The following is a 45752-nucleotide window of genomic DNA, read 5'->3' as shown; positions in this document are numbered from 1 at the left end:
TTTTTCACCCCTACTTAAAACCACAACCCCACACCCCCCCCCCCATTTTTTTTTTTTGGGGTTTTTTTTTTTTTTTGGGGGGCGCCGGCCGGTGGCCCCCGCCCCCGCCACACTGGTCAGACCAGCGCTATAGACGCAACGGTGTTTCGCAGCTGGCCCAGGCCCGCTGCTCTTGTGATTAGTTCATCGCCGGGCTGAAGGAAAACCTGTGGATCACGGGCGTTCCCAATTCCGGCTGGGGTGCCCGTCAGAATGACATCCCCGGGTTCCAGAGTCAGGCCGAGGCTCAGTTCGCTGATGATGCGGGCAAAGGAAAAAGCCATCAGAGATGTGGATGCGCTTTGTAGGACCTTTCCGTTGAGCACGCATTCAAGCAGGATATCCCGTGGCGCCACTATCTGATCAGCTGTAGTGATCCAAGGCCCCATGGGCATGGTCTTGTCGATCGATTTACCCTTGAACCATTGGCCTCCGTGTGCTCGTTGAATGTCCCGGGCGGAGACGTCATTGGCGAGCATGTATCCGTAAATATGTTGGGCAGCATGGGCTTCAGGAATCGATCGGCCGCCCTTGCCGATGACTATCGCGACTTCGGCCTCGTAGTCCCATTTTCTGCTCAAGTCGCTGTCCACGGAGATTCCGTCCTGAGGGCCGATGGCTGTGTTGGGAGCCTTCGTGAAAAACGTTGGATGCTCCGGGCGGCCTGCTGGTTCCTGGCCTTCGCGTTTACCTGCGGATTCCTCGAAGTGCTCCCAATAATTCCACCCGACGCAGAAGATGTTCTTGGTGAAGCGTTGGATGGGTGCTCCGAACCGTGCTTTCTCTATGTCGAGCACAACGTCGAACGGACCGGGCTGAGGCAGGTTACCTGACCTCACCACGTCGTCCACAGTTCCCGCCGACGCCGGAAGGATACCGACAGTACCGGTTTCCGGGGTTACCACACCGATTCGCCATGAGTCTTCATGAAGGACGGCTGCAATTCTCATGAGGGACTTCCCTCCGTTGATGAGGGTTCGGCCAGGACCGCTATCGCGTTAATCTCTATCAGATAGTCCTTGTTGACAAACTTGGACACCTCGACCATGGTCGACGCCGGTGCATCACCGGTGAAGTATCGCTTGCGAACTGCGTGGATCGCATCGAAGTCCTCCATATTGCGGACGTAGACATCCACACGGGCTATGTCGTCCAGGGTTCCGCCTGCCTCCTCCACGGCGGCCTGTAGATTCTGACACACTTGATGTGTTTGCGCGGAGATGTCGCCGATGCCCGTGACGGTGCCGTTAACGTTACGTGCCGTCATTCCGGATATGAACAACAGCCTTCCTTGCGCCTTTGCGATCGTGGCTTGTGCAAAGTGGCCATTCGGGGTGGCAAGTTTTGCAGATGTAATGATTTCTTTTGGCATGGGTACTCCTGTTTGAGTGGGGGCGAGGATGGAATGTCAGATGGTGTCGGACTCACTGCTATACCACTCGGGCTGAGTCGGATAGTGGGGGCCGTCGTAAAACTCCAGCAGCACACTGTCCTCTTCGGCGAGCGTGGGCCCGTGCAGGCAACCCTTGGGGTTCCAGTAAAAGGAGCCCGGGGTCAACGTCAACTTGGTTGAGGTGTAGGTGTATCGTCCGGCAATGCAGAACATGAACTGGTTCGATGCGTGTGAGTGCCTTAGTGGGATACCGGAGCCTTTTGTGAAACGGACCAAGGAGATTGAAGCGCCGGTTTCTTCATTGCGCCATAGCGGCTTGTGGCTGAGGCCGGCGAGAGTTTTGTCCAGCCATTCAAGGTCGCCCGTCTGTACGAGGATCTCGCGGAATCGAAACATCGCTTGACCCTCAGGTCCGAGTGCTTCCGCTTCACGAGACCGGTCCGGGGCTACTCCACCGTAGAGCGCAGGCTCCGATAGATTGTTTTGCCATTCCTGGCGGGGCACATCTGGCGGGCAAGGGGGAGTCTCGCTAAGGCCATTGGTTTGAGCGCTACTCTGCACTTTTCCATCCTCCCGGGAGGTTTTCTCCCTGATCCTTGAACTCGATCAACCTGCTGACATACCGAGTGGACCCTATGTTGGTGAGCATATGAACGGGGGATGGGTCCATCGAAATGGTGCGTCCCACGCTTTCGTGTACGTCACGATAGGTGCCATCTCCGTAGGTGATTCGGTTGTCGGCAGCTTCGATCGCGATGACGAGGTAGGGGTTGTGGTGTAGGTGCCATGGTTGGCTTTCGCCAGGCTCGAGCACAATTTCCCAGACTCTGGTGTAGTCGTTTTCGAGAAGGATTTCCTGGCCGACGTCGCCAAGCGTGACGGTTGTTCCCTGTTCAAGTCTGATTTTGTCGCCTCTGGCCATCTAGATGTTCCTCGGCTTTCCCACGATCTCGGTGTAGTGTCTCGTTGCTGCTTCGGCAACGCCGGAACCGGTCGGATCCCAGGGCTCGATCGCGGCGATGTGACCATCTGGTCGTAGGAGGACCAGGGTGTCTGTTGTGATGCCGTAGCGGCGTCGGACGCGGTCCCCAGGATCGAAAAGTGCTTTGTGCCGCAAACCTGAGTCGAGCGGTGCGTCCCAGCGGCTTACGACGTAGTGGCGGAGTCCGGCGTATTTCTGGTCGGGTATGGTGGGGCCCCGCCGGGCATCGGTGAAGTAGAGGGCCACGAAGGTGTCGCGGCACAGTTCATGGAGGAAACGTTCTCGGTGGCCGTCAAAGAGCGGCATGTCCGGGGATCGGTCGCCTACGTGCAATGGTTGTGGTTCGGATCCGGTCTTGATGATCTGCCAGTTTCCGCTTCCAGCGACATCCAGGGTGACGCCCAGGAGCGTCCTGGTCATTGCGTTGCCCCAGGCGCCGTCGTCTGGCATGACATCTTCGGCGCCGTCGAAACGGGACATGCGCATCCGTGCGGCTTCAGCCATGGCGGCGGATCCGCTGACGGCCAGAGGGGCTTGTTCCTTGGAGTATCCATCGAGCAGTGATTCATCGGCCCAGCCTCGGTGAACCCAGCCGAGACGCCAAGGGAGATTCGAAGCATCCAGGACACCGGTGTTCAGACCGAGCGCCCACATGGGGGTGATCAGATGTGCGGCATCGCCCATGAGGAAGATTCGCCGGTCCCGCCATGTGCTGGCGACACGGTGGTGGACGCTATAGATGTTTGTGCCGATAACCGTCGTGTTGACGTCGCCGATAAATCGGAGCACCTTCTGCTGGAGCTCCTCCGGCGTGGGTTCTTCAGCGTTCTCTGCCAGCGGGAAGATGAAGCGCCAGCAGTGCGGTTGGCGGACGAGTATCATCCATTCGCTTGCGTCTCCGAAGTAGGACAGATAGGGGTAGTCGCGGGGGGACTCGATGTCCAGATCGGCTTCGAGATCGATGAGCATGTAGCGCTCGGATAGGGTCTTGCCTTCCACTGTGATGCCCAGTTTTTCGCGGATGGTTGAGCGCCCACCATCACAAGCGAGCAGATAGGAGGCTTCAACGAACTTTGGCCCGGTGGGAGTGTCGACGTGGACCACCACGCTGTCGCCGTCCTGAACGAATCCAGTGACCCGGTGGTTCATTCGCAGCGACCCGGGAGCTTTCTGGGCAAGAGTGTCACGCAAAACCGGTTCCAGCTGATGTTGGGGGATATTAATGACAAACGGGAACCGGGTTTCAGTAAAAAGCTCGCTGGTCATGACGGACAGGGAAGCCTTGTCTGAGGCGCGGTCTGCTTCGCCAATTTCATCGATTCTCACGGAGGCGGCCAGTACTGGCTCCAACGAGTTGAAGCGGTCCAGTACTTCCAGGCTTCGGGTGAGGACTGTGCCGGCTTTGGTGTCCATTGAGAGGGAACTGTCCTCCTCCAAGACAAGAACGGGCACGCCCTGCTGCACCAGGCCCAGAGCGGTGATGAGCCCGACCGGACCTCCGCCGGCAATGACTACGGGTTTTTCAGTGGTGATGGCGGATGCCATGTGTTTCCTTCCAAGTAGTGGGGTTCATTTTTGTCTCCCAAGAACGGGTGTGCCGAACGAGCGACAAAGAGTGGACCGCTCGTCGACAACAGGACGGGAGCGGTAGCGCCTTGCCGCAGCAATTAGTGAAATTTCTGCGTCGTGCTGCTTCTGGGAGGTGGCTGAAGGGGCCATCACACGGGCAGCATCGTTGTCACGCCGACTCGTTTGGCACTGGCCAATAGAGTGTGGAAAACAGTTGCTTCCAGCCGAATTCCATTTGTGCGCGCTGCTTGAGCGCGCTGGTCTTCGATTTCTCCAGGTAGGAAAACGCAATCGACACCAGGGGCGGTCGGTGAGGCCTTTATTTCGCTGGCAAGCTCTTTGGCGCGCTCGTCAAACCCCACGCTGAATCGTGAGGGGTCAAGTGCCAAGAAGAAATGTGCAGCGTTGTTAGGCACGGCCGTATCTGCATAGAGGCCTCGCACGCCTTGGCCAAAACCACCCCCGGAGAGTGCGCCTGTCAGCAGGTCCACGATCAAAGCCAAACCGTAGCCTTTGGGGCCGCCCATGGGGAGCAGGAGCCCGGCGAGGGCCGCTGATGGATCGGTGGTGGGGACACCGAAGACGTCCGAAGCCCACGTTGGTGGGATCTCTCTTCCTTCCGCGGCGGCTAGACGGATCTTTCCCAGCGCCGCTTCGGACAAGGCCATATCCAAGACGATGGGACTACCACCGGACTGCGGTACGGCGAAAGCAAGCGGGTTGTTGCCCACCACCGCTTTGGCGCCACCAGGGGCCGGCATTAGGGGGCGAGTGTTCGCGGCTGCAATTCCGATCATGCCCTGATTCGCTGCCTGCACGGCGTACGAGAACGCTCCACCGAAATGGAACGCGTTGCGGACGGCCACTGCGCCCAGCCCGAAGCTCCGGGCTTTTCCGATGGCCAGCTCCATGGCCCAGACACCGGTCACTTGCCCGAGCCTGTGGCCCGCATCGAGCACTGAAACGGCACCTTGATCGCTGACAACCTCGCCACGGCCGGTTGCAATGACAGACCCATCACGCAGGCGGTCCAAATACATCGGAAGCAGCATCAAACCGTGCGAGGGAACTCCTCTGGCCTCCGACTCGACGAGGTTTGCCGCAACGATCCGGGCATCCACGGGAGCAACCCCGGCTCCGACAAAGATGGCTGAGGCAGCGTCGATCAGACAATCGACTTCGAAATATTGTGTATGACTCATGCGTGTTCCTTATAAGTTGACTTGAGTTTTTCCGTCTTGCCGCGCTCCTGTACTGGGCAGCTGAACTAGGAGCGGTTGCTTTCGGACCATGGGATCAAAAGCCTCTCCAAGGCGACGAGCAGGTAAAAGAGACCGATGCTGATGAGGGCGAGGAGTACGATGCAGGCAAAGGCTTGAGACGTATCTGCGCTAGCGCCGGATTGGACGATCACATAGCCAAGTCCGGCATTTGCCCCTACGAACTCCCCAATAACGGCACCGATCACCGCCAGAGAAATAGCCGTCTTTAGTCCCACGAAGATTTGCTCCGTGGCAAAGGGAAACCGGAATTTCATGAACATTTGAAGGCGTGAAGCTCGCATGGATAGGCCCAGTTCAATGAGTTCCGTGGGAGTAGACCGCAGTCCGGCCGTGGTCGAGAGCACGATGGGGAAAAAGCACAGCAACATGACCATGACTACCTTTGGCTCTTGACCAAATCCCATCCAGACAACCAACAAAGGTGCGATGGCCACCTTCGGTACGGCGTTGATGCCCAGCAGCAAAGGATAGACCGTCCGTTCCAGCAATCGTGACGATGCAATTGCCATTGCTGCCGGTACACCGATGAGTATGGCAAGGATGAACCCCTGGATGGTTTCCCAGAGTGTTACCAGACTCTGGAGCAGCAGGAATTGAGGGTTCTTTAGGAAAGAGTCGACGACGTCTGCGGGCGACGGCAGCAGGAACTTTTCGATCCTCAAGCCTGCAACGGCGATCCACCATAATGCGACAACGGCGACCATGCCGAGAAAGGGCAGCAGTATGGCGCTGATGCGATTTCGAACGGATCCCTTAGCCCGCACCAACGGGATAGATGGGTTCGTTGTGTTTTCGATCATCGTTTTGCCACTCCTAAAGCAGGATCCATGAGCAGATCATGGAGCCGGGCGCTGACTCCGGTCACTGCAGCCGCATTGTCGTTGTGACCCAGGGATCGTGGACGCTGTATGTCGACTGGCACCACTTCCTGGATCCTCCCTGGACGCGGACTCATGACAACCACCCGGTCGGCCAGGAGGACTGCTTCTTCAATCGAGTGCGTAACAAAAACGATGGTGGTTTCCTGCTCCATGACGATTCGCTGCAGTTCGCCGGAGAGTTCTTCGCGCGTAAGGGCGTCTAGAGCGGAGAAGGGTTCGTCCATCAGGAGGACTTTTGGTTCTTGAACCAGAGAGCGGCAGAGGGACACGCGCTGCTGCATGCCTCCTGATAGCTGGTGAGGCAGCTTCTTTTCAAATCCCTTCAGCCCAACCAGACTGAGGAGTTCTTCGGCACGCTGCCTGACTTTCGACTTGTCCAGGCGCATGATCTCCGCGGGCAGCATGATGTTTTCCACCACGTTCCGCCATGGCAATAGGGCAGGCTTCTGGAACATCATGCTTACTGATGATGTGGGGGCCTCAATTTTTTGGCCGTCTACATTGGCGGTTCCGGATGTGGCCGGCTGCAGGCCAGCGATGATGCGGAGCAGGGTTGATTTCCCACAGCCGCTTCGACCGACCAGGGTCACAAATTCGTTGCGCGCAATGCTGAGGTTGATGTCAGCAAGGGCGTGTATTTGGCCGCTTTGAGTGGCGAAAGTCTGCGAAACGTTGTTGATTTCGATCATGGAGGGCTCTATTCCGCGATCGTGAAGGCTGCTACGTCAGACGGTTGAACTGTTCGATTCAGGGCGTTTGCCTTGGAGAACATGTCCAGGATCGTCTGGACGCGTGATTTGGAGAAACTACCGTTTGGGTTTTGGGTACCTACATATGGCGTCATCACCTTGATCTCATCGGCGGCGACGGCGGCGTCCTGAGTTGGGACGTGCTTCTTGAGGATTTCGCCTGCTTCTTCGGGGTTGGCCAATGAGTACTTCAGTCCTTTGAGCAGGGCAGCTGAGAACGCGGCGACCTCCTTCGGTTTTTCCGCGAGGGTTTTTTCGGAAGTCATGAGGGCGGTGCCATATAGGTCCGGCAGGTAGTCACTGAATGGTAGGAACACGGCTTTCTTACCGTTCGTGGCACGCTCGATCAAACCTTCAGCAACGACAAACTGGCCAATCGCGTCAACCTTATGGCTGGCCAGCAACTGGGGAAGGCTGGCTGGGCTGGACGGTACGAACGTGACCTTGCTTGGGTCCACGCCGGCAGCCTTGGCGTACACGGGAAACATCAGTTGATTTGTTGACCCTGCTTGGTCTGCAATCTGCTTTCCCTCCAGGTCAGCGGGCGAGGAGATGCCATATCCTTCGACAGTTGCTATGGCTGACAGGGACTTATCTTGGATGGCCGTGACGGCTTTGACTGGCAGATTCTCATTGGCAATGGTCAAGACACCCGCCTGGAAATCGCCGACGCCATAGTCCGCCCGTCCTGAGGCCACGAGCTTCAGCACATCAACGGTTCCAGTGCCTGGCTGAATGGTCACGTCGAACCCGGCTTCTCTGAAGTAGCCCTTCTCCGTTGCGACAAAAGCGTAGGCATCCCTGCCGAAGGTATTAAACCCGGTCAAATAGGTGACCTTTTTCAACGGGGCTGCTGGTTCAGTGTTGCTGACTGTGCCGGTGGGGATGGAACAGGCCGCGAGCGTGAGCATGGCGGCCGTAGCCATGGTCAAAATGCCTGTACGAATTGATTTCATGTTGGTTTTCCACCTCGATTGATGGGATTGAACGGTTCGGTTTGGAAAGTTCCTATCGTGTTCGTATGGGGACGTGAGCCAGCAAACGGGCTGCGTTCTCAACCGCGACCTTGTTGATAAAGGCCCCAGATCGGTTTTTCATTGCGTGGTATGGGTCAGAAAGACCCATAGGGAATGGCCAGTCAGTTCCGAGAACCAGTCGGTCCTGTCCAAATACCTCCTCGGCCAGATCCATGGCGGCCGGTTCATGGGCCAGACAGTCGACGTAGATGCGGTGCAGTAGTTCGGTAACAGTGCCGGACGGAATGTTTACACCCGGCCGGGCCGTGTTCTGGCCTTGTTGCCAGCGGCTGGCGACCGCGGGTAAAACACCGCCGCAGTGCGCGAGGATGACAAGCAGGTGTGGATGCCTCGCTAGGACTCCACCGAAAACGAGTTCCGCCGCGGCCACTGATGTCTCCACCGGGTTTCCCAGAAGATTGTCCAAGTAGTACTTGTTCAGTCTGAGATCCGGCGATTTCCCTGGATGGAGAAGTAATGGGCGTCCGTCCGCTGCAAGGAGCGCCCAGAGTTCGTCAAGCTCAGGATGTTCCAGTGCGCAGGAATTGCCGCCGGCCGCTGCTGTCCACCCAGCGAATTCTTCCGTTCCAAGATGTTCACGCGCCGTTGCCACCGCCAGGCCTGGATGCTCCAGGGGAAGGTAGGCCAATGGTAAGAGGCGAGCATCGCCAGCGCAGGCGCGGCGGACACCTTCGTTCAGCGCGGGAACCCACGCTGCTGCTTCAGCCACAGAGAGGTGCTGGCGGTAAAAGGGCGGTGGCACTGAAACGCAACCGTGGTCCGTGCCCCAGCCGGCAAGAAATTGGCCCAACACGTCAGGCCGATAGAGCTCATCCATTTCGACGACACGACCATCAAAGGCGTAGTGGCCTCGACTGGTCTTTGTGACTCCCAGATCGGTCAGAACATCGGCTGACAGCGAGGGTGCGAGATGTACGTGGAAGTCAATGATGGGCCCACGGGAACCAATGACCGAATGAGCATCCGTAGTTCCGCCTGCCTCGGCGGACTCGTTTGCATCGGGCGCTCCAAAAGTAGTTTGTATCACAATTACAAGGGTGTTTGATGTTTGATCAAATGTCAATATGCGGTTTCCTTCTCTCTTCGCTGGATGGTATCCCTAGCCCGTGAGGGCCCCTTCGCGGGGTTCCAGCGGGTTCCGTGACTGGCGCCTGTAGTCTTGAAATACAAGGGGACCAGCGTTAGGTGTCATTCATGGCTCAAGAGAATATTGCTGCGGACGTCGTTCCAATGCCGAGGCATCAACACCTCATTGTGACCGTGTATGGTCTCTACGCGCGCGGGGAGGGCGGGGTGTTTGCGGTTTCGGAGCTGATCACGCTCCTGAGCGACCTGGGGGTTGAATCCGGGGGCGTGCGCTCTTCGGTTTCCCGCTTGAAAAAACGGGGAATCCTGGAGAGTCTCAAGCAGGGTCGGACCGCCTCCTACAGGCTGGCTCTTGGACTCGAAGACGTTTTTCGCGCTGGTGATGAGCGAATCTTTGCCCGCCGACGTGCCACTCCCGACGACGAGTGGATCCTGACATCATTCTCAGTTCCCGAGTCGGAACGGCACCTCCGCCACAAAATTCGTACCATCCTCGTGAGGATGGGCTGTGGCCAAGTCTCGCCCGGACTGTGGATCGCGCCGGGGAATCTGGCCGCTGAAGTTAGCCAGCAACTGAAGGGCGCGGAGCTCTCCGACTACGTTGATTTTTTCCGTGGCGGCCACCTGGAGGTCGGGGACATCCGATCCAAGGTGGGCCAGTGGTGGGACCTTCCTTCGCTGGACTCGCTCTATGCAGACTTTATTGACCAGTACGGTCCCGTACTGGACCGTTGGAATGGGCGCATGCATGATGGCGATTTATCCCAGGAGGCTCTGCGCCAGGCGTTTGCCGATTACGTTCCCATGGTGACCCAATGGCGCCGCCTGCCTTACATGGATCCAGGGCTGCCAGCAGAGTATCTTCCCAAGAATTGGTCCGGGTTGGCGGCGGAAGCACTCTTTTCGAAATTGCATGCTCTGCTAGGACCCATGGCGGAACGCTACGCTCATTCGGTCATCGGCCAGTCCAGAACCTCTATCACGCCCAAATCATCCGGTTAAAAAGCCTCCGGCTCTGTGGCTGCGGGTTCGGTGCATGATGCGGTTCGTCGTGCCCCCTCGTTGCAGTTCCCGTAGTGCTCGCCGGGGCGATCGATTCGGCTCCATTTGACCCGAAAAGGGCGCAGCTCGCGATTTTTGATGTCTCAGTAACTGACGCCGGCCGGTCCGCTCGAGGGCGCTGTACTTTCCCGCGTGATGATCTTCAAGCCCGTGCTGAAGTGGTACGGCGCCGTGGGGAAAATCTCTGTAATAAATTTTGCGATCGTTTAAAACCAGTGACATATGTCACCTTGATTGGTAGCGTGCAGCCAGACGCCAGCTGGTGTTCCCCCCCCTCCCAAAGAAAGGCTTCAAATGTCAGTTGACCATCCTGCATCTTCCGGTGAGTCCTTCGCCGTCAAGGTCGAGGATCACGCTCTCACACCGGTTCCGCGGTCGGAAAGAAAATCTGGCTGGGGGTTGATGACGAACAGCGCAGGCATCGCTTCAACCCTCGTCCAGGTGGCTATCGGAGCCGCCATTACCATGATTGCGGGAGTGGGCTGGGGAATCCTTGCCGGCGTCATTGTCGCAGTCTTCGGCGGTGTCCTTGGGTGGCTGGTTGGCCATGTCGCATATGTTTCGGGCACATCCAGCACTGTCACTTCCCGATACTACGGACTTGGGCGACGCGGATCGGTACTCGCTTCCCTTATCTTCGCTTTCATGATCCTTGGCTTCCTTGCTTTGGAAAACGCGCTCCTGTACTACGGCACACTCTTCATGTTCGGTTGGACTCCGAGCCTTGCTAACGCCGTCATGATCTATGGCGTGCTGACGGTTATCTGGATTCTCCTCACCATCTACGGCATGAAGGTAGTGCAACGGACCTCAATCATCCTTCTTACAGCCTTCGTGGTACTCACCGTCACAATGGCCACGGTGGCGCTGGCCAACTCGCCTCTATCCCTGGGGGCCATCATGTCCGCAGGGCCAATTGGAGGCAGTGGTAACGAGGCGGCAAGCTTTGGACTTGTTGTTTCGATGCTTGCCGGTAGTGCCGGAGCTCTCGCCCTGGTGGATGCAGACTACGCCCGCTACGCAAGATCGACACGGGACGTTGGAATTCTGGCCTTCGGGGGAGCCGTCATGGTCGACGTCATAGTCGTCGTGCTCGGCGCAGTTATCGTCCATGCAAGCCAAAGTTCCGTGACCAATTTTCTGAGCGCCAACCCTGCGGCGGCTGAAAGTCAGATGGGTGAGACCATTGCGGAAAAGGTGTCTTGGATGATCGCCAACAATACGGGCGCCTACTTCATCATTATCTTCGGGGTAGTCGGATTCATCCTGATGTACGTCGCCCAAATCAAGGCGCAGGTACTCAACACATATTCAGGTTCTTTGTCGCTGGTCAACCTTGCCGAAGGCCTGACGGGAAAGAGTCCGAGCCGTCTTAGCGCAGTTATTGTGGGTAACGTGATCGCACTACTAATGATCGCCGGCAACATTTTGGGGCTGCTGGGCAGTTTCCTGGGAATCCTCGGCGTATCTACCACGGCTCTTGCGGGGGTTATCATCGCCGACTACTTCATCGTAAGGAAGCGTCAGCCAGCGGCAGAGCGTGAAGCGGAGTCGGTGAACTGGGCCGGCGTAATTTCCGTCATCGTTGCCGCCGTCGTTGGATCCATTCTGTCAGAAACAGGAGTCACGCCTCTGGGGTTCCTCGTGAGTCTGATTATCGTAATCTTCCTATACCCTGTCCTGCGTAACTACGCCTTCAAAGCGCCGGAGCCTCCAGTGGAACTGGTTGTCCCGTCAGGAATTGACCGCGGCGCTGGTTCCTAGCCAGCATCAGCTCGTCAGCAATGGTGGCCGCGTCCATGTAACCCGAACGACGTGGCCACCATTGGTCTATTTTCCTCATCCCATCTGAGGAGCTCCTTTCGGATTCCAGAAGGTGGAGACGCAGGGGTGCCGTTTTGGGGTCACATTGAGTTGGCCTGGAGCACGAAGGCCTCCTTGGTGTGCAGCGCTTTCCTAGAAAGATCCACTGCCCACCAAGGAGGCCTTCGTCACCCCGGAAATCTGAAGCCGTGTCCCGCCGAGCCTCACCCAACGTCCGCGGGTACTTACTGCTAACCCCACATTTCGCTGTAGGGATGGGAACATAGCTCAATTACTGTTCCCCACGGATCTTCGCAATAGACAATGCTGTAACCATTGTCGGCGTCTATTTCAACTGCCTCAGAGCGTTGCCGGCCGCCGTGCTGGATGATTCTTTCAATCGTCGCCTGGAAATTGGGGGCGGTTAGGGCAATGTGGTAGATACCTGTTTTCCAGTATTCGAAGGTGTTATTGGATCGGTAAGTCCTTGGAGACTCAAAATAGAAAAGCTCAATGCCGGTTCCATCAGCCCAACCCAGGTGAGCAAAAGCAAACCGACGGAATCCATGCCCATAGATCGCGGCAGCTGCCTTGCCAAGTTCCGTGCCGTCTTCCAGTACTTCGATGGGTCCGGCAAGCAGTTTCATTCCGAAAGTCCGCTGGTACCACAGGATCGCCCCTTCGATGTCCGGGACCGTGACACCGACATGGGAAAAGGCCGTGAGTTGGCGCATATGTTTTCTCCTGAAGCGATTATCGTTGATTGACTTGACTGGATTGTGTTCTAAATGAGCTCTCTGGTGACCAAATGCCCTGAGCCACCTGACAGTCCTGGACCTGGATGCGTGGAAGCTCCGATATGCCATAGCCCCTTCACCGGGGTCTGGTGGCCGGCAGCAGACGGAAATGGGCGCCAAAGAAGGTTCTGGAACAGCTCAGCCGATCCGCCGTAGGGATCACCTTTTACTGCATTCGGGTTATTCGCAGCCAAGTCTTGCGGCGAGACAATGTCCCAGCCCAGAACGGAGGCTCGGGCACCAGGAGCGAACTCTTCGAGTTTGCCCAGAATTCGTTCCATGAACCCGGTTTTCAGTTCTTGAGACCAGCCGTTTGCGACGGCGAGGAGCCCGGCGGCATCCCCTGCCGGGGCGAACGGAACCTCCTGCAATTGCAGCCAAAGCGTCGCTTGTCCTGCGGGGGAGCGCGAGGGGTCGAGTAAGGACTGCTGGCCAACAACGATGGTCGGATCCGCGGGAAGGAGCTGTGCTTCTGCCTGCGCACAGGCGATTCCGGTACTGTCTGAACCATTGCTGATATGAATCAGCGGAACCATGTTGAGTCGGCGGTCAAGCCACTCCAAGGGCTTGCTCAATGCCAGGTGAATCTGCATTGCCCCCCGCCCATTTTGGTACCTTGCGGCCGCCGCAGCAATGGCAGGAGGTGCGTCGTCGATCAGCTTCCCGTAGAGCATCTGTGGCGAGACGTTGGCCAAGACCGCATCTGCGGAGATTCGTCCTCGAGACGTATCCAGGCCCTTGACCTGGCCCGCCTCGACGAGGACCCTTTTGACGTCCGTGTTCAGCAGGACGCGTACACCATGGTCGCGCAGAAGGGATTCAAAGGCGGCCACGAACTGCGAAGCGCCCCCTTTGACGACAGGAAGCCCAAAACCGTGCATGGTTGCTGCCATGACCGGCAACATGATGCCCCCGGTGGCGCTGTCCGGGCTGAGGCCGGCGTGAAGAAGCCAAGGGGACCACAGTTGGTCGGCCTCCCAACTGTCGAAACGGCTACGGAGGTAGTTTCGCCCGCTCATCAAAGCGTCCCGGAGGAACAGTTCGTTCCCTTTGATTTTGTTCCGTTTTAGGGCGCCGGCGGCGAGTTTGGCGATTTCTTTGGGTGATCGGAGTTCTGCGCTGAAAGCGCCAAAAATGGTGCTTTCATTTTGCTTGAGGTCCTCAAGCATGCTCAAGTACGCCGTCTTGTCCGCGGGGGTCAGAGCTTCGACCGTTCGCTGGGGGTCCCTGTGCGCAATAACAACTCTGTGTTTGCCGGTTCCTGGGTCCTTTCCAACGCTTGCTGTCACAGCGTCCTCGGAGTTGCAGTACTCCAGGCCCCTGGCATGCAACTCCTGTCCGAGCGCTTTATAGGCTGCCCCAGATACAAAGAGCGGGTGGTACGAGGAATATGTGTCATGTGTGAAACGGGGAAGGGTCCGATTCGCAGAATGAATGAATCCCCCCAGCCGGTCCTGACGTTCAACTAAACAGACCCTTTTTCCTGCTATTGCCAGTTCCGCGGCGGCCACCAGAGAGTTGATTCCGGAACCGATGATTGCAATGTTTCCTGGTGTTCGCATCGTAGTCCTTTCCCAAAGGTATTGTTCATATTTAATTGGACAGCTTCTTGAATCAGGACAGCCATCATTCGCCATGTATTTCGCTTTGGCGATCACAAATGAATAAGCTCGTGTCGCCTATAGGTGTCATGTACGAAGTGGTGTGCTCGGGCTGGGCATTCACAGGCCTCATTCGGACGTCCAGGGCTCACGAAGGCTAACCCAGGATTGGAAGAAGTCTGCGACCTTATTGAGTCGGGGTTGCATGGTCCGTGCCGCCCGGTATCACAATGCCAAAATGTGTGATCGGTGCGGGTGGCGCGACAACAATTGCTCACGATAGTTGCGGGTCTCATGCCGGCAACTGGCCGGGACCTTAGCTCGTCTCCATAGCGGCTGTGCGCAGGGGATGACCGTGGATCGGGGTCTCCAGCATGCCCAGCGGCAAACCCGAGCCGCCCCATCGCCGAGCAACGATCTCAGCGGCGATCGAGACTGCCGTCTCCTCCGGCGTCCGCCCGCCAAGGTCGAGCCCGATCGGTGAGGACAGCCGGGCCAACTGGTCCTCATTAATGCCCTCGGCGCGCAGCGCCTCGTTGCGGTCAGCGTGCGTCCGCCTGCTCCCAATGACGCCGATATAGCCCGCGCGTCCCGCCAGGGCCTCGACGAGCAGGGGTATGTCGAACTTGGGGTCGTGGGTCAGAACGCACAGGACTGTACGGGCGTCGACCACTACGGACCGGAGGTACTCGTGCGGCCACCGCACCACTAGTTCGTCGACGTCCGGGAACCGCGCCCGTGTGGCGAAGACCGGGCGCGCATCGCAAACCGTTACGTGATAGCCGAGAAACGAGCCAATCCGCGCCACGGCAGCGGCAAAATCGATCGCCCCGAAGACGATCATTTTCGGCGCCGGGGTGAAACACTCAATGAAGACCGACACTTCGTTCGGGCGCCGCTCGCCGTTCCTGCCCAGATGTACCGTTTGGTTGCGGCCATACTCGAGCACCCCGCTCGCGGCGTCGGCGATCGCTGCGTCCAGCCGCTCCTCCTCGGTGCTGCCGTGCGCCTCGCCTTCGACGAGCAGGATATGACGGCCCACCAGGCTTTTTTCCTCCGCGGCAGCCACAATGGCCAAAGCTGTCGGGCGGTGGGCGTCGACGGCAGCGATCAGGTCCGTGAGTTGGCCTGGCTCGGCAGGGTCGACGCGCCGGACGAGTAACTCGATGGTTCCCCCGCACGTCAGGCCGACTTGGAACGCGTCATTGTCAGTTACGCCGTACCGCACTACTTGGGGACGCCCGGTCTTCAGAACCTCCCGGCATACCTCATAGACGGCACTCTCGACGCAGCCGCCCGAGACACTCCCGACCGCCTCGCCCGTGGCATTGACGGCCATTGAGGCGCCGGGGCCGCGGGGAGACGACTTCCAGGTACGTATCACGGTCGCAACAGCGAAGGGATCGGTCCAGGTGCGGAGGTTTTCGAGGATGTCTTGCATTGCGGGTTCTCTCCGTGATCGAGGCTTGACAGTTGTATGCAGCTCAGGTCGACATCATGGCCGGCCGAGAAACCTGCCCTCGGCTCGGGGGAGGCTTACGTGCGACGTGCGGCCAGCGCGGTCCACGAGCAAGGTCCGTGGTGGGATCGCGGCTGAGTCGCTGGAATCGTCCTGAACATCGCTGTGGACGGGTGATTTGGAGTAAGGGTTGTTGAACAGCATCGAATGGCCACCGCATGAGCTGCAGGGCATGGGAACGGTCGGACTTTGCGCCAAAGAATTCGAGTCGAGCCGGGCCGGGTCCAGTCTTCGAAGGAGAAGAGGCATCGAAAGCATCCGCGGAGGTGGCCCCAATCGGGTGATTTCGACTTCCACCAAGGGCCGATCATATGGTGCTGCCCGCCGGAGCGTTCGCCGAGGCGGCGGTGGCCGCCTCCTGAAGGACATCGCCTATCGCACGCGCGATGATTTCCGCGCCCACGCGCTGGCCGACGCTCGCAGCGGTTCCCCCGAGCAGGACCTCGGCCTCCCATCGCACCCGTGAGCCGCCGTCGGCTGTCTGGAATGTAAGCAGCAGGTCGGCCTCCACGATGTTGTTCCCACGCATCGCGCGGACTACGATCGCGGCGGAGGAATCTGTCACTATGCCGATGGTGATCGTCACCGTGAACCGGACGGGGCCGAGGGATATGACGGGATAGTACTCCAACCGGAGCGATCCATCCTCGCTGACCTCCACCTCGCGGAATGACGGGACCCCGGCGAGTACTGCGGGCGAGGCGGCCAGCGAACGCAGCGTTCCGGGGCTGGCGCTGGTGTCGAATGTGCCGTCCAGTTTCATCGAATCACCTTGATCTTGTCGGAGTTGGCCCCCGCTAGGAGGTCGAGGATGGTCTCTGACGAGACATGGCTGTCGAGAACCATGCCAGTGTCGCCGAGGGCGTTCTGGACAGCGGCGCTGAGCGCGTGCAGGGGCGCGCCGCCTCCTTCCCCCATTCCCTTGGCCCCGGTGGGTGTAAAGGGTGAAGGGCTGATGACGTTGTCGTAGCGTAACGTCGGCATGTCGTATGCGGTGGCCGCGTGATAGTCGTAAAAGTTCGTGCCGAGCAACTGTCCATCAGCGGTGTAGTGGAGGTTTTCGAAGAGTGCGGCCGAGAGACCGTGCGCCACGGCGCCCTGTACCTGGCCTTGGATGATCATGGGGTTGATGGGATTCCCGCAGTCGTCGACTATGCCGTAGCGTAGAACGGTGATCTGGCCTGTCTCCTCGTCGATCTCCACCACGGCGGCGTGGACCTGAGTCGCATAAGTCAGGGTGAGGTTACCCTTCTTGGACTCGACATCCGGCAAGGTGAAGGGCGCGTTGTACACGCCACGACCAACGAGGGTAACTGTCCGGGCCAACTCGGCAGGCAGCTCCGCAGGCGACATATGCACCAGCCAGCCAATGGCTTGGATTGGCATCTGCCGCTCATCACCAACAACCTTGACCATTCCGTCCTCGAGCACAAGTTCCTCCGGCGCGGCGCCCAACTGCGAGGCCGCCACGAGCTTGATCTCGTGGACAAGCTTGTTGGTTGCGTCGATGAGAGCGCCGATGCCCGTGACGGCGAATTGCGAGGCGTAGGAGCCGGAGTATCCGGTCTGGGAGCCCAGCAGCGAATCACCCCCACGGTGGGTAATGAGGTCCTCGGGCCGCAGACCGAGCTTGTCAGCTACTACTTGTGCCATAGTCGTCTCGTGTCCCTGGCCAAAGGCAACGCCGCCCGTGGCGACCAAGATTGACCCGTCAGAGCCCATCCGCACCAAACCGGCTTCGGTGTTGCCGCTCATTCCGGAGTTGGGGTTGATGTACCGGGACTGGGCGAAGTTGTTGGTACCGGAGTCGAGAGTGGATCCGATCCCAATTCCGATCCGCTTGCCGGTTCCGGCGGCCGCTGCCTGTAGGCGCTTGGCATCGGGATAGTCGATGAGTTCGAGCACTTTACTTAAGCTCAGCGGCAGGTCGCCGGAGTCGTACACGCACTCGTTGACAGTAGTAAAGGGATACTGGTCCGGCTGGATGTAGTTCTTCAGCCGGAACTCCACGGGGTCGAACTTGAGTTTGATGGCTGCGATGTCGAAAAGACGCTCCATAACCCACAAGTGCTGCATGCGTGAGTATCCCCGCACGGGAAGCGTCGGCCCCTTGTTGGTGTAGACCGACTTCCAATTCACTCGTAGGTGCTTGATCTGATAACAGGCGTTTGTAACCTGGGACCAGATGGCGGCGCCAAGGGGCTCGTTGCGGCTATAGGCACCGTGGTCGTCCAAGGCATCGTAAGTGACGCCGAGGACAGTACCGTCGTTCTGCACCGCCATCTTGATATTGGAGAAGGTACGCTCATTGCCGTGGCCGCCCTCTGTGTGAGCCTCGGAACGCGTTTGGGTCCAGCGGACAGGTCTACGGAACTTTCGGGCCATAAGTGCCAGAACCACCATTGGGATGAACATGCCTACTTTGACACCGAATGATCCGCCGATGTCCTTGCTAAGAATGCGGATCTTCTCAACCGGGTGGCGCAGCGCCTTAGAGATCAACAGAAGAGTCAGTTGCGGCTGGGCGGACCCGCTTTGGATGGTGAAGGTGTCCATACCCGCGTCGTATTCGACGGAGACGACGAATGCTTCCAGCGGCGTCGGTGAAAAGCGGTGGAAATGCATCTCATCGACCTCGATAATATGGTCAGCGTTCTCCAGCGCGTGGTCGATGTCGCCGAAGTCGAAGTCGCCTCGCCAAGAGATGTTCTCCCCGATGCCTTCGTGGAGAACCGGGGCGTTTGGCTCCACAGCCCGGCGGGCTTCGACGACGGCGGGCAGCGGATCATACTCGACGACGACGGCGGCAGCTGCGTCTCGGGCCGCCTCCCGGGAGTCAGCCGCGACCGCGACCACGGGCTCCCCGACAAACCTGACTTTCCCCCCGCTGGCTAGCGGCCGATCTACCTCGGCTGCGGCAGCCCCTACTTGGTACTCGATGAAAGGGTCGCTGAGTTCTTCCATGTCCTGGGGCGTAAGAGCCCCGACAAAGCCCTTGACCATCGCTGCTCCGGAAAGATCGATCTTGGTTATGCGGGCGTGGGCATAGGGGGATCGGACGAACTGAACGTAAGCGAGGCGAAAGGTAGGGGTGTCGTCAGCGAACTCAGCTTCGGCGCGAAGCAGGCGGTCGTCCTCGCGGCGAAGGATGGCCTGCCCTTCAAAGTTCTGCCGGGCGGCCGCCCGCGTGGAGGCCGCGGTCACGCCTGGGCCTCCTCAGCCTCTGTGTCCCGACCATGCGGTAGCGGGGCGTCAATACCGCCAGCGGCACAAACGGCATTAACGATGTTCTCGTAGCCGGTGCAGCGACAGATGTTGCCCTTCAATGCGCGGCGCACCGATTCGTCGCTGACTTCCTCGCCGGAGGCGAGGAAGTCAGCGGCGGTCATGAGCATCCCTGAGGTGCAATACCCGCACTGCAGGGCGTGGTGCTCTTTGAACTTCTGCTGCAGGTCGTTGAGCTTGCCGTCCTCCGCTGCGAGGGATGCGGCCGTTTCTACCTCGGAGCCGTCGGCCTGGACGGCGAGGATCATGCAGGATTTAACCAGATGACCGTCCCACCGGATGCTGCAGGCGCCGCAGTTTCCCGTATCGCAGCCGATCTTTGGTCCGCGGCGGTCGAGGTCGTCCCGCAGCCAGTGAACGAGCAGTTTCCGGGATGGGACCACACCGGTGCGCGCCTCGCCATCAACGGTGACGGTGATGGCATGGAGGTCCGGACCCTCGAGCAGGTCCGCAGTCTGTTCGCTCATGCTTGCTCCTTTTTGATGATGTCGACCAGGGCGCGTCGCAGCTGCACCTTGGCCATGGCGCGCCGATAGTGGGCGCTGCCGTGGGTGTCGGAAACCGTCTCGAACGGTTCGGTGTCGAATGCAGCCAAGGCCGCGGTGATGGTCTCCGGCGTCCGCGGGCGGCCGTTAATCGCTGCCTCGACCAGAGTTAGGCGGACGGGGGAGCCAGGGACGGCTCCTAGGAAAACACGTGGCTCCTCGAGCGTGCCGGCGGAGACTGCAGCGCGGACGACAACCCTGGCCAGCGCCCAAGAGTCGCGGGCCAACTGCATGTGACGGTGCGCGAGGGCGTCGCTGGCCGGGAGCGCGGGGACGTGGACTGCGGTGAGCAGACCACCGTTCGTCACTGCAGTGCACAGGGCGCCTCGGAAGAACTCATCCGCGGAGAGCAGGATGGAGCCGCCGTTGTCGTCCATGGTCTCGAAGCTCGCGCCGAGTGCTGACAAGAGCGGGGGGAAGTTGTTGGTCGGGTCGTTGAGGGCAACATTTCCACCGATCGTGCCCCGATTACGGACCTGTCGATCAACCAGTCCGGCAGCCATCTCAGCGACGTCGGGGGCGGTCTCGCGTACCAGAGGGTCGGCGGCGAGCTCGGCGTAGGTTGTCGCCGCCCCAATGCGGAGGCTGTCGTCGAAGTGTGTAACCCCGCGGAGTTCCTCCAGCGCATGAATATCGATGAGGACTGACGGCGTGACCAGATCCAGCTTGAGCGCGTTGATCAACGTCTGGCCGCCGGCAAGGACTGCCGCTTCGGGCACCTCCCTACGGAGGGCGGCAGCATCACGTGCACTTTCTGGCCGGACATATCGGAAGGGCGGAAGAATCATGAAAGAGGCCTTCCCTCTCTGGCGGTGGTTGGCCCGCTCGTGTCGATTCGTTATTGTCGAGAAGCATCGCTGATATTTGATCAAATGTCAACGGTGATTGATGTGCATTTGAGTCGGAAAACACGCGGCCCAGCATGCCGGCCAATCACGTGCTCCCGTCGTTCCATGGCCGTGCTGGCAGAGCCGATTTGGGCAGCGAGCATCTGGCCTCACAAGCAGCGGTTTAGGCCGAATCCAGCTCGTTGCCGCCCGCGTGTGACAGTTAGCGTTCCCATCTTTCTAGCGTGATACCCGGGGCAACGGCGCTGTTCAACCGCACTTCATAGCGGCCCGGCGCCTGCCGGGTCACGGAGATGCCGACTCGTTCGGCCATAGCGGCGGGCCTCAAGAGATTCACCGCTTCATCCAGGGCGGCGTCCAATTCGCTTCGGCTATGAACGGCTACGGTGAGACAGCGGTTTGCTGGGTACATGCGGATGAATCCTTGCTGTGAGGGCCGTGATCGGCGCGGTGGACACCCCGGATGCTCCTGGCGCGCCGGGGGAAAGCGGCGGGACTCAGGCACGAGTCAACCGGTGTAGAAATTCAGGCAACCGGTGGGCGGCAGTTAGGGAACCAGGCTCCCAGCGGAGCAAGGCGCTGGATTTCGAATCGTTGCAGAACGGCGGCGGTTTGCTTCCGACAACCCGATGATGGTCGCTTCAACATCTTCCAGGGTCCGCTGAATCCACCTAAGGGCGGCCCAGTCATCACAGGTGTGGGCCGAGCCGCCCGATGAGTCATCCAAAAGCGCAACCCCGCGGCTGATTCTGTTGGAGAGTTCCAGGATGAGCGGCGAAACCTTCGTGAGGGGCTCGTGGCGTGGCGAGTGCGCGAAAAATTCCATTCCAACGCCGCAGTCGGTAGCTGTGACCGTGAGGGTTCGGTCCGAGCAAGTGGTGATCATCGTCTATCCTTCAGGTCGGTTAGGAGTCATAGTCCTGCCGGAATTGCCATTGCTTCGTCGGAAGGAGAGTTCGGCGTAGATTCCAGGCGCAAGGCTTTGCGTGGCGTAGCGTCGACACACCGGGCGTCGGTGAAGTAGAGGGCGACGAAGGTGCGACCTTGAATCTCCTGTCTTTCCAGGCTGCATAAGCGACGACTGACCGTCGGCCGCGAGGATCGACCCGAGGTCGTCAGTAATGGATCTTCCAAGGGCCAGGACTGCTCTCGGGCTGCAATCTGGCAGTGGTTTGAATCACTCAACAACAAATCGTAAGTTGAGATTTGATCAAATGTCAAAAAGTGTCACCCTATGGCAAGATCTGGGCATGATTACCCTTACTCAAGCTGGCGCAGCAGCTCTTGCCTGCGTGATTTTGATTGCAGTGCCGGGTCCGAGCGTGATGTTTGTTATTGGACGGGCTCTGAGCTACGGCAGGGCTAACGCGCTGGCAAGCGTCGTTGGCAACGCCACTGGTTGCTACCTGGCCGGGATTGCTATCGTCTTCGGCCTCGGTCCCCTTATGGAACGCTCCGAGCTCTTGTTCCAGATGGTCAAATGGGCGGGCGTTGCGTACCTGCTTTGGCTCGGAATCCAAGCTTTCCGGCACGCTGGCCCTGTTTCAGCACCCCAAGTCGACCTTCGACGGGAATCTTCGTGGGAGGCAATCCGCACCGGCACGAACGTCGGAGTCACGAATCCCAAAAGCTTCGTTCTCTTCACGGCGCTGATTCCACAGTTCATCAACCCCGCAGTCGGCGACACGTCGTCACAGATCCTCCTGCTTGGCGTGATCCCTCTGCTCATCGGCCTGCTCACTGACAGCGTATGGGCGATGGTCGCAGGGCGCGCTCAACGCTGGTTAGCGAAAACACCTGGAAGAATGACTGCCGTGGGACGTGCCGGGGGACTGTCAATGATTGGCGTCGGACTATCAGCTGCCGTTGCCGGTAACAGCCATTGATATGCATTCCCCGCGGCGACGTTTGATTTAACTGCAGCGTCTGTCGGGGAACCCGTGCTGTTTCCGGGCCGAACTTGAAGACTAGACGCTTCCGGGGCGCGCGCGCAGCAGGGCAACGGTTTGCATTGTCAACACGAGCGTTCCGTCATCCCGAAAGACTTCGACATCCACATGCAGTGTGCCGCGATCCGGCCGAGTCTTGGACCGTCTGGATTCCACCACGGTGAACCGAGCGGACAACGTATCACCCGGTCGGACTGGACTAAGCCAGCGCAGTTTGTCTGCTCCTAGTCCACCCAGGCTCGCATGCTGATTCCAGAACGACGAAACAAATATTCGCATCATCAGCGACACTGTGTGCCAGCCGGAAGCAATTAGCCCATCAAAAGGACCTCCGTCTGCCGAAATCGGGTCGACGTGGATCTATTGCGGATCGAAACGCCGAGCGAAATCGATTACTTCCTGCTCCTCGACGTACTCGCTACCACAGCAACTAACAAGGCCCACGGGATAGTCCTCGAAGTATCTGTCTTCTAAGGGAACCGTGAATCCTTCTTCGTGACTGAGCATACGTCGAGGCTATCAATTGCCGAATGAGGTGCTTGTGGAGCGTTCTGAGTCACGTCTTGCGGCGCCGCGTTGTAAAGTGGCCTGGCTGGCCCTAGGCGTAACACAGCCTGGCAAACAGCCCTTGCGGCGGTGGAGTTTGGGCGGTGAGCTGGTGAGCGCTGTTGGTCTTCGCGACCGAGTACGTTGTGTGCCAACACTGGTTGCCGTATTTTCTCGGTGCTGGTGGGCGGTTTGGAAAGTGTCCCGTCTTTTTATTGGCCTAACCGGTGATCCGCTGGATGACTCTTCATTACTTCAAAAGGATGTTCTGTAGATCACATCTGTTTGCATCCCGGGAGTTATGCCCTAGATCCTTGCATGATCTATTTTTTTAGCGCTTGTCGGCGCGTGCCCAATGGAGGAGCACCACCTATGACTAACGTTTTATGGTTTTCAGAGCTTGGCCTGTCCGATCTTGATCAGGTTGGGGGCAAGAACGCATCACTCGGGGAAATGGTCCGAAGTCTGGCCTCGGCCGGCGTTAAGGTTCCGGACGGTTTTGCGACCACGGCCGATGCCTACCGGCGGTTCTTGAACGAGTCCGGTCTTGATACAAGAATCGCGACCGTCTTGGAAGGCCTGGATAGTAGCGATGTGGCCGCTTTGGCCCGGGTTGGCCAGCAGATCCGGGATTTGATTCATGAGACGGCATTCCCGACCGGTTTCGAAGAAGAAATCCGGGCGGCGTACAGCCATTTGGTCGCAAGCCATGACGGTGATGTCTCGTGGGCTGTGCGTTCCAGTGCCACAGCTGAGGATCTGCCCGATGCTTCGTTCGCCGGCCAACAAGAGACCTTCCTGAACATCCGGGGCATCGAAAACATCCTCTTGGCCATCAAGGATGTTTTTGCATCGCTCTACAATGATCGGGCGATCGCATACCGTGTCCATCACGGATTCACCCACTCGGAGGTGGCACTTTCGGCCGGCGTCCAGCGAATGGTTCGCTCCGACATCGGCGCCTCCGGGGTGATGTTCACGATGGATACCGAGTCCGGCTTCAGCGATGCCGTGTTCATCACTTCCTCCTACGGACTTGGCGAAGCAGTGGTCCAGGGAGCGGTGAATCCGGATGAGTTCTATGTGCACAAGCCAGCGCTGAGGGCCGGGCGGCCTGCGATTCTGAAGCGTGGCCTTGGTGAGAAGGCTGTGCAGATGATCTACACGGACTCCAGTGAAGTCGGACGGACTGTGGACTTCGTCTTGGTCCCGCAGGACTCAAGGAACCAATTCAGTTTGGCCGACAGCGAGATTGAAGAACTCGCTAGACATGCGCTGACCATTGAAGCGCATTACGGGCGTCCGATGGATATTGAGTGGGGCAAGGACGGTGTGGACGGGGAACTGTACATCTTGCAGGCGCGCCCTGAGACCGTAGAGTCCCGGAAAGCGTCCGGCACTGTCTCCCGGTACAGCCTCGCCGAGCGCTCAACTGTTTTGGTGGAGGGCCGCGCCATCGGCCAGCGGATCGGCGCCGGGCAGGTCCGGGTCCTGTCATCGATTGATCAGATGGCGTCCTTCCAGGAGGGCGATGTTTTGGTTGCGAACATGACGGACCCGGACTGGGAACCGATCATGAAGAAAGCTGCTGCGATCGTAACTGACCGTGGCGGGCGGACCTGTCATGCAGCGATCATCGCCCGAGAACTGGGTATCCCCGCCGTCGTCGGAACCGGGTACGCTTCCCAGATCCTGAAAGACGGCACTCCGGTGACGGTGTCCTGCGCTGAAGGCGAAGCAGGCCTCGTTTACGAGGGTTTGTTGGAGTACACGCTGCAGGAGACCAGGCTCGACACCATGCCGGCGGCCCCGGTGAAAATCATGATGAACGTGGGCACCCCGGAGCAGGCGTTCAGCTTTTCCCGAATTCCGAATCACGGCGTCGGTTTGGCGCGTCTCGAGTTCATCATCAACCGCCAGATCGGAATCCACCCCAATGCCTTGCTGGCCGTGGCCGGGGAGATTGACCGCCCGGATACGTTGGATGACTTCACAGTGCGGCAGATTCTGGAGAAGACAGCAGCGTATGACGGACCAAGGGACTACTACATCAGGCGCCTGGCTGAGGGTATTTCGACGATCGCTGCGGCGTTCGCGCCGGAGCCGGTGATCATTCGGTTGTCGGACTTCAAGTCCAACGAGTACGCCAATCTCGTGGGCGGTCCGGCGTTCGAACCGGAAGAGGAAAACCCGATGATCGGGTATCGGGGCGCGTCCCGGTACCTCTCCAAATCGTTCCGGCAGGCGTTCGAGCTCGAATGCGAAGCCTTGACGTATGTCCGCAACGAGATGGGCCTGGCAAACATCAAGCTCATGGTCCCCTTCGTGCGGACCCTCGACGAGGCTCGGGGCGTCACCGAACTGCTCGCCGCGAACGGGCTTCGCCGCGGCGAGAACGGTTTGGAGATCGTGATGATGTGTGAACTTCCGGCCAATGCACTGCTCGCAGACGAGTTCCTGGAGTACTTCGACGGGTTCTCCATAGGCTCCAACGACCTGACCCAGCTCACCCTGGGACTGGATCGTGATTCCGCGCTTGTGGCCGAAGGCTTCGACGAACGGAACCCGGCGCTGATCAAGCTTTTGGAAATGGCCATCGCCGCGTGCCGGGCCAAGGGCCGTTACGTCGGGATCTGCGGCCAGGGCCCCAGCGATCACCCGGACTTCGCTGAATGGCTCCTGGCGCAGGGGATCAGCTCCATCTCGCTGAACCCTGACGTGGTGACCGAGACTTGGCTGCGCTTAGCGCGCACCAACAGCGGCGCAAAGGCATAAATGACGGACCCGCACAAGAGCGCCGTGGGGGCGGCCACCCAGCCTGCCCCCATGGTGTTCTTCCTTTCTGACAGCACAGGAATCACAGCCGAAACCCTCGGCAACACCTTGCTTACCCAATTCCCGACCCAGGGCCTGGATCGACGGACCATCCCGTTCATCACCACTGAGGAACAGGCTCACGAGGTGGTTGCGGTCATTGACCGGGTTGCGGCGTCCGGACGGCGGCCGCTGGTCTTTTCCACGGCGGTCAGTCCGGAAGTCCGCGCTGTCCTTGCTCAAAGCGCCGGCCACTTTTTCGACCTGTTCGGTGCCCATATCGGACAACTTGAGCAAGCCTTGGGTTCCTCGGCCAATGGCCTGCCGGGCCAGGCGCACGGCGTCGGTGACGCGGCGCGCTACCAGTCGCGCATGGCGGCGGTCGAGTATGCGATAGAGCACGACGACGGCCAATCCCTCCGCGCGCTCGAACGTGCCGAACTGATCCTGATCGCCCCGTCGCGATGTGGAAAGACACCCACCACGATGTACCTGGCGCTCCAGCACGGCATCCTTGCCGCCAATTTTCCTTTGGTGGAAGAGGACTTCGGCAGCATGTCATTGCCGGAACCCTTGTTGCCCTTCGCTAGTAAGTGCTTCGGGCTCTCTTCGCTGCCGGTCAGGCTCTCCCAGATCCGTCAGGAGCGCCGCCCTGGCAGTAAGTATGCATCGCTGTCTCAGTGCACGTACGAACTACGCAACGCCGAGGACATGTACAGAGTCAACAACGTGCCGCACGTCAACTCCGCTTTCATGTCCGTAGAGGAAATATCGGCGACTGTGCTCCAACGGATGCACTTGCACCATTAAATCGATCCTGGCGCCGTCCGGATTGAGGAAAGACCGTTTACATTGACGGCCGTGCTGCCCCCGGCCCCAACCTGAGTCCAGGCAGGGGGCGGGGTTTCCAACCATGGCTGTTCCGTGGTCCTACCGTGTTGGCAGATCAGCCGATCAGTGCGGTTGCCGCAGAGTAGCGGGCCAAGGTGGTGTAGGCAGTTTTGGTGCCAGTCACGCGTACTTTGATGGCGCTTCCCTTGTCCGCAGCGACCAGTTTGTACGTCTGGGCGGTGGCGCCGGAAATGGCGGTGCTTCCGCGGAACCACTGATAGGCCAGTGTCACCGGAGCCGGACCCCACGCACCCGGAACAGCAGTCAACACCGAACCGACCTTCGCCGTTCCGGACACCGTGGGAACGGGTGAGCTCAAGGCAGCTGTGGCGACAGTGACCGAGGCTTGGCCGTAGTAGGGCTGGAGCGGCCAATCGTGGACGCTGAGCCGGGCAGTGACCTTCTTGCCGGCGTCGGAGGCCTGCAGGAGGAACGTTCGCCCATTCGACCTGTAGTCCGGAACGCCGTTGACGAACCAGTCGTAGTAGGGGCCGAAATCAGGGGCGGGGTTCAAGGTGCCGTGGTCCACGGTCAGGGTGTTCCCGGCGCTCGGCGTGCCCAGAATAGTGAAGGGCTTGGACGCCGTGACAGCGTCGGCGCCCGATTTACCGGCGTGCACCGTGTCGTAGTGCGGCGCATACCCGGCCTTGGTCCCCGAAACTTTTGCCCAGATGTCATACCCGGCATCAGCTGCGGTGGGCACGTAGGTAGTGGCGGTGGCGCCTGCGATGTCCTGCAGTTCGGTGCCGTCCTTGGAACGCTGCCACTGGTAGGCAAGGGCCACCGGAGCGGGCCCCCAGGCGCCGGGGTCAACGGTGAGTGTTTGCCCTGCCTGTGCCGAGCCGTAGACATAGGGCTTGCCGGGCGCCAACGAGAGGCCCGCCTCGTCCAGCTGCATGGTGAACTTCACGCGCTGGCCTGGGGCGGTTGCCGTCAGGACAGTGGCAGTGTCCTTGGTGGGAGTGTTGTTGTAGCACTCTGGCTTGTAGCGTTTATCGCGGGGCGCGCCTTCGTAGACAGTGTCCGAAACGCAGAGCTTGTACTTCTTTCCCACTGCCATGCGCCAGTAGATCTTGCCTTGCGCATCAGAAGTGAGTGGGCCCATTTGAGGGCCGTCCCAGGCTCCCGTTGCGTCGTTGTAGACCCACGGGATGTATCCGACGTCGGCGATCGGCGCGCCAGCCGGGTCGGTCACCGTCGCCTCCAGGAGGGTTTCATCTTTGAGGACGAAGTTCACGTTGGTCCAGGTGACTCCGGACGGGACCGTGGCCGCAGTGTAGGAGTCCACGGTAGCGGTGCCGTTCCAATACTGCTCCAGGTAGAGGTGCTGGCCCGACTCGTCCCTGACGCTGATGTACGCCTGGTTGGGTGGGATCTTGCTGAGGGTGAAATAGCCGTTGGCATCGGGCTTGGTGCTGCTTACTTGTCCGCCGCCGCTTGGCGAGGCTGAGACGGAGACTGCTGTCAGCGGCTGGCCGGCCTTATTGGTGACCCGGCCGCTCATGCTGGCGAAGGCTTCCAGCTGGGGGTTGTAGGTGGTGGTGGGGGCAGCATCGGTGACGGCAACCGGCGTCGAACCGTAGGAGCTGGACTTGTCCGCGTTCCACTCGCCGGCATAGGTAGCGGAGCAGGGTCCGCTGCTGCAGGTGGTCCAGAGTTTGTAACTACCGGCTGCCGGCACGGTGAAACTGTAGGATCCATCGGCAGCAGACCACGCCCCCGCTACGTAGGATGCCTGGTCGTCATTGGTGTAGGCCCCCACCCAGACGTCGCCCAGGGCGGTGGCCGTCGCGGTGGCCGTCAGTTTTCCCTTGACCACTCCTTTGAAGGTGTAGGTTGCAGCCGAGGCAGGTGCAGCGCCGACGAAGAGGCCCGCGGAAACCAGGATGACGGCCGCCAGGATGGCCCACACCCCTTGCCACGTACTTTGAAGCGGATGGTCGGTGGCAGATCGCGGCAACGGCATGGGTAAGGTCCTTTTCCCCAAGAAAGTGACTGAAGGGACCGAGTGGTCCTCTGTCATCGTAGGCGTCGGCCGTCAGCTGGGCCATGGGGAGTTCTGCCCTGTCCAGCAAGGCAAGGAACCCACGACGGCGGCACTCGGCAGGGAGAGGCCGCTCAGGCGCCTGCGGGCAGCATGCTGACACCGGTCCGGATGCCAAGAGCAGCGTCGCTGCTGCCACGAGTCGCGGCTCGTTTACCCCCATGGTCATGAAAGGTGGCTATATACATTTGTCTGCTGATTGACGTCATTCTGGCTGTTTGTACTGATGATGGTTGTGCTGAGAATGCCTACGGTGGATCCAGATGCTTCATACATCGATCCCGTCTGCAGAAGAGAGAACGCAGTGTCTGAAATCAACCAACTCCAAGTGGTCCCGCACTGGATCGATGGCGCCGAGTCGCCGTCGGCCAGCGACCGTACCGCCCCGGTCTTCGATCCCGCCCTGGGCTGTGAGACCAAACTGGTCAACCTCGGCAATACCGAGGACATCGAGTCGGCTATCTCTTCCGCGAACAAGGCGTTCCCGGCCTGGCGCGACATGTCGATCACCAAGCGCCAGCAGATCATCTTCCGCTTCCGGGAGCTCCTGAACGAGCGCAAGGGCGAACTCGCCGAGATCATCACCTCCGAGCACGGCAAGGTGGTCTCCGATGCCCTCGGTGAAATCACCCGCGGCCAGGAAGTCGTGGAACTTGCCACCGGCTTCCCGCACCTGATCAAGGGCGAGCATTCAGAGAATGTCTCCACCGGCGTCGACGTCTACTCCACCAAGGCGCCGCTGGGCGTCGTGGGCATCATCAGCCCCTTCAACTTCCCTGCCATGGTGCCACTGTGGTTCCTGCCGATCGCCATCGCGGCCGGCAATACCGTGGTGTTGAAGCCGAGCGAAAAGGACCCGACGGCGGCCAACTGGCTCGCTGCCCTCTTCACCGAGGCGGGACTTCCGGACGGTGTTTTCAACGTCCTCCACGGTGACAAGGAAGCCGTGGACGGGCTCCTGGAACACCCCGACGTGAAGGCAATTTCCTTCGTCGGTTCCACCCCGATCGCCCAGTACATCTACGAGACCGCTGCCCGCAACGGCAAACGCGTCCAGGCCTTGGGCGGGGCGAAGAACCACATGCTGGTCCTTCCCGATGCCGACCTCGAGCTGACCGCCGACGCCGCCATCAACGCAGGATTCGGCTCAGCAGGCGAACGCTGCATGGCCATCAGTGTGGTGGTCGCCGTCGAACCCGTGGCCGATGCGCTAATCGAGAAGATCACCGCCCGCATGGCCACGCTGCGGATCGGCGACGGCCGCCGTAACTGCGATATGGGCCCGCTGGTCACCCGCCAGCACCGGGACAAGGTGGCCTCCTACATCGACGTCGCCATCGAGGACGGTGCCAAAGTTGTGGTCGATGGCCGCGGCATCGAAGTGGACGGCGACCAGAATGGTTTTTGGCTCGGCCCCACGCTGATCGACGACGTCCCCGTCACCTCGCGCGTCTACACCGAGGAGATCTTCGGCCCTGTCCTGGCCGTGGTCCGCGTCAAGAGTTACGAGGAGGGCCTGCACCTGATCAACTCCGGCGCCTTCGGCAACGGCACAGCGATTTTCACGAACGACGGCGGTGCGGCCCGCCGCTTCCAGACCGAAGTTGAAGTGGGGATGGTCGGCATCAACGTGCCTATTCCCGTACCGGTTGCCTACTACTCTTTCGGGGGTTTCAAAGACTCCATCTTTGGCAGCTCCAAGGCGTACGGCTTGCAAGGTTTCCAGTTCTTCACCCGGGAAAAGGCCATCACCTCACGTTGGCTCGACCCCAGCCACGGCGGCATCAACCTGGGCTTCCCTCAGAACTAGCGGGATGTGAGAGAGGCTCGGTGTTTGGGGGCCGGGATGTGAGAGAGGCTCGGTGTTTGGGGGCCGGGATGTGAGAGAGGCTCACGCCTGGCGGATGCTCTCTCACATCCCACCCGTTGTGTGCTAACGCTCATCCAAAAACTCGACGGCGGCGAATAGTTCCAGCCTGTCGCGCAGGCTGTCGAGGTTGAGTCCCAGGACGTTCCCGGCAGCATCGATCCTGTTCCGGAGAGTGTGCCGATGAATCCCCAACTCCTTCGCCGTTCGGTCCCAGACGCAGTTGTTTCGAAGCCACGCCGATACGGTGGGCAGCAACTGCGTCTGCTCGGACTCGTCGTGCTTGGCGAGGGGCGCTACGAGTCGTCGAGCGACGGACCCGGCCTCGTCCCGGCGCAGCAAGCCGAGCATGCCGGCTTGTGAGATCTCATCGAAGCCCACCAGGGGACGGGATAGCTCAACGGCCCGTTGTAGGGACCGTTCCCCTTCCTTCAGTCCCTGTGCCAGGTTGGCGAACGCCGTCTCACCCGACACCCCGGCGCTAGCCCCGTACCGTTCCAGGAGCGCGGTGACTTTGTCCTGCAGGGCCGATCCCGCCAGGACAACCACGTTCTGGTCCCGTTGGGCATAGAAGACCGCCCCGCGGTGATCGTCCGATAACAGTTCCAGCGCTTCCAGCAGGTTTTGTCCTTGACCAGAAGGAAGTGCCGCTGTGACCATGAGGGGCTCCGAGGGAAGTCTTCCCCACACTTGCCGGGCCGTCCGTTCTGCAACATCGGTGCTTCCCGCCAGCAACTGCTCGAAGACCCCGGCCCTGAGATGACGCCGCGCCGTGTCCAGAGTGCGGGTTTGCTCCAAAGCCAGGCTGGCCAACGCGATCACACTGTTGATGATGTCCGTCCTGGCAGGATCCAGCGGTTCGATGGCGCCGAGCGCAAGAACACCCCGCAGGTAGTGGCGGCGCCCCAGCGTCTGCAAGGTGACCTGTTCGCCGTCGACCGTCAGTTGCGAAACGGACCGCGAGCCTTGATCCAACGCCTTGGTGACCGCCTCCTTCACGCCCGGCATCAACGCCGAAGGAACCGGACGGTTATTGGGCATCAGGATGTGGTTCCCGGCGGCATCAAACAGGGCCACCCAGCCATGGAGCTGGCGTTCAAGTTCAGCCAGAATCGATCGGAGCCCGTCAGGCCGGAGGGCGGCTCTGGCGATGGCCCGCTGCGCCTGCAACGACCATTCAGACCGCGCATGCTGTTCCCGGGCGAGCCAGTCGGCCACGAAGCGGATGATCGCAATGAACGGAGTCCGGTCAGGCACCTCCAACAACGGCAACCCGTGCTGACGGCACGCGTCCTCCAAGCCCTGCGGCAGGACTCCATGGATGACCTGGGTGGCAAAACCGAGGCCGCAGATTCTATGGCTGACCAGCCGCTCCACATAGTCGCTGTAGAGCGAAGCAGGAGCGTCGCCGACGGGAAATTGCGTCCCGTCGGTCAGCAGGAGCTGCCCGGGATCGAGGAACGGAGTGGGGTCGTCCAGATCTGAGCTGTGGACCCAGGAAACAGGGGCTTCCAAGGCAGGATCTGCGGCATCCGGAGTGACCAGCCGCAGGTTTAACGAACCGTTGTGGCGGATGGTGTTGATAGTAGGCGGCACACTCAAGCCCTTCCTGGAAAAACGTAGTCTTGCGATCAACTAACTATACAAATGTCGAGAGACGTCACCGTGTCTTGAAGCACATCATGAAGGGGACTCCCACCAGCTTTTTCGAGAGGACCTCCATATGTCTCCCACCCGGACCGCCTTGGTCGCCCCACTGACCAACTCCGATGTTGCCGCGCTGGACACGGCCAACGTCTTCCATTCCTGGTCTGCGCAGAAGACCCTGAACCCGCTGGCAATCGCCGGCGGGTCCGGCAGCACCGTCTGGGATCACGAGGGCAGGACGTACTTGGACTTCTCCAGCCAACTGGTCAACACCAATATCGGCCACCAGCATCCACGCCTGATCGAGGCCATCAAGCAGCAGCTGGACACCCTCACCACGGTTGCTCCCTCGCATGCCAACCACACCCGCGCCCTCGCAGCAGAAAAGATCCTGGCCCATGCCCCGTTGAACATGGACAAGGTCTTCTTCACCAACGGTGGCGCGGACGCCAACGAGAACGCCATCCGCATGGCCCGCCTCCACACCGGCCGGGACAAGGTCATTTCCCGCTACCGTTCGTACCACGGCAATACGGGCGCTGCGATCGTGGCTACCGGAGATTGGCGCCGCATCCCCAACGAATACTCCCGCGGACACATCCACGTCTTCGGGCCGTACCTTTACCGCTCTGAGTTCTGGGCTGAAACCCCGGAACAGGAAGCAGAGCGCGCCTTGCAGCACCTGCGCCGAACTATCGAACTCGAAGGCCCGCAATCCGTCGCCGCGGTGCTCCTCGAAACCGTTCCCGGCACCGCCGGCGTCCTGCTCCCACCGCCCGGATACCTGGAAGGCGTCCGCGCCCTCTGCGACCAGCATGGAATCGTCCTGATCCTCGACGAAGTCATGGCCGGCTTTGGACGCACCGGGGACTGGCTCGCCCTGGACGCCTTCAATGTCCGGCCAGATCTCATCACCTTCGCCAAGGGCGTGAACTCCGGCTACGTTCCGGTGGGCGGCGTCATCATCTCCGAAGAAATCTCAGCGGCCTTCGACGACCGCGTCTTCCCCGGAGGCCTCACCTACTCCGGCCACCCCCTGGCCGCAGCCTCGATCATTGCCTCCATCGAAGCCTTTCAAGAAGAGGACGTTGTAGGAAACGCCGCTCGGATCGGCCGCGATCACCTCGATCCCGGCCTGGCAGCTTTGGCTGCCCGCCATGAGGTGGTCGGTGAAGTCCGTGGGCGAGGTGTGTTCTGGGCGATGGAACTCGTGGAGGACCGGCAGACCCGCAAACCAGTCACTGCAGCGTTCATGGGCAAGCTCAAAGCGGAACTGCTCCACCGCGGACTGTTGCCCTTCATCGCGGACAACCGCGTGCACGTGGTGCCTCCCGCCGTCGTGACCCCCGAAGAAGTACGCCAGGCACTGGCGATTTACGACGACGCCCTGACCGCCGTGAGCTAACAGCAAACGCAGGCGTGACCAGGGCGGGCTCCATAGCCCGGCCCCCGTCACGTTTCGTTTGGTCCTGGCCCAGCGAGTAAACGCGACCATTCTGGATGCCGTCAACAGACTTCGCGTAGGCCTGTCCCGCCTGGTCCGAGGAAATCTTCTCGAACCCAAGTAAGTACTCGTGGTAGACGGTGGCCTCTTCAAGGACCGGGAGCTCACGGCGTTGATACGGATGCCGCGGGGATGGTCCCCAACAGCGCCAAGTTAACCCGTCCCAGGACCTTGTCAGCCGGGCCGGCCGCAAGGTCGCCGCCCGTCAGCTCCGCCAACGGCCTGAAAGGCGCGACGCCGGCGCGGGACGCCGGATTCGAATATGTGTTCTAATCTTGTTCATATGAGACCGAAGCAAGACTCCACCGCTTTCGCCCGAATGATGGCCCAGATAGACGCCGACAACAGCCACCCCAGACCTGACGACGGCAAGATCACCGAACTCGAGCCTGATAGACAACCACTGGTTCGCGTAGGGGAGATCTATGGGCGGGCGATCAAATTCACGAGGACCTTTGGGCTGGTCGAGTGGGTGGATGACCGGCGGGTCTATCACGTTGAGTGGTTCCCGGCCGGGCAGGTCAGGCGCGTTGACCGGGAGTCTTGGAGGGGGCGGCCCCTTTAGGGGAGTCCGGTCTTGGTGGGTCGCCCTGGCGCGGACTCTAGCGGCTGACCGCCTCGATCCTGTCACGAGCGGCAAGCGAGGCGCCCATACGCTCTAACATCTTCGTCAGGATTGGACGAGGTGTCGCGAAATTCAAGCGGACGAAGCCCTTGCCGGCTTCGCCGCAGGCCGAACCGTCGATGAGTTGAACTCCTGCGTGTTCGCTGAAGAATTCTCCTGGGGCCTCATCCATTTCCAGGGCACGACAGTCGAGCAGCGCCAAGTATGTGCCTTGCGGGATGCTGTAGCAGACACCGGGGAGGTGTTCGGTCACCAGTTCGGCGAGCAGCCGCCGGTTGCCGTCCAAGTAATTCAAGACGTCCGCGAGCCACTCACTCCCGGTCGCATAGGCGGCAGTGTTGGCCACAACGCCAAGGTTGCACGTACCGTGTTCCGGAAAGAATCGCAGGTCCATCCACTTGGCTGCATCGGCGTCATTGGAGATGATGAGCTGGGCGGCCTTCAGGCCCGCCAGGTTCCACGCCTTGGAACCGGATGTGGCCGTGATGGTGTGCCCGGAAGCTACCGGAGAAATCGAAGCGTATGGAACGTGCCGGTTGTCCCCGTAGACCAACGGTGCATGAATCTCATCCGAAAACACGCGCCCGTTGTGGCTGTCGACGATCTTGGCAACTTTTAGCATTTCTTGGCGGGTGTACACCTTGCCGATCGGGTTGTGCGGATTGCACATGATCAGCAAACCGCCCCCGCCGGCAAAGGCTTCGTCCAAGCCCTCGTAGTCCAGGTCCCAACCGTCTGGTGTCTGCTTCATGGCGACCTCGATGATCTCTCGTCCGCACAGGCGCGGAATCTTGAGGAACGGCGTGTAGGCCGGTGTTAGGACAATGACCTTGCTTCCGGCGGGGGAAAAGTGTTGGATCGTCGCAGTCAAAGCGGTCAGCACATCGGCCAGGGGCCGAATCCGTTCCATAGGCACCTTCCAGCCGTACCGACTTTCCTGCCACGTGCTGCAAGCCCGGGACATGGCCTCACCCAGATGCTGTGGAAGGTAACCAAAGAGGCCTTGTTCCACGGCGGAATTGACAGCTTCGGTAATCGACGGAGCAACGCCGAAGTCCATTTCGGCCACAAACGCCCCGATCTTCTCCGGGTACAGCGACCACTTAAAGCCGCCGACTCCACGCAATTGCTCGATGCTGATCTCGTCAAAATCGTGGACAGTTGTCACGATGTGTCTCCTCAATGTCAAAGACCGCAGTGCCGCTGCACAGGGGCAGGGGCGCCGGTTACTCATCGGCCGCAAAGGGGCTGATTTCGCCGTCGTCACCGACGGCGCGGATTTCGTTCAAATAGTTGTAGATGCTGAATCGGGTGCGATTAAGGGACAGATCGAGCATTTGTACGGCGCCTGTATCGCTGCACCCGCGCCCCTGGGGACCTTACTGTTCAACCACGGGAACACCAGCTGTTCGGTGCAGGTGAACCCCCGTGCGGGTGCGCAGAGCTGGTGAAAAGACAGTCCTAGACAGTGTTGACCCGGTTCAGCAGCGGCGGCTAGCTCAGGGCCGTCCTGACCGGAAGAAGGTTAGCTGGCTCGCGCTTCCCGGCGGGCGCGCTGGATGAGGGGGTCCGGGACGGGCGCCGCGTTCAGCAGTTGCCGGGTGTAGTCACTGCTCGGCGAACCGAACACTTGGTCCCGCGAACCCTGTTCAACGACGCGGCCCTTATGCATGACGGCGACACGGTCACTGAGGGAATCGACTACGGCCAGATCGTGGCTAATGAACAGGCACGCAAAGCCCAGTTGTTCCTGGAGTTCCCGAAAAACGTCAAGGACGCGAGCCTGGACTGAAACATCCAGGGCACTTGTCGGTTCGTCGGCGATGAGGACATCGGGCCTAAGGGCAACCGCACGCGCGATCGCGACCCTCTGCCGTTGGCCACCTGAAAGCTCATGCGGATACCGCTCACCCCAACCGCCACCCAGTCCGACGTCGGCTAGCAACTGGTCAACTACGTCGTAGAGTCCTCGGCCCCGCATCCCGCGATGGATTCTTAGGGGTTCGGCTACTGCGTTCCTGACCGTGAATCTTGGGTTCAGTGATGTTGCTGGATTCTGGAACACGACGCCGATGCGTTCACGGAGGCTGCGCAGTTCCCTGTGCCGTGACTCAACGAAGGATTGCCCCAGGATGCGGACGGTGCCGCTGGTTACCGGGGCAAGGCCAATGGTCGCCAGGGCTGTTGTGCTCTTTCCCGAGCCTGATTCGCCGACGATGGCGAGGATCTCTCCAGCTTTGATGGAGAGGTTCACGCCGTCCACCGCCTTGAAGCGCAGGCCGCGGCGGTGGTACTCGACCACAAGGTTTTCGACTTCCAGGACCGGGGGCTGGGCGTCTGTGCCTCTCTCCTTCGAGGCGGTGTCTTCCGCGGTGGTGACTGAGGGTCGTTTGCCGATTTGGGGGACGGCTTGCAGGAGTTCGCGCGTGTAGTCGTTGGTGGGGTTGTGGAACAAGTGGTCCACGGCTGCTGTTTCCATGACCGTGCCCCGCCTCAATACGATGACGCGGTCTGCGATGTCGGCAACGACGCCCATGTCGTGGGTGATCAGCAGGATGCTGCTGCGTAGCCGGCTGCGCATGCGGCGGAGGACGTCCAGTATTTCGGCTTGCACGGTGACGTCCAGTGCGGTGGTCGGTTCGTCGGCGATCAGTAGGTCCGGGTCACCGGCCAATGCCATCGCGATGACGACGCGCTGGCATTGGCCTCCGGATAGCTGGTGTGGGTAGCTGGTCATCTTGTTGGCCGGGTCTGGGATTTCCACGAGGGCCAGTAGCTCCAGGATGCGTTGGTGTACTTCGGCCCGGCTGAGCCCGGGCGTGTGGGAGCGGATGGACTCGGCCAGCTGGAATCCGATGGTGAACAAGGGATTCAAGGCCGCCGCAGGGTCTTGGAAGATCATCGCTACCGATGAACCCAGGCGGCGTTTGCGCTCGGTATCACTGAGGCCAAGCATCTCGATGCCCCGCAGCGAGGCGGACCCGGTGATGGTGGCGTTGCGGGGGAGAAGGCCCAGCAGGGACATGGCCGTTACGCTCTTGCCGGATCCAGATTCCCCTACAACGGCTAGCACTTCGTTGACGGCGATGTCGAAGGAAATACCGGGGACAACGGTTTGGGGGGTTCCGTCCACGTCGAAGGTCACCGAGAGTTCTTGGACGTTGAGAAGCGTTTCACTCATCGCTGATTCCTTGTTCTTTTTTGTAGGTTTCCCATTCGTCCATCCATCGGCGCTGGGTTTCTGCAAGCCACACCATGTGGGCGTGGCCCAGCGTGAGTCGTTGCCGCGTCTCAGCATTTGCCGGACCGAGGGCCATGCCGCGGTCCATCAGGGCCTGCATGCGCCCGAAGTAGGCGAGGGAGTGATCAAGGGTTCCACCCCACGGATCTATCTCGAGGCGGAAGTAATGACTGCGGTCTCCTGCGACGATGTGGCGTCGGATATATCCAACATCGAGCATCCGCCGCGTAGCCAGGGACACGGAGCTGGGGCTGGCTCCAAGAACGGCAGCGAGTTTAGCTGAGGAGATGTAGGGCTCGTCCATGATGAGCAGATAGCCGACGACCCGCCCGTCCATGGGCGGAAATCCACGGCTTTCCCACAGGAGCCCGAATTCCTCAGCGAAAGCCCGTCGCTGCCGTTCGGCCTCGCCACTGTCAACGGGTGTGGTGTTTTCGGTCTCTGTGTCCTGCGTCATTAGTGTGCCTGGATCCCTTCGATTCTCAGCGTGGCTGTCCAGTCGTAGCCTATTGGATGAGGTGAAAATAGGCGGAAGTTGATGGGTCATCGTTGCCTCCTCGGGTCCAGGGCCGATCGGAGCGTGTCTCCGAGCACGATGATGCTGGTGATGGTGGCGACGAGGAACAGGGCGGGGAAGGCCAGCATGTGCGGGCTCCTGATGAAATGGGACGAGCCGTTGGCCAATTGCAATCCCCAGGAAATAGTTGGGGGTTCCAGTCCTATCCCGAGGTAGGTCAGGGAGCTTTCGGCGATGATCACCGAGCCCACAGAAATCGCTGCGATCACCAGCACCGGAGCAATGGCGTTTGGAAGGACGTACCGAAGCAGGATCCGGTAAGTCGGGACGCCCATGGTCAGCCCGGCCCGGACAAAGTCGGCGCCGCGCACCGCCCGGGTCGACGTTCGCATTAGCCGGGCCTGAAGGGGCCAGCTGAAGAGGGCGAGCACAAGTGAAACCGAAATGATGGTGCGCGATCCGATGGTGGTCAGCACGACGATGGCACCCAACAGGAAAGGGAAACCCAGGAAGACATCGGTCAGTCGGGAAAGGATCCAGTCAACCACACCACCTTTGTAGCCAGCGATGATTCCGACGGCGACCGCCACGGTGGTGGAAAACGCTGCCGTCAGCAGGCCAACCCCTAAAGAACTTTGGGTCCCGAAAATGACGTTTGCGTACACATCGCAGCCTTGGATGTCGAACCCAAAAGGGTGACCGGGAGCCGGGCCGTCGGCGCTGCTCTTCAAGTCGCAGACGCGTGGGTCACCATTTCCGAAAAGGCCAGCGAAGAGGGACGGGAACAGTGCGATCAAGGCCAAAATCACGATTATGGTGGCCGGAACGATGAAACCGATCCTCCGTACGGCTCCGCGCCAAGGTGTGCGGCGGCGGGTGTCCGGAAGAGTGATGGCAGGATCTCTTAACTGGGTCATCTGCGAATCCTTGGGTCGAGAAGGTAGTGCAGCGCGTCTACGACGAGGCTGGTGATCAGGAAGATCATGATGAGCGCAACTGAGACCCCGACAATGGTGGTGCCCTCGTGGGTGCGGATCGCGCTGAAGAGAAGGTTTCCTACACCAGGCAGGTTGAAGACGCCCTCGACAACGATGGTGCTTCCAAGCAGGGCCCCCAGATCGGTGGCGAGGTAGGTGACCGCGGGAACCATGGAGTTGCGCATGACGTGGACCCCGACGATCCTTCGCCGGCTCAGCCCTTTCACGCGCGCTGTCCGTACGTAGTCGGCCCGGAGATTGTCGATCACAGAATCCCGCATGAGTCGCGAGATGGCGGCCAGGCCGAAGACGGCCAGGACAAGTGCCGGTAGCAAGTAGGCCGTTGGCCAGCCTGCCTCGGTTCCGGCCACAGGGAAGATCTCCAGGCGGGCACCTAGAACCAGTTGGGCAGTGGCCGCCAGCACGAATACGGGGACCGCTCCAAAGATGATGGTTGACCACAGGACCGCTTTGTCGATCGCTGTGCCCGCTTTGACGGCGGCAAGCACACCAAGGAAGATTCCGACCATCAGCTCTATGGCCCAGGCTGTGAGCGCCAGGGCGATGGTGACTGGCCACCGGGCAGCCATCTGATCGCTGACCGAACGGCCGCGGAAATCGAGCCCGAAGTCACCGCGGAACAATCCCAAAATGTAGTCCAGATACTGATTCCACAGTGGTGCGTTCAGGTTGTACTTTTCCCGCAGCGCTTCCACGACGTTAGGGGGAAGCGGCCTGTCGCCACCGAGTGCACGGATTGGGTCACCGGGCAACGCGAAGACGAGCAGGTAGATGGCAAGGGTGACGCCGAGAAAGACGAACAAGAGGCCTGCGAACCGTGCGCCGAACCCCGCTATGAGTCTCATTGTTCACTGTTCCTCAGGACGAGGGCCGCCGCGAGAGTAGCGGCGTACTGGACGCCGGCCAGCGTTTGAATGGCCACGGTTTGCGCGTTGTCCGCCCTTGTTGCCATGTTCTCCCATCTCTCATACGTGGTGCTGGCCACGGCCAGAACCTTGTGCACCTGGGGGTGGGCCAGACCTGACTCTGTCTCGGCCTTGAGTCCGCGCAGTAGCATGCCCCCATACCGAAGCCGGAAACAATGAATCACGTCCTCCCGGCCAAAGCGCTCAGCCACGGTTGCCGGCCGAGCCGATGACTCACGATCAGCTCGCCTTACGTCTGCTCCGACGCTGGCCTCAAGCCTGGGCAGGAAATCCCTGACAGCTGTCAGGAACGGGGTCTGAAGCTTCAAATACGGTTCGGCGCCTTGCAGCAGCTCCTGTAGTGCAGAGTGCAGGTCTTCCGTTTCCCGGGCGGTGCGAATCAGGAGCTGCCGGTAGGTTTCATCGATCGGTGACTGGTCATCGGCATCCGGGTGGATCCAATAGGGAAGCTCCGCGATGAGGGAAAGCGTCTCATGGCGTGTGGCGTATTCCCCGGAGCTTGTACCGGAAACAGCGGAGACGGGATCAACCCCAAGGTCAGCGTAGAACTCATAGGCTTCCGCGACTGTGCCCATCCCAAAGATCGCGGGTGCGTATTCTTCGATGTGCGGGGACTCTGGCTCGCCGACGTCCAAGGGCAAACCCATATGCGCCGGGATGGCATGGAGGGCGACATGGAGTTCGTCGACGGGGCGCGAAAGGTAGTAGTACACCCCGCCCATCTCCCCGTTGTGAAGGGCCACATAGAGGTCCGGCTTCACATGGTCGATTGCCCGCATCAACGCTTGGCTCTCGGGAGTGACTTTGTCGAAGTAGGCCTCTTTGTAGTCGGTCGGAAATGACCACTCGACCTGTTCGTCCCGTGCGGGACGGTAGAAATTCCGGCCGTAGTAGCACCGGTCGTTAGGGCGGGCAAACCAGTTTTCGTTCAACCGGGCCCCGTCGGGGTCAATGCAGGGGACGATATGCCATTGTGCGTCCAGACCATTGACGAAGGTATCCCCATCGACCAAGGCCTGGGCGAGGTGCAGGGCCATGATCGCGCCTATGGGTTCGTTGGGGTGCACTCCGGCGACGATCAGATGATTCTTGGTTCCGGCGCCGAAGGAATACAGGGGAATCGGCTCGCCCAAGCGGCTGGTTCCTATGCGGCGGCGGTGGACCAGCTCCGGTCGTTCTGTCGCGAACGTATCAAAACGCCGAATCAGTTCATCAACAGCCGGGAAAGCATCCGCAGCGGGTACGGACTCGGCCTTCTGGAGGACCTCGTTCAACCACACGGGGCTTGCGGCTACAGCCACGGGAACATCGTGTTGCTTGAGGCTCATTTCTTCACCACGCCGATCTTTGAAAGCAGCACATTGCCCGACACGGAAGGAAGGTTAGTGATTTTCGTGGACGTTGCGTAAACAAAGGGGCTGGAGAAGGTCGGGACTGTCGGGAAGTCGTCAAGGATGACTCCCTGTGCCACCGCGTACTTCTGGTTCGCTTCTTCGAAGGAGCCTGCGGCATCACCCTCGCTGAGGAGCTCGTCGACCTTGGGGTTGCTGTAGAAACCGGCAGCGGCAGTGACCTTGCCGCCTGAGGTGAAAACATTCCTCAGGGTGTTCTGTTGGCTTGGGTACAGGGCACCCCAGTGACCGCGGAAGGGGCCGGTAACAGTGCGATTGTCCAAGGCGTCGAAGAACTCGGCCCAGTCCGTGCTCGGAGCGGCGACTACTTCCTTGATACCGAGATTTTGACGGATCTGGTTGGCGTAAACCTCGAACAGAGAATCGAATCCGTTGCCCCCGGGGTACAGGATCATCATGGTTCCTTCAAAGCCGCCGGCGTCGGCCAGGAGCTTGCGGGCCGCCTCTGGGTCGAACTTACAATACTGCCCACAGGCATCGGCTGGTGTTCCTGCCATGCTGGGTGCAGTCAGGGCGGTTGCAGGCTTATACAGGCCACCGAAAATGGCGTCGTTTACTGCCTCACGGTCGATTGACATTGAGATCGCCTGGCGGACACGTATGTCAGCGAACCTTGGATCGTCAGCCGGGAACCCGAGCCAATCCACAGCTGGCGCTTCGAGGGGATGGACCCGGCCGCCGAAGTCGTCCCGGACACTGGTCAGTTTGTTGTCCGGTACGGACACGAGGTCGACGTTGCCAGCGAGGGCGTCAGTGTAGGCGGTGCTCATGTCGTTATAGGAACGGAACGTCACACTATCGAGGGCAGGAAGTTCGCCTGCGTAGTCTTTGTTCGCAGTGACAGAGAATTCAGTGTTGTCCTGCCACGCTTCTTCCATCTTGAACGGACCATTGCCGATGGGCATCCGGTCATACGCGGCAAGGTCCTCATAGGCGGCTTCGGGCATGGGGTAGAAGGCTGTTTGAGCGTTGCTGAGCTGGAGAGGGAACTGCCTGTCGGGGGCTACGAGCTTCACGGTGAACGTAAGGTCGTCGATGACAGTAAGGCCGCTCATCGTTCTTGTCTGGGGGTCGCCTTGCTTCGGGTTCAGGTCGGAGTACCCGACAATCGCGGCGAGCTGTCCAGTGTTTCCCCAGGCATTGGGGCCGTACGCAGTGTAGTTCCAGGCATCCACATAACTTTTTGCGGTCACTGGTTCGCCGTTGTGGAACTTCCATCCACCCCGTAAGCGGATGGTCCATGTTGTTGCGTCCTCAGATGTGACTGACTCAGCCTGGACATAGTCGAGATCGCCATCTTCCTTGATGGAAACGAGCGGAGAGAAGACGCTCATGACCTGGTCGTAGGCCAGCGTCTGACGACCGGGAGTCAGGTGATCAGGCTCCCAGGTTGCGAAAACGATGTCATCGGCGACTTTGTTGTCGGGGCTTGCCGGGGTACACCCGGTGAGGAGAAGGGCCGCCACCGACACTGTGGCGGCCGTAAGGGTAATGCGCTGCAAGTGGTCCTCCTTCGGACTCGCGGCCTATGAGCGGGCCGCCTACAAGCATTCTAGTTATACGGATTGTCCCGTGCATAGTGTTCATCCAGTTTTTATTAAAAGTTCGAAAAGTTGGTGATTGAACTATTTTGAGGATGCTTGCTTGGGTGGGTGTCGTTGTGATTGGTGATCTGTGCGCTGAGGTAGGGGCTGCAGTGCAACTTTGGGCCGGGACTGCGGCACGAACGAACCTTCGGAACAGAGGCCTGCCCGACGGCGCGTGGCCCCCAGGAATCGCATGGCCTCCAGGATTATGGTCAGCGGAGCTCGCGCTCAGCCATGCTGAGTCCGTCGCTACGTTAGGAGCCGGGCCACTAATGTGACATAGCCTGCGAAGCCCGAAGCCGTCGTTCCTTAGAACAGCGGCCAAGGCACCGCGGACATCTCGCCGCTCGGAGCCGGAAATCGCCCTGTCAAGCGCAACCGGGCGCAGCGCGCGGCGAGCGAATCGATTTCTTCGGTGCTGAGTAAGTCCGCCAGGTCTCGGCCCAGTCCACCGTGCAGTCCTTCGCTGACACGATCGATACCGTCCAGTTCCTCGGAGGTCAGAGGATCTCCCAGCCATCCCCATAGCACCGTGCGCAGCTTGTGGTCACTGTGAAAGGTGAGCCCATGGTCCACGCCGTGCCGGTGTCCGTCCGTCATGGCGAGAATGTGGTTGCCTTTGCGGTCAGCGTTGTTGACGACGATGTCGAACACAGCCATGCGTCTGAGCGCTGGCGAGTCTTCGTGAACCAGGGTGACCATCCGTCCGTTCTCATCCTGTCCCTCGAGAACGTGTTTCCAGCCCGTCTCCGGCGCCTGGTCGGACGCTACCAAGTCCACTGCGCTGAGGGCGGGGTCTTGCTCCTGCCATAGCTGGACCATTCCTTCGCCCATCGGACCATCGCGCAGCCAGGTGCGCGGCACGACGTCCCCGCCGTAGACCTGCGAGACCAGATAGGCGGCCACTTCCCGGTGAGCGAGGGTACCGTGGGGAAAATCCCACAGCGGACTTTCGCCTGCAATCGGCTTATAGACCACCGATACGTCGCCGATGTTGCCCAGAAATGTCGCGTTTGAGGCCGTCGTGATGCGGCCGGTGATTGTCAGTTCGGCGGTCACTAGGTCCGGCGCTGGCATTAGACCTCGGGAAGGGTGCAGATGTGCCCGTCGGCGTCTATGGGGTAACCGCAGAGCGGGCACGCAGGACGCCCGGCGCCCACGATCTCACGGGTGCGCTTGGCGAACGCGCGGGCAGTGCCGACCGGCATGCGCACCAGCATCATTTCGGGCGGAATAGCGCCGTTTTCGTCAAGCGGTTCGTCGTTGTCATCAGTATCGTCATCGGTGATGGGATAGGCCTCTATGACGACCTGGGCCGTGGTTGGATCCCAATCCAGGCTCATGGCGCCGGTGCGAAACTGCTCCTGAGGAGGCTCGAGCGGGTCATTGTCGACGAGTTCAATGGGAGTACTCGTGGGAACGCTGAAGGGGTTGCCCTCGATCGTGATGAGCTGGTCGAGAATTTCGTCGATCTTCTCCGCGAGCAGAGCCGACTGCTGCTTCTCGAGGGCAATACTCACGATCTGCCTCCCCGCGCGCACCTGCAGGTAAAAGGTGCGAGTTCCTGGGAGGCCAATGGTGCCAATGACGACCCGATCAGGCCAAGCAAACTCGTGCACGCGTGTAGGCATGTCAGTATTTTAGGCACATGAGGTTCATGGCGTCTTCTGCCCCGCACCGCCACCCACTGGCGCATCGCCGGGACGGACGCCGTTCGACAGCCACGACAGATCACCCGCTTCGGTGTTGGTCGCGTAGACGCTGGGCCGACTAACGCCGTAGTGGACGATTGACACGGAGGCGGGGCTGACGTTAATTCGCTGGAAGAGGTCAAGGTGCATACCGAGGGCGTCGGCGAGGATTGACTTGATGATGTCACCGTGACTCACGGCAACCCACACGGCCCCTGGCCCGTACTCGGCTTCGAAAGCTGCATCGTGGCGACGAATCGCTGCCACCGACCGAGCCTGCATCGCGGCCATGGATTCACCGCCGGGAAAGACGACGGCGGACGGTTGCGATTGCACCACGGGCCACAATTCCTCGGTCGCGAGCTCACTGAGCTTGCGGCCCTGCCAGTGGCCGTAGTCGCACTCGGTGAGATCGGGATCGATCGGCGCAGACGGCGTGCCGGCCTGGCGATCGAGGATGAGCTGGGCGGTCTGCTGGCAACGCTCAAGGGGGCTCGACACCACCCCGACCAAGGGCACGGCCGCGAGCCGGTCTCCGGTCAGGGCCGCTTGGGCTCGCCCGATTTGATCCAGGCTGATGCCGACGGCCCGGCCAGCCAGCAATCCAGTGGCATTGGCTGTGGTGCGGCCGTGCCGTACGAGAATAAGTGTCGCCATCCACTCAGCCTAACCACCCGCTCGTTACTGGCGCGCCCTCCGTTGGCCCATTCAGGGTCACAAGACCGCTGATGTCTTCGGCATCGTCTGTAAGCAAAAGCCAGACAAGGTGTTGCGTGGAACCCACCTAGCGGTCTCACCGTGCTTCACCCATCTGTGGGGCCGTGGCAGGCGCGAGGAGGTGCTATTGCTCGCCGGACTGCAAGCACCCAGGGAGAACATGAGCGAACCGGCGACTGCAAAGCCAAGGAAAGTCCTTATTGATGTACACAGGACCGGCGGGGGGGAGGGGCGAGGGGGGGGTGACGTCAACGGCGGGCCGGGGGTGTGTGTTTTTTTTGTGTGTAGGGGTGGGCGG

At 60.3% G+C, this 45752-nt stretch carries 38 protein-coding genes; 8 read left to right on the top strand and 30 right to left on the bottom strand.

Translation table 11 applies throughout. The features are described 5' to 3' along the window. Positions 1-116: 116 nt before the first annotated feature. The 10 genes from ACFRJ9_RS14130 to ACFRJ9_RS14085 all read right to left on the bottom strand — a co-directional run bounded on the left by ACFRJ9_RS14130 (position 117) and on the right by ACFRJ9_RS14085 (position 8996). A complete protein-coding gene (locus tag ACFRJ9_RS14130) occupies positions 117-989 on the bottom strand; it encodes a fumarylacetoacetate hydrolase family protein (protein ID WP_377668985.1) in 873 nt (290 codons plus the stop codon). Continuing rightward, positions 986-1411: a RidA family protein gene (locus tag ACFRJ9_RS14125; protein ID WP_377668982.1), complete on the bottom strand. Its 426-nt coding sequence runs from the start codon at positions 1409-1411 to the stop codon at positions 986-988. Before ACFRJ9_RS14125 ends, ACFRJ9_RS14130 begins: the two co-directional genes overlap by 4 nt. 36 nt (positions 1412-1447) lie before the next feature. Further along, entirely contained in the window at positions 1448-1828 is a 381-nt protein-coding gene (locus tag ACFRJ9_RS14120; RefSeq protein ID WP_377668980.1) for a cupin domain-containing protein, read from the bottom strand. A gap of 154 nt (positions 1829-1982) precedes the next feature. Further along, positions 1983-2354 (bottom strand): hypothetical protein, encoded by a 372-nt coding sequence (locus tag ACFRJ9_RS14115; protein ID WP_377668977.1) that lies wholly within the window; start codon positions 2352-2354, stop codon positions 1983-1985. Beyond that, positions 2355-3959, bottom strand: a complete 1605-nt coding sequence (locus tag ACFRJ9_RS14110) for an FAD-dependent monooxygenase (protein ID WP_377668974.1) — start codon at positions 3957-3959, stop codon at positions 2355-2357. Positions 3960-4132: 173 nt separating this feature from the next. Next, entirely contained in the window at positions 4133-5185 is a 1053-nt protein-coding gene (locus tag ACFRJ9_RS14105) for an Ldh family oxidoreductase (protein WP_377668971.1), read from the bottom strand. A gap of 65 nt (positions 5186-5250) precedes the next feature. Further along, on the bottom strand, positions 5251-6066 hold the full coding sequence (locus ACFRJ9_RS14100) for an ABC transporter permease (RefSeq protein WP_377668969.1): 816 nt from the start codon (positions 6064-6066) through the stop codon (positions 5251-5253). Beyond that, positions 6063-6836 (bottom strand): ABC transporter ATP-binding protein, encoded by a 774-nt coding sequence (locus ACFRJ9_RS14095; RefSeq protein ID WP_377668967.1) that lies wholly within the window; start codon positions 6834-6836, stop codon positions 6063-6065. The genes ACFRJ9_RS14100 and ACFRJ9_RS14095 overlap by 4 nt, the downstream gene beginning before the upstream one ends. An 8-nt stretch (positions 6837-6844) precedes the next feature. Further along, on the bottom strand, positions 6845-7741 hold the full coding sequence (locus ACFRJ9_RS14090) for an ABC transporter substrate-binding protein (RefSeq protein WP_377668964.1): 897 nt from the start codon (positions 7739-7741) through the stop codon (positions 6845-6847). Between the two features lie 163 nt (positions 7742-7904). Next, a complete protein-coding gene (locus tag ACFRJ9_RS14085) occupies positions 7905-8996 on the bottom strand; it encodes an amidohydrolase family protein (protein ID WP_377668961.1) in 1092 nt (363 codons plus the stop codon). A gap of 131 nt (positions 8997-9127) precedes the next feature. Here ACFRJ9_RS14085 and ACFRJ9_RS14080 point away from each other — a divergent pair, with 131 nt between their 5' ends. Next, the gene (locus ACFRJ9_RS14080; RefSeq protein ID WP_377669259.1) at positions 9128-10021 is read left to right on the top strand and encodes a PaaX family transcriptional regulator C-terminal domain-containing protein; all 894 of its coding nucleotides are present in this window, start codon (positions 9128-9130) and stop codon (positions 10019-10021) included. 354 nt (positions 10022-10375) lie between these two features. Then, positions 10376-11845: a purine-cytosine permease family protein gene (locus ACFRJ9_RS14075; RefSeq protein WP_377668959.1), complete on the top strand. Its 1470-nt coding sequence runs from the start codon at positions 10376-10378 to the stop codon at positions 11843-11845. A 290-nt stretch (positions 11846-12135) separates the two neighbouring features. On the opposite strand, the gene ACFRJ9_RS14070 is transcribed toward ACFRJ9_RS14075, so the two are convergent. The 7 genes from ACFRJ9_RS14070 to ACFRJ9_RS14040 all read right to left on the bottom strand — a co-directional run bounded on the left by ACFRJ9_RS14070 (position 12136) and on the right by ACFRJ9_RS14040 (position 20419). Beyond that, positions 12136-12618: a VOC family protein gene (locus ACFRJ9_RS14070; protein WP_377668956.1), complete on the bottom strand. Its 483-nt coding sequence runs from the start codon at positions 12616-12618 to the stop codon at positions 12136-12138. 50 nt (positions 12619-12668) lie between these two features. Then, the gene (locus tag ACFRJ9_RS14065; protein ID WP_377668953.1) at positions 12669-14243 is read right to left on the bottom strand and encodes a phytoene desaturase family protein; all 1575 of its coding nucleotides are present in this window, start codon (positions 14241-14243) and stop codon (positions 12669-12671) included. A gap of 355 nt (positions 14244-14598) precedes the next feature. Continuing rightward, entirely contained in the window at positions 14599-15723 is a 1125-nt protein-coding gene (locus tag ACFRJ9_RS14060) for an XdhC family protein (RefSeq protein WP_377668951.1), read from the bottom strand. Positions 15724-16108: 385 nt separating this feature from the next. Beyond that, positions 16109-16564 (bottom strand): CoxG family protein, encoded by a 456-nt coding sequence (locus ACFRJ9_RS14055; protein WP_377668948.1) that lies wholly within the window; start codon positions 16562-16564, stop codon positions 16109-16111. Beyond that, on the bottom strand, positions 16561-19005 hold the full coding sequence (locus ACFRJ9_RS14050) for a xanthine dehydrogenase family protein molybdopterin-binding subunit (protein ID WP_377668945.1): 2445 nt from the start codon (positions 19003-19005) through the stop codon (positions 16561-16563). The genes ACFRJ9_RS14055 and ACFRJ9_RS14050 overlap by 4 nt, the downstream gene beginning before the upstream one ends. After that, positions 19002-19553: a (2Fe-2S)-binding protein gene (locus ACFRJ9_RS14045; protein WP_377668943.1), complete on the bottom strand. Its 552-nt coding sequence runs from the start codon at positions 19551-19553 to the stop codon at positions 19002-19004. Before ACFRJ9_RS14045 ends, ACFRJ9_RS14050 begins: the two co-directional genes overlap by 4 nt. Further along, entirely contained in the window at positions 19550-20419 is an 870-nt protein-coding gene (locus tag ACFRJ9_RS14040; RefSeq protein WP_377668941.1) for an FAD binding domain-containing protein, read from the bottom strand. Before ACFRJ9_RS14040 ends, ACFRJ9_RS14045 begins: the two co-directional genes overlap by 4 nt. A 1274-nt stretch (positions 20420-21693) precedes the next feature. Between ACFRJ9_RS14040 and ACFRJ9_RS14035 the strand changes: the two genes are divergently transcribed. Further along, positions 21694-22365: a LysE family translocator gene (locus tag ACFRJ9_RS14035; protein ID WP_377668938.1), complete on the top strand. Its 672-nt coding sequence runs from the start codon at positions 21694-21696 to the stop codon at positions 22363-22365. An 81-nt stretch (positions 22366-22446) separates the two neighbouring features. Here ACFRJ9_RS14035 and ACFRJ9_RS14030 read toward each other — a convergent pair whose 3' ends face one another. After that, positions 22447-22788, bottom strand: coding sequence for a MaoC/PaaZ C-terminal domain-containing protein (locus ACFRJ9_RS14030; protein ID WP_377669257.1), 342 nt, complete (start codon positions 22786-22788; stop codon positions 22447-22449). A 558-nt stretch (positions 22789-23346) separates the two neighbouring features. On the opposite strand from ACFRJ9_RS14030, the gene ppsA reads away from it, so the two are divergent. Then, a complete protein-coding gene (gene ppsA / locus ACFRJ9_RS14025; protein WP_377668936.1) occupies positions 23347-25749 on the top strand; it encodes a phosphoenolpyruvate synthase in 2403 nt (800 codons plus the stop codon). Beyond that, a complete protein-coding gene (locus ACFRJ9_RS14020) occupies positions 25750-26598 on the top strand; it encodes a pyruvate, water dikinase regulatory protein (protein ID WP_377668934.1) in 849 nt (282 codons plus the stop codon). A 136-nt stretch (positions 26599-26734) separates the two neighbouring features. On the opposite strand, the gene ACFRJ9_RS14015 is transcribed toward ACFRJ9_RS14020, so the two are convergent. Beyond that, complete coding sequence (locus tag ACFRJ9_RS14015) at positions 26735-28645, bottom strand: carboxypeptidase regulatory-like domain-containing protein (RefSeq protein WP_377668932.1); 1911 nt, start codon at positions 28643-28645, stop codon at positions 26735-26737. A 331-nt stretch (positions 28646-28976) separates the two neighbouring features. Between ACFRJ9_RS14015 and ACFRJ9_RS14010 the strand changes: the two genes are divergently transcribed. Beyond that, on the top strand, positions 28977-30533 hold the full coding sequence (locus ACFRJ9_RS14010; RefSeq protein WP_377668930.1) for a CoA-acylating methylmalonate-semialdehyde dehydrogenase: 1557 nt from the start codon (positions 28977-28979) through the stop codon (positions 30531-30533). Between the two features lie 123 nt (positions 30534-30656). Here ACFRJ9_RS14010 and ACFRJ9_RS14005 read toward each other — a convergent pair whose 3' ends face one another. Beyond that, complete coding sequence (locus ACFRJ9_RS14005; protein WP_377669254.1) at positions 30657-32186, bottom strand: PucR family transcriptional regulator; 1530 nt, start codon at positions 32184-32186, stop codon at positions 30657-30659. A 127-nt stretch (positions 32187-32313) separates the two neighbouring features. On the opposite strand from ACFRJ9_RS14005, the gene ACFRJ9_RS14000 reads away from it, so the two are divergent. Together ACFRJ9_RS14000 and ACFRJ9_RS13995 are read left to right on the top strand one after the other, a co-directional pair. Beyond that, positions 32314-33642, top strand: a complete 1329-nt coding sequence (locus ACFRJ9_RS14000; RefSeq protein WP_377668928.1) for an aspartate aminotransferase family protein — start codon at positions 32314-32316, stop codon at positions 33640-33642. A 382-nt stretch (positions 33643-34024) separates the two neighbouring features. After that, positions 34025-34306, top strand: coding sequence for a hypothetical protein (locus tag ACFRJ9_RS13995; RefSeq protein ID WP_377668926.1), 282 nt, complete (start codon positions 34025-34027; stop codon positions 34304-34306). Positions 34307-34343: 37 nt separating this feature from the next. Here ACFRJ9_RS13995 and ACFRJ9_RS13990 read toward each other — a convergent pair whose 3' ends face one another. The 10 genes from ACFRJ9_RS13990 to ACFRJ9_RS13945 form a co-directional block, all read right to left on the bottom strand. Further along, positions 34344-35534, bottom strand: coding sequence for a MalY/PatB family protein (locus ACFRJ9_RS13990; protein ID WP_377668924.1), 1191 nt, complete (start codon positions 35532-35534; stop codon positions 34344-34346). 357 nt (positions 35535-35891) lie between these two features. Next, positions 35892-37547 (bottom strand): dipeptide ABC transporter ATP-binding protein, encoded by a 1656-nt coding sequence (locus ACFRJ9_RS13985; protein ID WP_377668921.1) that lies wholly within the window; start codon positions 37545-37547, stop codon positions 35892-35894. Further along, complete coding sequence (locus ACFRJ9_RS13980; RefSeq protein WP_377668918.1) at positions 37540-38064, bottom strand: GbsR/MarR family transcriptional regulator; 525 nt, start codon at positions 38062-38064, stop codon at positions 37540-37542. The genes ACFRJ9_RS13985 and ACFRJ9_RS13980 overlap by 8 nt, the downstream gene beginning before the upstream one ends. 86 nt (positions 38065-38150) lie before the next feature. Next, on the bottom strand, positions 38151-39041 hold the full coding sequence (locus tag ACFRJ9_RS13975) for an ABC transporter permease (protein WP_377668916.1): 891 nt from the start codon (positions 39039-39041) through the stop codon (positions 38151-38153). Then, on the bottom strand, positions 39038-39967 hold the full coding sequence (locus ACFRJ9_RS13970) for an ABC transporter permease (protein ID WP_377668914.1): 930 nt from the start codon (positions 39965-39967) through the stop codon (positions 39038-39040). The genes ACFRJ9_RS13975 and ACFRJ9_RS13970 overlap by 4 nt, the downstream gene beginning before the upstream one ends. Then, positions 39964-41376, bottom strand: a complete 1413-nt coding sequence (locus ACFRJ9_RS13965; RefSeq protein ID WP_377668912.1) for a M14 family zinc carboxypeptidase — start codon at positions 41374-41376, stop codon at positions 39964-39966. The genes ACFRJ9_RS13970 and ACFRJ9_RS13965 overlap by 4 nt, the downstream gene beginning before the upstream one ends. Next, on the bottom strand, positions 41373-42962 hold the full coding sequence (locus tag ACFRJ9_RS13960; protein WP_377668910.1) for an ABC transporter substrate-binding protein: 1590 nt from the start codon (positions 42960-42962) through the stop codon (positions 41373-41375). The genes ACFRJ9_RS13965 and ACFRJ9_RS13960 overlap by 4 nt, the downstream gene beginning before the upstream one ends. A 393-nt stretch (positions 42963-43355) precedes the next feature. Further along, the gene (locus ACFRJ9_RS13955; protein ID WP_377668907.1) at positions 43356-44123 is read right to left on the bottom strand and encodes an SCO1664 family protein; all 768 of its coding nucleotides are present in this window, start codon (positions 44121-44123) and stop codon (positions 43356-43358) included. Next, positions 44123-44677 carry a DUF3090 domain-containing protein gene (locus ACFRJ9_RS13950; RefSeq protein WP_377668904.1) on the bottom strand — a complete coding sequence of 185 codons (555 nt, stop codon included), beginning with the start codon at positions 44675-44677 and terminating at the stop codon, positions 44123-44125. The genes ACFRJ9_RS13955 and ACFRJ9_RS13950 overlap by 1 nt, the downstream gene beginning before the upstream one ends. Before the next feature lie 24 nt (positions 44678-44701). Then, positions 44702-45394: a histidine phosphatase family protein gene (locus ACFRJ9_RS13945; RefSeq protein ID WP_377668902.1), complete on the bottom strand. Its 693-nt coding sequence runs from the start codon at positions 45392-45394 to the stop codon at positions 44702-44704. Positions 45395-45752 lie beyond the last annotated feature (358 nt).

The organism is Paenarthrobacter sp. NPDC056912, from assembly GCF_042786555.1.
GTDB lineage: Bacteria > Actinomycetota > Actinomycetes > Actinomycetales > Micrococcaceae > Arthrobacter.
The sequence above is the reverse complement of the archived record's forward strand: the minus strand, read 5'-3'. Positions and strand labels throughout refer to the sequence as shown.

Bases quoted from the DNA above. Each gene is read 5' to 3' on its own strand.
- ACFRJ9_RS14130 (WP_377668985.1), bottom strand. From the start codon at position 989: ATGAGAATTGCAGCCGTCCTTCATGAAGACTCATGGCGAATCGGTGTG.
- ACFRJ9_RS14125 (WP_377668982.1), bottom strand. From the start codon at position 1,411: ATGCCAAAAGAAATCATTACATCTGCAAAACTTGCCACCCCGAATGGC.
- ACFRJ9_RS14120 (WP_377668980.1), bottom strand. From the start codon at position 1,828: ATGTTTCGATTCCGCGAGATCCTCGTACAGACGGGCGACCTTGAATGG.
- ACFRJ9_RS14115 (WP_377668977.1), bottom strand. From the start codon at position 2,354: ATGGCCAGAGGCGACAAAATCAGACTTGAACAGGGAACAACCGTCACG.
- ACFRJ9_RS14110 (WP_377668974.1), bottom strand. From the start codon at position 3,959: ATGGCATCCGCCATCACCACTGAAAAACCCGTAGTCATTGCCGGCGGA.
- ACFRJ9_RS14105 (WP_377668971.1), bottom strand. From the start codon at position 5,185: ATGAGTCATACACAATATTTCGAAGTCGATTGTCTGATCGACGCTGCC.
- ACFRJ9_RS14100 (WP_377668969.1), bottom strand. From the start codon at position 6,066: ATGATCGAAAACACAACGAACCCATCTATCCCGTTGGTGCGGGCTAAG.
- ACFRJ9_RS14095 (WP_377668967.1), bottom strand. From the start codon at position 6,836: ATGATCGAAATCAACAACGTTTCGCAGACTTTCGCCACTCAAAGCGGC.
- ACFRJ9_RS14080 (WP_377669259.1), top strand. From the start codon at position 9,128: ATGGCTCAAGAGAATATTGCTGCGGACGTCGTTCCAATGCCGAGGCAT.
- ACFRJ9_RS14075 (WP_377668959.1), top strand. From the start codon at position 10,376: ATGTCAGTTGACCATCCTGCATCTTCCGGTGAGTCCTTCGCCGTCAAG.
- ACFRJ9_RS14070 (WP_377668956.1), bottom strand. From the start codon at position 12,618: ATGCGCCAACTCACGGCCTTTTCCCATGTCGGTGTCACGGTCCCGGAC.
- ACFRJ9_RS14065 (WP_377668953.1), bottom strand. From the start codon at position 14,243: ATGCGAACACCAGGAAACATTGCAATCATCGGTTCCGGAATCAACTCT.
- ACFRJ9_RS14060 (WP_377668951.1), bottom strand. From the start codon at position 15,723: ATGCAAGACATCCTCGAAAACCTCCGCACCTGGACCGATCCCTTCGCT.
- ACFRJ9_RS14055 (WP_377668948.1), bottom strand. From the start codon at position 16,564: ATGAAACTGGACGGCACATTCGACACCAGCGCCAGCCCCGGAACGCTG.
- ACFRJ9_RS14045 (WP_377668943.1), bottom strand. From the start codon at position 19,553: ATGAGCGAACAGACTGCGGACCTGCTCGAGGGTCCGGACCTCCATGCC.
- ACFRJ9_RS14040 (WP_377668941.1), bottom strand. From the start codon at position 20,419: ATGATTCTTCCGCCCTTCCGATATGTCCGGCCAGAAAGTGCACGTGAT.
- ACFRJ9_RS14035 (WP_377668938.1), top strand. From the start codon at position 21,694: ATGTCAAAAAGTGTCACCCTATGGCAAGATCTGGGCATGATTACCCTT.
- ppsA (WP_377668936.1), top strand. From the start codon at position 23,347: ATGACTAACGTTTTATGGTTTTCAGAGCTTGGCCTGTCCGATCTTGAT.
- ACFRJ9_RS14020 (WP_377668934.1), top strand. From the start codon at position 25,750: ATGACGGACCCGCACAAGAGCGCCGTGGGGGCGGCCACCCAGCCTGCC.
- ACFRJ9_RS14015 (WP_377668932.1), bottom strand. From the start codon at position 28,645: ATGCCGTTGCCGCGATCTGCCACCGACCATCCGCTTCAAAGTACGTGG.
- ACFRJ9_RS14000 (WP_377668928.1), top strand. From the start codon at position 32,314: ATGTCTCCCACCCGGACCGCCTTGGTCGCCCCACTGACCAACTCCGAT.
- ACFRJ9_RS13995 (WP_377668926.1), top strand. From the start codon at position 34,025: ATGAGACCGAAGCAAGACTCCACCGCTTTCGCCCGAATGATGGCCCAG.
- ACFRJ9_RS13985 (WP_377668921.1), bottom strand. From the start codon at position 37,547: ATGAGTGAAACGCTTCTCAACGTCCAAGAACTCTCGGTGACCTTCGAC.
- ACFRJ9_RS13980 (WP_377668918.1), bottom strand. From the start codon at position 38,064: ATGACGCAGGACACAGAGACCGAAAACACCACACCCGTTGACAGTGGC.
- ACFRJ9_RS13975 (WP_377668916.1), bottom strand. From the start codon at position 39,041: ATGACCCAGTTAAGAGATCCTGCCATCACTCTTCCGGACACCCGCCGC.
- ACFRJ9_RS13970 (WP_377668914.1), bottom strand. From the start codon at position 39,967: ATGAGACTCATAGCGGGGTTCGGCGCACGGTTCGCAGGCCTCTTGTTC.
- ACFRJ9_RS13965 (WP_377668912.1), bottom strand. From the start codon at position 41,376: ATGAGCCTCAAGCAACACGATGTTCCCGTGGCTGTAGCCGCAAGCCCC.
- ACFRJ9_RS13955 (WP_377668907.1), bottom strand. From the start codon at position 44,123: ATGCCAGCGCCGGACCTAGTGACCGCCGAACTGACAATCACCGGCCGC.
- ACFRJ9_RS13950 (WP_377668904.1), bottom strand. From the start codon at position 44,677: ATGCCTACACGCGTGCACGAGTTTGCTTGGCCTGATCGGGTCGTCATT.
- ACFRJ9_RS13945 (WP_377668902.1), bottom strand. From the start codon at position 45,394: ATGGCGACACTTATTCTCGTACGGCACGGCCGCACCACAGCCAATGCC.